This window comes from Hoeflea sp. CAU 1731 (assembly GCF_039888615.1).
GTDB lineage: Bacteria > Pseudomonadota > Alphaproteobacteria > Rhizobiales > Rhizobiaceae > Flavimaribacter.
Genome location: NZ_JBDQQS010000002.1, coordinates 114424 through 170342 on the forward strand (window position 1 = coordinate 114424; position 55919 = coordinate 170342).

Annotated in this window: 55 protein-coding genes and 2 pseudogenes (2 of these 57 only partly in view); 35 read left to right on the forward strand and 22 right to left on the reverse strand. The window is 58.9% G+C overall.

Annotated elements, in window-relative coordinates; translation table 11 throughout:
• On the reverse strand, positions 1–332 hold the start of the coding sequence (locus AAFN47_RS04640) for an N-acetylglutaminylglutamine amidotransferase (protein WP_499808049.1). The gene continues 1444 nt to the left of window position 1, outside the view; only the first 332 of its 1776 coding nucleotides appear in the window; the start codon lies at positions 330–332; its stop codon lies off the left edge, out of view.
• Positions 333–419: 87 nt separating this feature from the next.
• Between AAFN47_RS04640 and AAFN47_RS04645 the strand changes: the two genes are divergently transcribed.
• Entirely contained in the window at positions 420–950 is a 531-nt protein-coding gene (locus tag AAFN47_RS04645; protein ID WP_499808050.1) for a MarR family winged helix-turn-helix transcriptional regulator, read from the forward strand.
• A 35-nt stretch (positions 951–985) separates the two neighbouring features.
• Here AAFN47_RS04645 and AAFN47_RS04650 read toward each other — a convergent pair whose 3' ends face one another.
• The gene (locus AAFN47_RS04650; RefSeq protein ID WP_499808051.1) at positions 986–2233 is read right to left on the reverse strand and encodes a Zn-dependent hydrolase; all 1248 of its coding nucleotides are present in this window, start codon (positions 2231–2233) and stop codon (positions 986–988) included.
• 144 nt (positions 2234–2377) lie between these two features.
• Here AAFN47_RS04650 and AAFN47_RS04655 point away from each other — a divergent pair, with 144 nt between their 5' ends.
• The 6 genes from AAFN47_RS04655 (at position 2378) to AAFN47_RS04680 (ending at position 9961) form a co-directional block, all read left to right on the forward strand.
• Positions 2378–3937, forward strand: coding sequence for an ABC transporter substrate-binding protein (locus AAFN47_RS04655; protein WP_499808052.1), 1560 nt, complete (start codon positions 2378–2380; stop codon positions 3935–3937).
• 97 nt (positions 3938–4034) lie between these two features.
• On the forward strand, positions 4035–4979 hold the full coding sequence (locus tag AAFN47_RS04660) for an ABC transporter permease (protein WP_499808053.1): 945 nt from the start codon (positions 4035–4037) through the stop codon (positions 4977–4979).
• Positions 4979–6919 carry a dipeptide/oligopeptide/nickel ABC transporter permease/ATP-binding protein gene (locus AAFN47_RS04665; RefSeq protein ID WP_499808054.1) on the forward strand — a complete coding sequence of 647 codons (1941 nt, stop codon included), beginning with the start codon at positions 4979–4981 and terminating at the stop codon, positions 6917–6919. The genes AAFN47_RS04660 and AAFN47_RS04665 overlap by 1 nt, the downstream gene beginning before the upstream one ends.
• Positions 6916–7905 carry an ABC transporter ATP-binding protein gene (locus tag AAFN47_RS04670; protein ID WP_499808055.1) on the forward strand — a complete coding sequence of 330 codons (990 nt, stop codon included), beginning with the start codon at positions 6916–6918 and terminating at the stop codon, positions 7903–7905. Before AAFN47_RS04665 ends, AAFN47_RS04670 begins: the two co-directional genes overlap by 4 nt.
• Positions 7898–8680 carry a FadR/GntR family transcriptional regulator gene (locus AAFN47_RS04675; protein WP_499808056.1) on the forward strand — a complete coding sequence of 261 codons (783 nt, stop codon included), beginning with the start codon at positions 7898–7900 and terminating at the stop codon, positions 8678–8680. Before AAFN47_RS04670 ends, AAFN47_RS04675 begins: the two co-directional genes overlap by 8 nt.
• Before the next feature lie 111 nt (positions 8681–8791).
• Positions 8792–9961: an osmoprotectant NAGGN system M42 family peptidase gene (locus tag AAFN47_RS04680; RefSeq protein ID WP_499808057.1), complete on the forward strand. Its 1170-nt coding sequence runs from the start codon at positions 8792–8794 to the stop codon at positions 9959–9961.
• A 2-nt stretch (positions 9962–9963) separates the two neighbouring features.
• Here the strand turns inward: AAFN47_RS04680 and AAFN47_RS04685 are convergent, their stop codons facing one another.
• Positions 9964–11403 carry an MmgE/PrpD family protein gene (locus AAFN47_RS04685; protein WP_499808058.1) on the reverse strand — a complete coding sequence of 480 codons (1440 nt, stop codon included), beginning with the start codon at positions 11401–11403 and terminating at the stop codon, positions 9964–9966.
• Positions 11404–11517: 114 nt separating this feature from the next.
• On the opposite strand from AAFN47_RS04685, the gene AAFN47_RS04690 reads away from it, so the two are divergent.
• Genes AAFN47_RS04690 through AAFN47_RS04720 form a run of 7 tightly spaced genes read left to right on the forward strand, consistent with a single transcriptional unit; the run spans position 11518 to position 19551 of the window.
• Positions 11518–12201: a GntR family transcriptional regulator gene (locus tag AAFN47_RS04690; protein WP_499808059.1), complete on the forward strand. Its 684-nt coding sequence runs from the start codon at positions 11518–11520 to the stop codon at positions 12199–12201.
• Between the two features lie 36 nt (positions 12202–12237).
• Positions 12238–13815, forward strand: coding sequence for an ABC transporter substrate-binding protein (locus tag AAFN47_RS04695; protein WP_499808060.1), 1578 nt, complete (start codon positions 12238–12240; stop codon positions 13813–13815).
• A 26-nt stretch (positions 13816–13841) separates the two neighbouring features.
• Positions 13842–15614, forward strand: a complete 1773-nt coding sequence (locus tag AAFN47_RS04700; protein ID WP_499808061.1) for a CocE/NonD family hydrolase — start codon at positions 13842–13844, stop codon at positions 15612–15614.
• A complete protein-coding gene (locus tag AAFN47_RS04705; protein WP_499808062.1) occupies positions 15611–16588 on the forward strand; it encodes an ABC transporter permease in 978 nt (325 codons plus the stop codon). Before AAFN47_RS04700 ends, AAFN47_RS04705 begins: the two co-directional genes overlap by 4 nt.
• A gap of 47 nt (positions 16589–16635) precedes the next feature.
• A complete protein-coding gene (locus tag AAFN47_RS04710; RefSeq protein ID WP_499808368.1) occupies positions 16636–17526 on the forward strand; it encodes an ABC transporter permease in 891 nt (296 codons plus the stop codon).
• Positions 17523–18509 carry an ABC transporter ATP-binding protein gene (locus tag AAFN47_RS04715; protein WP_499808063.1) on the forward strand — a complete coding sequence of 329 codons (987 nt, stop codon included), beginning with the start codon at positions 17523–17525 and terminating at the stop codon, positions 18507–18509. The genes AAFN47_RS04710 and AAFN47_RS04715 overlap by 4 nt, the downstream gene beginning before the upstream one ends.
• A gap of 1 nt (position 18510) precedes the next feature.
• Entirely contained in the window at positions 18511–19551 is a 1041-nt protein-coding gene (locus tag AAFN47_RS04720; RefSeq protein ID WP_499808064.1) for an ABC transporter ATP-binding protein, read from the forward strand.
• A gap of 68 nt (positions 19552–19619) precedes the next feature.
• Here the strand turns inward: AAFN47_RS04720 and AAFN47_RS04725 are convergent, their stop codons facing one another.
• Entirely contained in the window at positions 19620–19754 is a 135-nt protein-coding gene (locus AAFN47_RS04725; RefSeq protein ID WP_499808065.1) for a hypothetical protein, read from the reverse strand.
• Between the two features lie 140 nt (positions 19755–19894).
• Between AAFN47_RS04725 and AAFN47_RS04730 the strand changes: the two genes are divergently transcribed.
• On the forward strand, positions 19895–20068 hold the full coding sequence (locus AAFN47_RS04730) for a DUF1328 domain-containing protein (protein WP_499808066.1): 174 nt from the start codon (positions 19895–19897) through the stop codon (positions 20066–20068).
• A 68-nt stretch (positions 20069–20136) separates the two neighbouring features.
• Positions 20137–20628, forward strand: coding sequence for a DUF992 domain-containing protein (locus AAFN47_RS04735; protein WP_499808067.1), 492 nt, complete (start codon positions 20137–20139; stop codon positions 20626–20628).
• Positions 20629–20789: 161 nt separating this feature from the next.
• On the opposite strand, the pseudogene uvrB reads toward AAFN47_RS04735, so the two are convergent.
• The 3 genes and pseudogenes from uvrB to AAFN47_RS04750 all read right to left on the reverse strand — a co-directional run.
• Positions 20790–23247: pseudogene (gene uvrB / locus AAFN47_RS04740) on the reverse strand (excinuclease ABC subunit UvrB); the annotation flags it as partial.
• Between the two features lie 101 nt (positions 23248–23348).
• Complete coding sequence (locus AAFN47_RS04745; protein ID WP_499808068.1) at positions 23349–23747, reverse strand: acyl-CoA thioesterase; 399 nt, start codon at positions 23745–23747, stop codon at positions 23349–23351.
• Between the two features lie 96 nt (positions 23748–23843).
• Entirely contained in the window at positions 23844–24164 is a 321-nt protein-coding gene (locus AAFN47_RS04750) for a hypothetical protein (protein ID WP_499808069.1), read from the reverse strand.
• Positions 24165–24385: 221 nt separating this feature from the next.
• On the opposite strand from AAFN47_RS04750, the gene AAFN47_RS04755 reads away from it, so the two are divergent.
• The 9 genes and pseudogenes from AAFN47_RS04755 (at position 24386) to AAFN47_RS04795 (ending at position 32621) form a co-directional block, all read left to right on the forward strand.
• Complete coding sequence (locus AAFN47_RS04755; RefSeq protein ID WP_499808070.1) at positions 24386–24763, forward strand: YciI family protein; 378 nt, start codon at positions 24386–24388, stop codon at positions 24761–24763.
• The gene (locus tag AAFN47_RS04760) at positions 24756–26042 is read left to right on the forward strand and encodes an RNA polymerase sigma factor (RefSeq protein WP_499808071.1); all 1287 of its coding nucleotides are present in this window, start codon (positions 24756–24758) and stop codon (positions 26040–26042) included. The genes AAFN47_RS04755 and AAFN47_RS04760 overlap by 8 nt, the downstream gene beginning before the upstream one ends.
• 55 nt (positions 26043–26097) lie before the next feature.
• Positions 26098–26481, forward strand: a complete 384-nt coding sequence (locus AAFN47_RS04765) for a VOC family protein (RefSeq protein ID WP_499808072.1) — start codon at positions 26098–26100, stop codon at positions 26479–26481.
• A gap of 56 nt (positions 26482–26537) precedes the next feature.
• Positions 26538–26867 (forward strand): TfoX/Sxy family protein, encoded by a 330-nt coding sequence (locus AAFN47_RS04770; protein ID WP_499808073.1) that lies wholly within the window; start codon positions 26538–26540, stop codon positions 26865–26867.
• 10 nt (positions 26868–26877) lie between these two features.
• Positions 26878–27558, forward strand: a complete 681-nt coding sequence (locus AAFN47_RS04775; RefSeq protein WP_499808074.1) for a DUF2461 domain-containing protein — start codon at positions 26878–26880, stop codon at positions 27556–27558.
• 23 nt (positions 27559–27581) lie between these two features.
• Entirely contained in the window at positions 27582–28355 is a 774-nt protein-coding gene (locus AAFN47_RS04780) for an extensin-like domain-containing protein (protein WP_499808075.1), read from the forward strand.
• A gap of 182 nt (positions 28356–28537) precedes the next feature.
• Positions 28538–30379, forward strand: a complete 1842-nt coding sequence (locus tag AAFN47_RS04785; RefSeq protein ID WP_499808076.1) for an ABC transporter ATP-binding protein — start codon at positions 28538–28540, stop codon at positions 30377–30379.
• A gap of 179 nt (positions 30380–30558) precedes the next feature.
• Positions 30559–31071: pseudogene (locus AAFN47_RS04790) on the forward strand (TrmH family RNA methyltransferase); the annotation flags it as partial.
• Between the two features lie 161 nt (positions 31072–31232).
• Positions 31233–32621 (forward strand): MFS transporter, encoded by a 1389-nt coding sequence (locus AAFN47_RS04795; protein ID WP_499808077.1) that lies wholly within the window; start codon positions 31233–31235, stop codon positions 32619–32621.
• Positions 32622–32642: 21 nt separating this feature from the next.
• Here the strand turns inward: AAFN47_RS04795 and cobT are convergent, their stop codons facing one another.
• A complete protein-coding gene (cobT, locus tag AAFN47_RS04800; RefSeq protein WP_499808078.1) occupies positions 32643–33659 on the reverse strand; it encodes a nicotinate-nucleotide--dimethylbenzimidazole phosphoribosyltransferase in 1017 nt (338 codons plus the stop codon).
• Positions 33660–33796: 137 nt separating this feature from the next.
• Here cobT and AAFN47_RS04805 point away from each other — a divergent pair, with 137 nt between their 5' ends.
• The 3 genes from AAFN47_RS04805 to AAFN47_RS04815 are packed head-to-tail and all read left to right on the forward strand — an operon-like array spanning position 33797 to position 35553.
• Positions 33797–34573 (forward strand): adenosylcobinamide-GDP ribazoletransferase, encoded by a 777-nt coding sequence (locus AAFN47_RS04805; RefSeq protein ID WP_499808369.1) that lies wholly within the window; start codon positions 33797–33799, stop codon positions 34571–34573.
• 51 nt (positions 34574–34624) lie between these two features.
• Complete coding sequence (locus AAFN47_RS04810; protein ID WP_499808370.1) at positions 34625–34852, forward strand: DUF1289 domain-containing protein; 228 nt, start codon at positions 34625–34627, stop codon at positions 34850–34852.
• On the forward strand, positions 34849–35553 hold the full coding sequence (locus AAFN47_RS04815) for a retropepsin-like aspartic protease family protein (RefSeq protein ID WP_499808079.1): 705 nt from the start codon (positions 34849–34851) through the stop codon (positions 35551–35553). The genes AAFN47_RS04810 and AAFN47_RS04815 overlap by 4 nt, the downstream gene beginning before the upstream one ends.
• Before the next feature lie 9 nt (positions 35554–35562).
• Here the strand turns inward: AAFN47_RS04815 and AAFN47_RS04820 are convergent, their stop codons facing one another.
• Positions 35563–36387 carry a sulfite exporter TauE/SafE family protein gene (locus tag AAFN47_RS04820; protein WP_499808080.1) on the reverse strand — a complete coding sequence of 275 codons (825 nt, stop codon included), beginning with the start codon at positions 36385–36387 and terminating at the stop codon, positions 35563–35565.
• A 69-nt stretch (positions 36388–36456) separates the two neighbouring features.
• Entirely contained in the window at positions 36457–37989 is a 1533-nt protein-coding gene (locus AAFN47_RS04825) for a sensor histidine kinase (RefSeq protein WP_499808081.1), read from the reverse strand.
• A 128-nt stretch (positions 37990–38117) separates the two neighbouring features.
• Between AAFN47_RS04825 and AAFN47_RS04830 the strand changes: the two genes are divergently transcribed.
• From AAFN47_RS04830 to AAFN47_RS04840, 3 genes are all read left to right on the forward strand, one after another.
• Positions 38118–38729, forward strand: a complete 612-nt coding sequence (locus tag AAFN47_RS04830) for a glutathione S-transferase family protein (RefSeq protein ID WP_499808082.1) — start codon at positions 38118–38120, stop codon at positions 38727–38729.
• Between the two features lie 6 nt (positions 38730–38735).
• On the forward strand, positions 38736–39374 hold the full coding sequence (locus tag AAFN47_RS04835) for a uracil-DNA glycosylase family protein (protein WP_499808083.1): 639 nt from the start codon (positions 38736–38738) through the stop codon (positions 39372–39374).
• Between the two features lie 127 nt (positions 39375–39501).
• The gene (locus AAFN47_RS04840) at positions 39502–39987 is read left to right on the forward strand and encodes an Lrp/AsnC family transcriptional regulator (RefSeq protein ID WP_499808084.1); all 486 of its coding nucleotides are present in this window, start codon (positions 39502–39504) and stop codon (positions 39985–39987) included.
• 5 nt (positions 39988–39992) lie between these two features.
• Here AAFN47_RS04840 and AAFN47_RS04845 read toward each other — a convergent pair whose 3' ends face one another.
• Positions 39993–40700: a DNA alkylation repair protein gene (locus tag AAFN47_RS04845; protein WP_499808085.1), complete on the reverse strand. Its 708-nt coding sequence runs from the start codon at positions 40698–40700 to the stop codon at positions 39993–39995.
• Positions 40701–40721: 21 nt separating this feature from the next.
• Positions 40722–41591 (reverse strand): NAD(P)-dependent oxidoreductase, encoded by an 870-nt coding sequence (locus AAFN47_RS04850; RefSeq protein WP_499808086.1) that lies wholly within the window; start codon positions 41589–41591, stop codon positions 40722–40724.
• Positions 41592–41647: 56 nt separating this feature from the next.
• On the opposite strand from AAFN47_RS04850, the gene AAFN47_RS04855 reads away from it, so the two are divergent.
• The gene (locus AAFN47_RS04855) at positions 41648–44113 is read left to right on the forward strand and encodes a penicillin acylase family protein (RefSeq protein WP_499808087.1); all 2466 of its coding nucleotides are present in this window, start codon (positions 41648–41650) and stop codon (positions 44111–44113) included.
• Between the two features lie 6 nt (positions 44114–44119).
• On the opposite strand, the gene AAFN47_RS04860 is transcribed toward AAFN47_RS04855, so the two are convergent.
• From AAFN47_RS04860 to moaA, 7 genes are read right to left on the reverse strand one after another with little or no spacing between them, the layout of a single operon-like run.
• The gene (locus AAFN47_RS04860; protein WP_499808088.1) at positions 44120–45385 is read right to left on the reverse strand and encodes a molybdopterin molybdotransferase MoeA; all 1266 of its coding nucleotides are present in this window, start codon (positions 45383–45385) and stop codon (positions 44120–44122) included.
• Complete coding sequence (mobB, locus tag AAFN47_RS04865) at positions 45382–45891, reverse strand: molybdopterin-guanine dinucleotide biosynthesis protein B (protein ID WP_499808089.1); 510 nt, start codon at positions 45889–45891, stop codon at positions 45382–45384. Before mobB ends, AAFN47_RS04860 begins: the two co-directional genes overlap by 4 nt.
• Complete coding sequence (mobA, locus tag AAFN47_RS04870) at positions 45888–46550, reverse strand: molybdenum cofactor guanylyltransferase MobA (protein WP_499808090.1); 663 nt, start codon at positions 46548–46550, stop codon at positions 45888–45890. Before mobA ends, mobB begins: the two co-directional genes overlap by 4 nt.
• Positions 46547–47437: a formate dehydrogenase accessory sulfurtransferase FdhD gene (locus AAFN47_RS04875; protein WP_499808091.1), complete on the reverse strand. Its 891-nt coding sequence runs from the start codon at positions 47435–47437 to the stop codon at positions 46547–46549. The genes mobA and AAFN47_RS04875 overlap by 4 nt, the downstream gene beginning before the upstream one ends.
• Before the next feature lie 8 nt (positions 47438–47445).
• Positions 47446–48660 (reverse strand): multidrug effflux MFS transporter, encoded by a 1215-nt coding sequence (locus AAFN47_RS04880; RefSeq protein ID WP_499808092.1) that lies wholly within the window; start codon positions 48658–48660, stop codon positions 47446–47448.
• Entirely contained in the window at positions 48657–49550 is an 894-nt protein-coding gene (locus AAFN47_RS04885) for a DMT family transporter (RefSeq protein WP_499808093.1), read from the reverse strand. Before AAFN47_RS04885 ends, AAFN47_RS04880 begins: the two co-directional genes overlap by 4 nt.
• 58 nt (positions 49551–49608) lie before the next feature.
• Positions 49609–50598, reverse strand: coding sequence for a GTP 3',8-cyclase MoaA (moaA, locus tag AAFN47_RS04890; protein ID WP_499808094.1), 990 nt, complete (start codon positions 50596–50598; stop codon positions 49609–49611).
• A 229-nt stretch (positions 50599–50827) separates the two neighbouring features.
• On the opposite strand from moaA, the gene AAFN47_RS04895 reads away from it, so the two are divergent.
• A complete protein-coding gene (locus AAFN47_RS04895; protein WP_499808095.1) occupies positions 50828–51196 on the forward strand; it encodes a gamma-butyrobetaine hydroxylase family protein in 369 nt (122 codons plus the stop codon).
• Positions 51197–51202: 6 nt separating this feature from the next.
• On the opposite strand, the gene AAFN47_RS04900 is transcribed toward AAFN47_RS04895, so the two are convergent.
• Positions 51203–51661 carry a MarR family winged helix-turn-helix transcriptional regulator gene (locus AAFN47_RS04900; protein ID WP_499808096.1) on the reverse strand — a complete coding sequence of 153 codons (459 nt, stop codon included), beginning with the start codon at positions 51659–51661 and terminating at the stop codon, positions 51203–51205.
• 47 nt (positions 51662–51708) lie between these two features.
• Here AAFN47_RS04900 and AAFN47_RS04905 point away from each other — a divergent pair, with 47 nt between their 5' ends.
• Both AAFN47_RS04905 and AAFN47_RS04910 read left to right on the forward strand, forming a co-directional pair.
• Positions 51709–52626: an alpha/beta fold hydrolase gene (locus AAFN47_RS04905; protein WP_499808097.1), complete on the forward strand. Its 918-nt coding sequence runs from the start codon at positions 51709–51711 to the stop codon at positions 52624–52626.
• 77 nt (positions 52627–52703) lie between these two features.
• The gene (locus AAFN47_RS04910; protein ID WP_499808098.1) at positions 52704–53315 is read left to right on the forward strand and encodes a pyridoxamine 5'-phosphate oxidase family protein; all 612 of its coding nucleotides are present in this window, start codon (positions 52704–52706) and stop codon (positions 53313–53315) included.
• Between the two features lie 6 nt (positions 53316–53321).
• Here AAFN47_RS04910 and AAFN47_RS04915 read toward each other — a convergent pair whose 3' ends face one another.
• Positions 53322–54383 carry a DUF2332 domain-containing protein gene (locus AAFN47_RS04915; RefSeq protein ID WP_499808099.1) on the reverse strand — a complete coding sequence of 354 codons (1062 nt, stop codon included), beginning with the start codon at positions 54381–54383 and terminating at the stop codon, positions 53322–53324.
• A protein-coding gene (locus tag AAFN47_RS04920) for a fumarate hydratase (protein ID WP_499808100.1) crosses the window boundary here: on the reverse strand, positions 54380–55919 show its 3' portion. 80 nt of this gene lie beyond the right edge of the window; only the last 1540 of its 1620 coding nucleotides appear in the window; its start codon lies off the right edge, out of view; it ends in the stop codon at positions 54380–54382. The genes AAFN47_RS04915 and AAFN47_RS04920 overlap by 4 nt, the downstream gene beginning before the upstream one ends.

Consider the following 55919-nt stretch of genomic DNA (forward strand, 5'->3'; position numbering starts at 1 on the left):
CATTCGGCCCATGCCTTGAGGATAACTTCCGTATCTCCGGTGGAAGCGAATCTGTGCCCCCTGCTTTCCAGTTCGGCCTTCAGCTCCGGATAGTTGTAGATGCAGCCATTAAAGGCGATTGCGTAGCCGAGATGGGTGTCGACGAAGGGCTGGGCCGCGGCTTCCGACAGGTCGATGATCTTGAGGCGTCTATGGCCGAATCCGACGCGGCCGCGCACCATGACGCCGGCGCCGTCCGGTCCGCGCGGAGCCATGGCGTTGGCCATGTTTTCAATGCGCGACGCGGACGCCATTTGTCCGTCGAAGGTGATTTCGCCACAAATTCCACACATATGGTTCTGTTGTCCTTTGGTTTCTTTTCGTTTGACGGCAAATGATTATAACACTAATGGTTTTTGTTCAACCAATAGGTCATGAGAATGTCGGCCGATGAACTGAAATCGCTGCAGAAGGCCTTGCGCCGGATCATCCGGGCGCAGGATGTCCACTCTCGCCGAATTGATCGAACGGTTGGTCTGACCCTGCCGCAGCTCGTTGTCCTGCAATGCGTTCGTGATCTCGGGGAGGTGACGAGCCGGGCGATCTCCAAAGAGGCCAGTCTCAGTCCGCCGACAGTGGTCGGCATACTCGACAAGCTCGAACTCAAGGGGATGATCGAACGATACAGGTCCGAGAGCGACCGACGCATCGTCCACACGATCCTCACCGAGCGGGGCAGGTTGGCCCTCGATGATGCGCCGTCTCCGATTGGGGTTTCCTTCGATCATGCTTTCCTGACAATTCCGGCGGGACGCAGAAGCGAAATCGTGAAGAGTTTCGAAACCGTGGCCGAGCTTTGTGAAACAAGTGTGGCCGACATGCAGGATCAAACCAATCTTCAGCAAGATGGCGGCGACATTGCCAGAGTCGCAATTCAGCCAGTGAACCGGCTGAGATCCGACAGGCATTGATAACGCGGATCTCCGATAAAGGTTCCGCGAATTCGTTATAGCTCTGCGCGAGAAAGGCGAATGAGCGAGGCAAGCAGCAGATTTGCCCCTTTATAAATCGCGCTCCAATCGGTCCATTCTTCTGGCGCATGGCTGACGCCATCTCTGCTCGGCACGAATATAAGGGCGGCCGGGCACAGCGCCTGCATGGTCTGGGCATCGTGGCCGGCGCCGGACGGCATAACGAGAGAGGGGTAGCCGAGACGGTCTGATTCTTCACGCAGAAGCAAAACCAGTGATGCGTCGAGTTCGACGGGAGCAAGCCGGCTCCGTTCATCGATGGTTGCGGTCAGGCCGTGTCTCGAGGAAATGGCGCCAATCTGATCGCGCACCGCCTCGACCACGCGCTGCAGCACGGCGGCGTCGCTATCTCGAATGACGATCGAAAAATCTGCAAGACCGGGTATGGTGTGCGGAAAATTCGGCTCGATTTCTACTTTGCCGATCGTCAGGCGGGTCTGTTCATCACCATGCTGTTCGATGATCGAGGGCAGGGCTCCTCCCAGTTCCGCCAGGCCGGCAAAGGCGTCCGCGCGCAAATCCATCGGCGTCGTACCGGAGTGGTTGGCGCGTCCTTCCAGTCGAACGCCCAGATTGACGACGCCGGAAACGGAGTCCGCTACGCCGATGGCGATGTTTTGGCTTTCGAGGACCGGGCCCTGTTCAACATGCAGTTCCAGAAACGCTTTTATGGTTCCGGGCGCGCGCGCGCAGCGCAAGGCGCTATAGGCGTCGAGGTCCTGTTGCGCCATGGCGTCGACCAGCGACAAACCAACGGCGTCGACCGCCTGATCGATCCAGTGTCTTTGTATTTGCCCGGAGATCGCCTGCGACCCGAGCATGCCGCCGAAGCGGCCTTCTTCCTCCGCAGTCGCCACCACTTCGATGGCGATGTCCGGCGCATATCCCGCATCCTTCATGGCGAGAACGCATTCGAGCGCCGCGCAAACGCCGAGCGTCCCATCGAAGGCGCCGCCCTCCGGCACTGTGTCGAGGTGCGACCCCGCCATGATGCAGGGACCTTCCGCCGGGCCGAAGCGTCCGAAGACGTTTGCGACGCCGTCCTGTGACACAGACAGGCCCTCCGCGCGCAAGGTGTCGGCAAACCAGCGCCGGACGCGCATATCCGGATCGCTGTATCCGATCCGGTTGAACCCTCCGGTTTGCGGGTTCCCGCCGAAGCCATTTACCGCGTCAAGCAAGGATTTTAGGCGATTTGAGTTGATTGCCGGTTTTTTGGGCATATCCAATTGTGTTTTGTTTTCAGTCAGTTGTGAAGCATTTCTTCCCGATTTTTTGTTATACAAAATTTATCATGAAAAATCATTGCAAAATGCCAAAATTTTTATGTTTAATACCCACCATCGCAACAGAGGGAGAATGACCCGATGAAAAGGCTTCTGGCCGCCGCCGTCGCGGCGCTAAGTTTGATGCTCTCACAAGCCGCCTTCTCGCAGACCCCGCCGAACGTTCTTGTCGTCGGGCAGATCGCGGAACCGAAATCCATGGATCCGGCGACGGTGACGGCCGTCAACGATTTCCGGATTTTGATGAATGTGTATGACGGTCTCGTCCGTTACAAGGACGGGACGCTGGAGGTGGAGCCGTCGCTTGCGGAAAGCTGGACAATCTCCGACGATGGAACTGTATATACGTTCAAGCTTCGCGAAGGCGTCAAATTTCACGATGGAACCGATTTCAACGCCGAAGCGGTCAAATTCAACTTCGACCGGATTCTGGACGAGAACCACCCGTTCCACGACACCGGGCCGTTTCCGCTCTCTTTCTACTTCTCTTCGGTAGAGGAAGTGAACGTCGTTGATCCTCTTGCAATCGAGTTCAAACTGAACGCTCCCTATGCGCCGTTTCTGTCGAACCTCGCCTACACGCCGGGTCTGATGGTCTCTCCAGCGGCGGTGGAGGCGCAAGGCAAGGACTTCGGCCGCAACCCGTCAGGCACAGGCGCGTTCAAATTTGCTGAATGGGAGGCGAACTCCAAGGTCGTCGTCGTGCGCAACGAAGACTACTGGGACGGCGCCCCGCCACTGGAGGCTGTGATCTATCGGCCGATCACGGACGCCAATACGCGTATAGCCGAGATGCTCTCGGGCGGCCTCGACATCATGGTGGAGGTTCCTCCGGACAGCCTTGCCCAGTTTCGCGACAATGACAGTTACAAGGTCGTCGAACAGGCCGGTCCGCATCTCTGGTTCCTCATTCTGAACCTCAAGGAAGGTCCCTTTGCCGACAAGAAGGTGCGTCAGGCCGCCAACTACGCCATCAACAAGAAGGCGCTCGTCGAAAACATCCTGCAGGGCACGGCGCAGGTCGCAGCCGGGCCGACGCCTCCGGCTTTCGCATGGGCCTACAATGACGCTCTGGAGCCGTATCCTTATGATCCGGAAAAGGCCAGAGCACTGCTTGCAGAGGCGGGTTACGATGGCGCCGAAATCACCTTCTATGTGACCGACGGCGGCTCGGGAATGCTTGATCCGGTGTCCATGGGCACCGCCATCCAGGCCGATCTGGAAGCCGTCGGCATGAAGGTCAACGTCGAAACCTACGAGTGGAACACCTTTCTCGGCAAGGTCAATCCCGGACTTGAAGGCAAGGCTGACATGGCGGAAATGGCGTGGATGACCAATGATCCGGATACGCTGCCGTTTCTTGCCTTGCGCAGCGAAGCCTGGCCGGACAAGGGCGGCTTCAATTCGGGCTACTATTCCAATCCGAAAGTCGATGAACTCCTGAACAACGCCCGCAAGTCGACCGATCAGACGGAGCGCGCGAAACTCTACCAGGAAATGCAGGCCATTGTTCAGGAAGACGCGCCCTGGGTGTTCGTCGCCAACTGGAAACAGAATGCGGTGACGAAATCAAGCGTCGAGGACTTCAAGCTGCAGCCATCCTTCTTCCTGATGTTGCAGAAAGTCTCCAAGCCGCAATAGGCTGTGACTTCGCATCCGCTCCGGCGCCGTCGCGCCGGGGCCGGTTGAAAGAAACCCGTGGCGGCCGCCAGCCGGCCGTCATCAGGAAAGAGAATTCATGGTCTCATACATCGCCAAGCGACTGCTGGCTGCGATTCCCGTGCTTCTCGGACTGACGGTCATCGTCTTCTTCATCATGGCGATGATTCCGGGCGATCCGGCGACCGCCATTCTCGGCACCTATGCGACTCCGGAAAATGTGGAGAAGCTCAACCGCGACCTTGGCCTCGACAAGCCGCTTGTCCAGCAATACTTCATTTGGCTCGGCAATCTTGTCCAAGGCGATTTCGGTCGCTCCTTCGCCCTCAATCGTCCTGTGCTCGACGAGGTCCTGGAACGCTTCTCCGCGACATTGATCCTCGCCGGAACGGCGCTGGTTCTGTGTTCCGTTCTGGGGCTTCTGGCTGGCGTCATATCGGCGGTGCGGCAGTTCGGCTGGACGGACAGGATCGTGACGCTTGTCGTGCTTGTCGGCATCTCGACGCCCAGTTTCTTTCTCGGTTTGCTGCTTATCCTGGTCTTCGCCGTCAAGCTGCAGTGGCTGCCGGCGAGCGGCATGTGGGCGATCTACGGCGGCGGCGACTTGCCGGATCTGCTGCGCCATCTGATCCTGCCGGCCTCTACGCTTGCGGTCGTCGCTACGGGCGTGATCGCACGGCTTACGCGCACCGCCATGCTGGAAGTGCTCCGGCAGGATTTCATACGCACCGCCCGCGCCAAGGGGCTTCCCGAGCGCAAGGTTATCATGAAGCACGCCTTCAAGGCCGCGCTCGTCTCCGTCATTCCGGTTATCGGCATCCAGGCCGGCTTCGTGCTGGGCGGCGCTGTTTACATCGAAACCGTGTTCCAGTGGCCGGGAATTGGCTCGATGCTGGTCAAGGCGATCTCCACACGCGATCTGCTGCTGGTGCAGGGAGGCGTTCTTGTGGTCGCGGCCGCCTATGTTCTGTTCAATCTTGCAGCCGACGTCGTTCAGACGATGATCGATCCGAGGTTGCGCTGATGGCTGAAACCGCTGCTGTTTCACCCGCCTTGAAGCGCTCTGTGAGCAACCGGCAGAGCAATTTTCGCCTGCTGATGAACAACCGGCTCGCCGCCGGCGGACTCGTGATTCTGGCAGTCGTCGTGCTGATTGCGTTGGCAGCGCCGATCCTGCCGCTTGTCGATCCCGACGTCACTGATCCGGCAAACCGTCTGTTGCCAGCGTTTTCAGAGGGGCATCTGCTTGGAACCGATGAACTCGGACGCGATCTTCTGTCTCGGCTGATCTGGGGCACGCGGGTGTCGCTGGCTGTCGGCCTGTCGGCAACCGTTATCGCCGCGTTCTTTGGTTCGCTCGTCGGTCTCGTCGCAGGCTATGCCGGCGGCCGCACCGACGCCATTTTGATGCGCGGCGTCGATATGGTCATGGCATTTCCGTACATCCTGCTGGCTTTGGCGATTGTCGCTGTTTTGGGGCCGGGTCTTCTGAACGCGCTCTACGCCATTGCCGTGGTCAACATTCCGTTCTTCGCGCGCAATATCCGCGGCATGGCGCTCGGTCTGTCGCGTCGCGAGTTCGTCGACGCCGCGCGCCTTTCCGGCATGTCGCATATGCGCATCCTGTTCGGCGAAGTGCTTCCGAACGTTCTGCCTGTCATCATCATAACCATGTCGACGACGATCGGCTGGATGATCCTTGAAACGGCGGGCCTCTCTTTCCTCGGGCTCGGGGCGCAACCGCCGCAGGCCGATCTCGGCTCGATGCTCGGGCAGGGGCGCAAGGTGCTGTTCACCAACCCGCATGTCTCGATCATTCCCGGTATGATGATTTTCGTGCTTGTCATGAGCATCAATCTTCTGGGCGACGGCGTGCGCGACGTCCTCGACCCGCGTCTGAAATCGGGATCGCTGACACGTCCTGTCGCCAGGACTGCGGTCAAACGCGCTGTCATGCCCGGTGATCTGGCGCCGCACGGCGATGCAATTCTGGATGTCCGGGACTTGAAAACAGAGTTCCGTATCGGCGGCGAGGTATACAAGGCCGTGGGCGGCGTCGATCTGAGTGTCGGCAAGGGCGAATGTCTGGGAGTGGTCGGCGAATCGGGTTCGGGAAAGTCGGTTTCGGCCATGTCGATCATGGGACTGGCGCCCACTCCGCCCGGCCGGATTGTCGGTGGGGTGGCGTTGCTCAACGGTGAAGATCTCTTTGCGGCCTCGGACGAACGAATCCGCATGTTGCGCGGGCTATCCGTTTCACATGTATTCCAGGATCCGCTCTCGACATTGCATCCGCTTTTCACGGTGGGCAATCAGCTCGTCGAAGCGATACAGGCGCATAGCCGAATGACCGGCTCGCAGGCGCGCAAGAAGGCGGAAGCCCTGTTGCGTATGGTGCGTATTCCCAACCCGGCGGAAAGGCTGAAAGCCTACCCTCATGAACTGTCGGGCGGCATGCGCCAGCGGGTCTGCATCGCCATGGCGCTCGCCAACGATGCGGACGTCATTATCGCGGACGAACCGACGACGGCGCTTGATGTCACAGTCCAGGCCCAAATCCTGTCTCTGCTCGACCGACTGCGGAAGGACAACGACACCGGGATATTGTTCATCACACATGATTTCGGCGTGGTCTCGGCGATTTGCGACCGGGTCGCCGTCATGTATGCGGGCAAGGTGGTCGAAACCGGCGCGACGGAGGAGATCCTGAATCAACCTGCGCACCCCTATACGGCGAAGCTGATTGAGTGCGTGCCTGTGCTCGGCGAACCCGAGCGGCGCCTCGGAGCGATTTCCGGTCGCCCTCCGGTCGTCAACAGGTTGCCGGATGGCTGCGCCTTTGCGCCGCGCTGTCACAAGGCCACTGATGATTGCCGCAAAACGGAGATCGCAATGACGGACCTGTCCGACGGGCGCGCCGTGCGATGCATTCATCCACTTTCGGCAAGGGAGGCTGCGGCGTGAGCGAAGCGCTTCTGAAGATCGAGGCGGCCGAACGGATATTCGGCGGCGGACGAACCCTGTTCGGCAATCCGCTGCCGGCCGTGCATGCCCTCAGAGGCGTGAGCATCGAGGTGCAGAGAGGCGAAACGCTGGGTATTGTCGGGGAATCCGGTTGCGGCAAGTCCACGCTCGCCCGCATGCTGGTGGGACTTGATCAGCCGACTGGCGGCGCGATGACTTATGACGGGCACGATATCTCCGCCATGGCGCGCGCGGATGGAAGACAATTGGCGCGCAAGATCCAGTATGTTTTTCAGGATCCGCTTGCCTCGCTCAATCCGCGCAAGACGATTCGCGCCATTCTGGAAGCGCCTCTCGTCCACCTGCTCGGCATGGACAAGCCCGCGCGCCAGGCGCGGCTGGAAGAGCTCATGCAGGCGGTCAATCTTGCTCCGGAATTTCTGGAGCGCTACCCGCACGAGTTTTCAGGCGGTCAGGCGCAGCGCATCGGCATTGCGCGAGCGCTCGCGGCCGACCCGGAATTGATTGTGCTCGACGAGCCGGTTTCCGCGCTGGACGTTTCCGTGCAGGCGCAGGTTCTCAATATTCTTGATGACCTCAAACAACGCTTCAACCTGACCTACCTGTTCATCAGCCATGATCTGTCGGTGGTGGAGAGCGTCAGCGACCGTGTGGCGGTTCTCTATTTCGGCAAGCTCGCCGAAGTCGGGCCGGCCCGCTCGGTGTTTTCGGCGGCGCGTCACCCCTACACGCACCTTCTGCTGGAATCAGCGCCGGCTCCGGGTCGTAAACCCACCGCAGTCGAGGACGCCGAAACCGAGTTGCCCGATCCGTATAATCCGCCGCCCGGTTGCGCCTTTCACGCGCGATGTCCCCGAAGAAGCAATCTTTGTCTTCAGAGCGATCCACCGCTGGAGCCCTCGCCAGTTGATAGCAGGCATTTTGCCGCCTGCCATCATCCGCACGGGCGATATGCTGATGGCTGAACTCAAGGACGCCGTCGTATCAAGAACCGGGGGCGACCCGGTTGTCCGAAAGCGAAAGCGGCCGGATCTCGTGGCCGATATGATCCGCGAGAGAATCATTGGCGCCCATATGCGTCCCGGCGACCGGATACCAGCGGATTGGCTCATGCCGCAAACACTCGGCGTCTCGCGTGGAACAGTTCGCGAAGCGCTCAAGGTGCTCGAGTATCAGGGCTTGATCACCAGCAAGACCGGTCCAGGCGGCGGCGTCTTCATATGCGAGGTTCGCCCGGTCGACGCGATCCAGATGCTGGACAATCTGTTTTTGTTCAAGGCGCCCACGATTGCGGACATCTACTCCATTCGCAAGAAACTTGAACCGGAACTGGCTGCGTCGGTGGCAGGCAATCTTTCGGAGCAAGCAATGGCGGCGCTTCAAAACACCATTCGCCTTTACGAGAAAGAGCCTATAACGGCGGAAGAGGAATACAACCAGCGCCTCGCCGAACTGGATTTTCATGCCGAACTCGCAAGCCATTGCGACAACACGCTGCTCGGTTTCATGTGCCGTTTCCTGGTGAGCCTTCTGAGGGACATGACGGTGTGCCGCGAGATCTACCGGGAACCCAATTCGGAACTTCGCGAGACCGGTCTGCATTATCAAATCAGGCTTTTGCGGGCCATCAATGCGGGATATGCCGACAAGGCGCGCGAGATCATGTATGTCCATATGGTGGAAGCCGAGAAATACATGCTCGAAATGGCCGCCATCCGGGCGCCCGGAGAAGACGACTGAGTCTTCCGGGGCGGCCGGGGCTGACAGTCTCCGAGCAATTTGCAAGAATGGCGCTCCACGCTATCCCGGATTTCACAACACGAATTCGCAAAGAAACATTACGGAGGAGAAATGCCACGCCTGAATATCGACAGTGAGTATCTGGCGGACATGTTGGATAAGCTTCTGCATATTCCAAGCCCCACCGGATACACGGACAACATCGTCCGGTTCGTCTCGAAGCAGCTGATCGAACTCGGGCTTCAGGTGGAGTTGACGCGCAGAGGCGCGATCAAGGCTGTTCGTCGAGGCAATCGGCCGGAAGGCGCCCGCGCGATCGTATCCCATCTCGACACACTCGGCGCCCAGGTCAAGTTTCTCAAGAGCAACGGCCGGGTTTCGCTGGTGCCGATCGGGCACTGGTCGTCGCGCTTCGCCGAAGGCGCGCGCGCGACCGTGTTCAGTTCCAAGGGCGGCTATCGCGGCACGATCCTGCCCATCAAGGCGTCGGGACACACATTCAACGAAGAAATCGACACGCTGCCGGTGGCGTGGGAGAACGTCGAGATGCGCATCGACGCCTTGTCTCGCAACGAGGAGCATCTGGATCGCCTCGGCGTAGAGGTCGGAGACATTGTAGCGATCGATCCGCAGCCGGAATTTCTCGACAATGGCTACATCGTTTCACGACACCTCGACAACAAAGCCGGCGTGGCGGTCATGCTTGCGTCTCTCAAGGCCATGCAGGACCGGAACCTCAAAACGCCCGTCGACATACACTTCCTGTTTTCCATCGCAGAGGAGGTCGGTGTCGGCGCAGCCTCTATCGTGTCGCCCAACGTCGCTTCGATGATCGCCATCGACAACGGCACGACCGCGCCTGGCCAGAACTCCGACGAATTCGGCGTCACGATCGCCATGGCGGATCAGACCGGACCGTTCGACTACCACTTGACCAAGAAGATGGCCGATCTCTGTCAGAAGAATGATATTCGTTATCAGAAGGATATATTCAAATATTACCGATCTGATTCAGCCAGCGCCATCGAGGCGGGAGCGGACGTGCGCACCTCGCTCATAACATTCGGCATCGATGCCTCGCATGGTTACGAGCGCATCCATCTGCATGCGTTGAGATCGCTCGCCGAACTGGTGACGGCCTACGTGTCGAGCCCGGTCCAAATCAAGCGGGACTTCGAAGAGCACGGAGAACTCGACGGATTTACCCGTCAGTCAACTGGGGAAGCAGAACAGGAACTGTCCATCGACGTCGAGGAAGAGGAACTCGGCGCCCAGACCTGACGTCAGACGACCGCCGGGATTTCCGTGAGCGTTTCAGCGAGCCGGCGAGGACCGTCCGGCTGGCCGATGGCGCGCACAGAAGCAATCAACCGGTCCTGGGTCTCGACATCGAGAGCTGCGCAACACGCGCGAAATTTTTCTTCGAGATCGGCGTCGCTCATTGGGAGTAGCGGTCCGCCGCGATAGCGCGTGTCGGCCTCGGCTTCAAGGCGTCCACCGTCCTTCAGATGGAACACGACCCGCGAACGGATCAGATCAAAGCCCTTGGCGTTGATTTGCGGATCGACCGCAGTCGATATCCGCTTTTGCATATCCTGGAAAGCTGGCGCGCAGACGACATCGTCTTCGAATTCCGGGAGGCCGGCGCTTCGGTGCAGAACCAGCATTGAAATCAACGCAGCCATCGAAAATTTCGCCTGGAGGCCGTTTTTGGCGACGGCGTAGCGGATCGGATTCAGGATGTTGTCGCCGGCGAAGAATTCGATCCTGTCGACGTTTTCGGGCGCGACGCCATTGTCAATGACAAGCTTGCGAACCATGTCCATGGCCTGGTGGGTGAGGATCCCGCTGGGGTAGGGCTTGATGCTGACGCCGGGATCGAGGATCGACCAGGTCCGTCCCATCCCCTGATCCAGCTTTTCAAGCGAGAAGCCGTTGGCGAGCACAGCTGCGAAACCCCATTTGCCGTCCAGAGCGTCAGGATCGGCGGTGAAACCGCGCTTCGCCATCAATGCGGCCACGACTCCGTTTTCCGATGCGCGTCCGACATGCCATGGTTTGGCCATCGTGCCGAAGCTGCATCTCACACCCGCGGCCATGCTTGCGGCAAGGCCAAGCGCGTGCCGCATCTCCGTTTCGTTAAGTTCCAGAAGCCAGGCGGCCGCTGTCGCCGCGCCGAAGGTCGCCACGGTGCCTGAGGAATGATGTCCGCGCAGATAATGCTCGGGTTTCAGCCATTCCGAGACTTTGCAGGAAACCTCGAAACCAATGTTGAAGGCCGCGAGAAACCGATCGCCGTCCACATGCCCCAACATCTGCGAAACGGAAAGTGCTGAGGAGAGGGGCGCGGTCGTCGGGTGCGTCAGCAATCCGTAAACATGGTTTGGGTCATGGCTTACCTGAGTGTCGTCAAAATCGTGCGCATGGGCGGATATGCCGAAAGCGCGCGCCGCAACCTGAGCAGGGATCTTTCTCTGTCCGGCTCCCAGCAGAAAGGCGTCTTCGCGCCCGCCGTCGGAAGCAGCCATCGAGACAACGATGCGGGTGGCTTCGTCACTTAATCCCGCAACGTAAAGGCCGACCGTGTCGAGCATGCACCTTTTCGCAATTTCGAGAGCTTCAGTCGGAACATCGGCGAATCCGGTGGAGAGCGAAAAGTTAACAGCCTGTTGCGTGACATTGGTGTCAAATGACTGAAAATCCTGTTTTTTCTCGATTGTCACTACCTCGTTTCCTCTCGATTGCGCACAGGTGTCTGTGTCTTCAAATATTAAATTGTTGACAATCTTGGATCATTATTTGACGATATGCAAGACGAATACGAGGAATTCTGACTGATGTCCGACATCGATCTCCTGGCCCTTCGACAAAGCAGCACGCTTTCGGAACTGGTCGCAGACAAGATGGAAAAGCTGATCCTGAGCGGCGAACTTGCGGCTGGGGAGCGGATCAATGAAGCCGTTCTCGCCAAGGAACTTGGCGTGAGTCGCGGTCCCGTGCGGGAAGCCTCGATGTTATTGACCAGCAGGGGGCTGGTGGAGTTCATCGCCTTTCGGGGCGCTTTCGTGCGCAAGATCAGCCGCGCGGAATTGCTGGAGATCTACGACCTGCGCGCAGTGTTGACCGGTCAGGCCTGCTATCTGGCGGCGCTCAAGGCCGGGGGCGACGCGGGGCCGCTAAATGATCTCCACGAACGCATGGAAAAGGCGGCCGACAGCAACAAGGCGGACAAGTACTACACGCTCAATCTGAAGTTCCACGAGTGCCTAGTCGATATGGCCGGCAGTTCGCGGCTCAGGACGATGATCGATTCACTCGTCAACGAGATGCATCTCTACCGGCAGGTCTCTTTGCGGAGCCATCCGGATATGGCGCAGTCAAACCGGGAGCACCGGGCGATCCTGGACGCGATCATTGAGGGAGACGCGGAAAAGGCCCGCGAACTTGGCGAGGCGCATGTGCGCGCCGGTAAGAAAAGGTTCGAGGCGGCAGGCGCGGAAACGCTTGTCGAGGACGAATAGCATTCACTTGATTTGATATTGAAAGGGAGGAACATCATGAAAATGAAGTCAATCGTGGCGGCCGCAGGTCTGGCCGTCATCACCGCCAGTCTGTTGCCGGCGGTTTCGGTCGCCGAAGACGTGGTCATTGGGGTGCGCACGGAAGCGGCTTCGGTAGATCCGCACTTTTCCTATGTGGCGACCAGCAAGGCAGCGGTCACGAATATCTTTGACACGCTTATCATGCGCGACAAGGATCTGCAGCTGACGCCGGCGCTCGCGAGATCCTGGGAGCATATCGGCGATGGCGTCTGGGAGTTGAAGCTCCGCGAAGGCGTGACGTGGCACGACGGCGAGCCGTTCACCTCCGAGGACGTGCTGTTTACTTTCGAGCGAGCTCCAAACGTTCCAAACAGCCCTGCGCCTTTTGGCCAGTTTCTTTCTCAGATTTCGGAGGCCAAGGCGGTCGACGACCACACGATTCACATCACGACGCGTAACCCTTCGCCACAGATTCTCTTTGATCTCGCCGAAGTGCCAATCATCTCGAAACACGCCGGCGAGGGGGCAACAACGGCGGACTACAATGACGGCAAGGCGACCATAGGCACGGGGCCGTTCAAGTTCGTGTCCTGGCAGCCGGGCGGAACGCTCCAGCTGGTCCGAAATGATGAATATTGGGCGGGGCCGTCTGAATTCGAAAACATCGAAATCGTCGCCATGCCTAACGACGCCAGCCGCGTCGCGGCGCTTCTGTCGGGCGATGTCGATCTGATCGATTCAGTTCCGCCCGAGAGCTACGAGACGCTGGAAAAAGACGACGGTCTGGAGATCTGGAAGACGCCGGACGTCTACACCGCCTATCTGCACATGGACACCGATCGCGAAGTCTCGCCATTTATCACGGCCAAGGACGGCTCGGAAATAAAAAACCCGTTGCTTGATCCGAAGGTTCGCGAAGCGCTTTCGCTTGCAATAAATCGCCAGGCGATCATCGATCGTCTGATGAACGGTCTGGCGCAGCCGGCGGGCCAGCTGGCGGGGCCGACCATGACCGGTTTCAATCCGGATATCGAACCGGGCGCCTACGATCCGGAAAAGGCCAAGGCCTTGTTGAAGGATGCCGGTTATGAAGACGGCTTCAAGATTACCCTTCACGGGCCGAATAACCGCTATGTCGCCGACGCCCAGATCGTTCAGGCCTTGGCGCAGATGTTCGAACGCATTGGCGTCGCCACCGAAGTCGAGACGATGCCGGCCAACGTCTTCTTCCCGCGTGGCAGCAACCGTGAGTTTTCGATTTTCTTCCTCGCATGGGGGTCGGCTCAGGGCACTGCCTGGCATGGTCTGCGCGGCGTTCTGATGACCTACGACAAGGAGAAGGGATATGGCCCGTCCAATCGCGGTCGCTATTCCAATCCGGAAGTCGACAGATTGACGATCGAATCCATGTCGACCTTCGACGTCGATGAGGCTGCTCGCCTCTCGGCGGAGGCGGCCGGGGTGGCTTTCCGTGATTTCGCGATCATCCCGATGCACTACCAGATGAATGTCTGGGCGTCGAAGGATGGCTTCGAGTACGAGCCGCGGCAGGACCAGATGACGCTGGCCTATGGACTTTCCAGGCAGCGATGACCGTTCACGGCGGAACGATAGAAGAAATGAAAGACGCAGCTCCGTGCTGCGTCTTTTCCACGCCGATGCGTGACGGGACGTTGTTGATCGCGGATGTCTACGGACCGACGAACGAACGCCGACCCGTCGTGCTCGAACGTACGCCCTATGGCCGGCGTCGAACCGACCAGTCAGAGCGATACGCCGGGATGGAAAAATCGCTGTCGAGGGATCGGATCGCGGAACGTTTCGTAGAGGCGGGTTTCATTTATGCGGTTCAAGACTGCCGTGGTTGCGGCGATTCCGAGGGGCGTTTCTCAAAATATCTGCAGGAGCCAAATGACGGAGCGGACACGATTGGCTGGTTGCGGCGTCAGGCCTGGTGCGACGGGTTCGTGGCGATGACCGGTTTCTCCTATGGCGCTGCATGCCAAATGTCGCTGGTGGGTTACGAGGACGAGGAGCCGGACGCGATAGTACCCGATTGCGGCGGATTTTCCGACGCCTATCAAAGCGGCATCCGGCAAGGCGGCGCACTCGCGATGAAACAGGCGACGTGGGCGCATGCGCAGGCGATCCGCGACATGGTCGCATCGGGCGATATCATAACCGCCGATACGCTGCGCGCGCAGGATCTTGAACAATGGCTTCTGGACAGTCCCTGGATTGCAGGCCATTCACCTCTGGAAAGCGCGGTTGAGCATCGCGACAATCTCGCCGCGTTCTGGCAGGCAGGCGAAGATTCTGATTTCTGGCGCGCGCCCGGTTTGTCGACCGACAAGACGAAGCTGGCGCAGAGCCGCACGCCGTCTTTCTTTGTAACAAGCTGGTTCGACACGTCTTCAGTTTCGGTGATCGAGAATTTCCAGGCGATGCCGGCTGCGCCGAAACGTCTCGTAATCGGGCCGTGGGATCATGGCGTCAGATTCACGAGTGTTGGCGGTGGCGTAGATTTCGGTCGACGATCCATTCCGGAAGAAGGTCTGGGCGGCTCTTTGCTCGATCTGCGTCTTGAATGGTTGCAGGCAGTGTGCGACGGGCGGGCGCTGCCGATGGGCGTCACCTATTTCGAGATGGGCGACGGCGACTTCGAAGCGAACGGTTTGATAGAGCATGGTGGGCGGTGGCGCGAGGCTGCGTCATGGCCTCCGGACGATTGTCGCGCAGTAACGCTGCAGCTTTCGGAAGGGCGCTTGCATGCCGACCGGGTAACCGCCGAACCGGCGCGATGGATCAGCAATCCCGACAGACCCGTTCCGACGCTTGGCGGCGCCATAAATTCGGGCGAGCCTGTCATGTCGGGGGGCATGTGGGACCAGAACGCTGTCTTTCCCATCGTTGATGACGCAGAAACAAACCGCTGTCAGCGAGACGACGTTCTGATTTTCATGAGCGCGCCTCTCGAGGAGGATGTGGCCATCGCGGGCGCGCCAATCGTTGATGTGCAGATTTCTGCGGATTGTCCGGATGTGGACGTCACCATGAAACTGATCGACTGCTATCCGAACGGTCCTTCGCTGAACCTCTCCGACGGCATTTTGCGTCTTCGTTATCGGGATGGTTTTGATGCGGCGGTCATGATGACACCCGGTCAGGTCGTATCCGCGCGCGTCATCGGCACGCCCTGCGCCAACCTTTTCAGAAGGGGGCACCGCATCCGCGTCGATATCGCAGCAAGCAACTTCCCCAATTTCGACATCAATCCGCAGACGGGCGGGCCTCAGGGCATTCCACAGCAGCGCCGGATTGCTGAAATAAAGCTCCATTCGACGGCCGATCAGCCGTCCTTGCTGACGCTTCCGGTGAGGTCCGTTCAATGATCGCCTTCATCATACAGCGTGTTTTCCAGGGCGCCGCGGTGGTGCTCGCAATGTCGCTCATCGTGTTCGTGGGCGTTTACGCCATCGGCGATCCGGTCGAGATCCTTATCAATCCGGACGCCGACCAGCAGACCAGAGAGGCGGTCAGGCAGTCTCTCGGCCTCGATAAGCCGTTGTGGATGCAGTATCTGTTTTTCGTCAAATCTGCGCTGCACGGGGATCTTGGAACATCCTTCGTCTTCAACATTCCGGCAATTCAGCTCATTCTCCAGCGTCTGCCGGCGACGCTCGAACTGGCTCTGACGGCGACGGCTCTCGCCATCCTGCTCGGTATCCCGCTTGGCCTCGTCAGCGGTTTGAACGACAAGCGCTGGTATTCTCGCATGATCATGGCGGGATCGATCCTGGGATTCTCGCTTCCGACCTTCTGGGTCGGCCTGATCCTGATCCTCGTTTTCGGCGTGTGGCTTGGCTGGCTTCCTGTGTATGGACGCGGCGACACGGTCCGGTTTCTTGGCGTGGAGTGGAGCATCTTCACGCTCGACGGTCTCAGGCACATCATCTTGCCGGCGTTCAATCTTGCACTGTTCAAGATTGCGCTCTTTATCCGATTGACCCGCGCCGGCGTCATGGAAGTGGTCAATCAGGACTACATCCGCTTCGCAAACGCCATGGGGATCAAGAAGGCGCGGTTGCTCTGGCGGCATATTCTCAAGAACATCATGATCCCCATCGTTACGGTAATCGGCATCGAATTCGGATCGGTGGTCGCCTTCGCCGTCGTCACGGAATCGATCTTCAACTGGCCTGGCATGGGCAAGCTGATCATCGAATCCATCAACCATCTCGATCGTCCGGTTATCGTCGCCTACCTGATGGTCATCGTCGTGATGTTCGTCATCATTAACCTGCTCGTTGACCTGCTTTATGCGGGTCTCGATCCGCGGGTCAGGCTGGGGAGCAGCAATCGATGAGCGACCTTGGTCTGAATTCCGGCGCATCTCCAAAATTCACCGGCCCCATGCGGGTGCTCGGTGACAGGTCAGAGAGGCTGCGCAATTTCCTGCTGGAATACGCGCACAGTCCCATCGCGGTCGCCGGCGGCGGCATACTCGTCCTGCTTCTCCTGATTGCGATATTCGCGCCATGGATTGCGCCGCAAAACCCTTATGATCTGGCAAGTCTTTCAATTCTGGATTCGCGCCTGCCGCCCGGTTCCGAAAGCTATAACGGCTACACCCATTGGCTGGGCACTGACGGTGTTGGACGCGATCTGCTGAGCGCCATCATGTACGGATTGAGGATTTCGCTGAGCGTCGGCGTGCTGAGTTCGCTGTTTGCGCTGATGATCGGAATGTTTGTCGGTCTTTTCGCGGCATACACCGGCGGCAGGACCGAGAACATCATCATGCGCATTGTCGATCTTCAGATGAGCTTTCCGGCCATCCTGATCGCGCTAATCCTGCTTGCAATTCTGGGGAGGGGCGCTGAAAAGACGATGATTGCGCTTATCGCCGTGCAATGGGCCTACTATGCGCGCACCGTGCGGGCGTCGGCTCTGGTGGAGCGCGAGCGCGAATATATCGAGGCCGCGCGCGGCCAGCGCCTCGGTCATTTCCGGATCGTGTCGCGCCACTTGCTTCCAAACTGCTTCGCGCCGCTGCTCGTGGTGCTGACGGTTCAGGTGGCCCATGCGATCACATTGGAGGCGACGCTGAGTTTTCTGGGCATCGGCTTGCCTGAAACGCAGCCGTCGCTCGGACTGTTGATCGCCAATGGCTACCAGTATCTGCTTAGCGGGTCCTACTGGATTTCGATCTTTCCGGGCGTCGCGCTGTTGATCACGATTCTGTCGATCAATCTGGTCGGCGACAGACTGCGAGAGCTTCTCAATCCGGGGATGAGACGATGAACGCGATGCCGCCTCCACAGCCGGTTCTGGAAGTCGAGCGGCTGAGCACGGTTTTTGACCTGCGCGCCGGTATGGTCCGATCCGTCAATGATGTCAGCTTTATCCTGAAACGTGGGGAGATACTCGGCATTGTCGGCGAATCCGGCTCCGGAAAATCAGTTACGGGACTGTCCGTTCTGGGGCTGATCGAGCCGCCGGGGCGAATCGCCGCCGGGTCCATCCGCCTTGAAGGTCGCGAACTGACGACATTGGCAGACGCTGAAAAGCGCAAGCTGCGCGGTAACGCGATTTCGATGATCTTTCAGGATCCGATGACGACGCTCAATCCGGTGCTGTCGATCGGCCGACAATTTTTCGAGGTGATCAACGCCCATCGCAAGGTTTCCTACACGGCGGCGCTGGACGAGGCCGAGGCGGCGCTTGTCCAGGTCGGCATTCCGGCCGCTCGCGAGCGGCTTTCGAGTTACCCGCATGAACTCTCCGGCGGCATGCGCCAGCGGGTCTGCATCGCCATGTCGCTCATCAACAAGCCGGCTGTGGTCATTGCGGATGAGCCGACGACCGCGCTCGATGTGACCATCCAGGCGCAGATCCTCTACATGATGCAAAACCTCGTTCGCGATAGCGATGTCTCGCTGATCTGGGTCACCCATGATCTGAGCGTCGTCGCGGGATTGTGCGACCGGGTCGCCGTCATGTACGCCGGCCGCATCGTGGAAACCGGACCGGTGGAGGATGTGCTTGGCAATCCGCGCCATCCCTATACGAGGGGACTCCTGGACAGCATCCCGGGCGATGCAGAGCCTGGCCACCGCCTGCGCCAGGTGCCGGGGACCCAGCCGTCTCCACTCGATCTGCCACAGGGTTGCTCGTTCCGGCCGCGTTGCAGCGGGGCGCGAGAGGAATGCAAGAGCGAGTTGACCTCTGATCAGGTCGGTCCCGAGCATTTCGTTCGGTGTCTCTTCAAACTGGGTGGAGACTGAGATGCTCGGCGAGATTGACAGGACAGCAGACAACAAAGCGGTTCAGGCCGCCGCGCCCCATGTCGAGATATACAATGCCTCGAGAAGCTTCGTACAGAAGATGAGTCCGGTCGAGGCGCTGCTATCGCGCGCCGGAATGAACTATTCCGACCGTGTAGTACAGGCGGTGTCGGACGTGTCTCTCGAAATTCCCAGGGGTACGGCGCTGGGTCTCGTCGGGGAGAGCGGTTGCGGAAAGTCAACGCTCGGACGAATGGCGGCTGGATTGCTCTCCGCCACACATGGCGAGGTCATTGTCGACGGCGTACGTATGGACGCTGGTCATGCCCGTATGTCGGCCAGAGACATGCTGCGGGTGCAGATGGTTTTCCAGAACCCGATGGCTTCGCTCAATCCCCGGCAGAAAGTCGTCGATATCGTTACCGAAGCTGCGGTGTATCATGGTCTGATACGCAGACGGGACAGGCAGGAATTCGCCGCGGAATTGCTGCGGGAAGTGGGGCTGCCTCCTGATGTGCTGAACCGCCTGCCGCATCAATTTTCCGGCGGACAGCGGCAGCGAATCGGGATTGCGCGCGCCTTGTCCGTGTCGCCTGAATTTCTGATTTGCGACGAACCCGTCGCCGCGCTGGACGTGCTGATCCAGGCCCAGATCATCAACCTGCTGCTGGAACTGAAAGAGCGACGTAAATTGACGTTGCTCTTCATCAGTCATGATCTCGGCGTCGTACGCCACATCTGCGACGAAGTCGTTGTGATGTATCTCGGCCGTATTGTGGAGCGTGCTTCGACAGCCGACCTTTTTGCACGGCCAGCCCATCCCTATACGCAAGCCCTGTTTCAGGAGATCCCGCGCATCGGTTCCGGACGCCGGTCGTACGAGCCGATCAGCGGCGAAATACCGTCGCCGTTGTCGCCGCCGACCGGATGCCACTTTCATCCGAGATGTCCATGCGTGATCGAGAAATGTTCGTTGGAAACGCCACCGCTTATTCCGGTCGGAGACGCACGCTTGGCGCGTTGCTGGTTGCCGTCGGTCTGACAAGAGGGACCACTTCCCGGTTGTCATTAATATTTTCACGAATGATCCGGGTGGACCTATGACCGATATTACTGGGTCGCGTTGTCAATTGCTTCGCCCAGCTCTTCCGCCGGTCCGTCCTGCCTCCAGTCGATCTGCGTTCCTGCAACGAAGGCTATGATAAATGCTGCCGCTACGACGATACCCAACGTTGCCTGTTTCATGATCCGTCCTTTTCCAAATTCGATCGCTTGCAAACGCGCCGATCGCTGATCTGTTCGCCACCATGTCCATTCGAACTGTGGGAACTACCCGCGCGCAGCGTGCGTTTACATGCTGATCAATTGAATGGGAGAATCACACCATGCTTGGTTGGGCAATCACGTTTCTTGTTGTCGCGCTCATCGCTGGCTTGCTTGGTTTCGGCGGCGTTGCCGCAATCTCGGCCAATGTGGCGCAGGTGCTGTTCGTCGTGTTCCTGGTGCTTTTCGCCATCGCTTTGTTGGCGAACGCCTTGAGGGGCCGGCCGCCTCACTGACGACGCGTGGCCTTGGCGAAGGCCCGTCAGGCTGATGCGCCCGACGGGTTCAAGGAAGAGGAAAATCCATGATTATGTCTTCAAAATACCTGTCCTGTGCGACAGGTCTTGCTCTATTGGCGGCGCTGACGGCGACAGCAGCCCACGGCCAGGATAATTCTGCAAACAGACAGGTCGGATCCCTGACCTGCAGCTATGATGGCAGCCGTGAAGGGCCGGATGAGGATTGGTTGCCGGTCATCTGCGACTACAGACCTGAATCCGGTCCGATCACTCACTATGAGGGATTTGTTTCAAGTCAGGCTGGCCGAGCCGTGACGGACCTGCAGAATGCCCTGCTTTGGACCGTGTTCGCCGGCGACCGCGAAGTCGATGTTGGTGACCTTTCCGGGCGATATACCGGCGTCATCGATAGCGAGGCGCTGGGAGAAAACGATGTTCCTGTCAGCCTGACCGGCGGCAACGAGATTGAATTGAAACCGATGTCAGAAGACGCCCATGAAGGCTCGGGCCCCGCTATCCTCGAGTTGGAAATCCATCTCAAGGCCGTGAAAGCCTGATAGACTTCACCGTTTCTTGGGACGTTTCCCCGATCCGACCGGTCGGGCCATATCCGTTCCGGGACCCATATCGTCGAGCGACGGTTTCTTGAAATACCCACCGCCTCTTTCCGATGCGGGCAGGGGGCCGCGCTTCTTTCTCGCACGAGGGCTGGCTTGCATTTCGCTTTCCAACCGGGCGAGGGGATCGTCCATGACCGCGAGTTCGGTTTCGCGCAAGCGCTTGATTTCGTCGCGAAGCCGCGCGGCTTCCTCAAAGTCCAGATCGGCTGCAGCGTCCCGCATCTTCTTTTCCAGCGCTTCGAGATGGGCTTTGAGATTGTTGCCGACCATTGCGCCGGCTTCGCTGACGTGGCCGATATTGGCGGTCACGTGATCCTTTTCATAGACGCTGTCGAGAATGTCGGAAATCCGCGCCTTGACGCTTTCCGGCGTGATGCCGTGCTCCTCGTTCCAGGCTTGCTGTTTTTCGCGACGGCGATCCGTTTCCCCGATCGCACGCTCCATCGACCCCGTGATCGTGTCGGCGTACAGGATGACCTTGCCGTCGACATTTCGCGCCGCGCGGCCGATCGTTTGCACCAGCGATGTCTCCGAACGCAGGAATCCTTCCTTGTCTGCGTCGAGGATCGCGACCAGACCGCATTCGGGAATGTCCAGTCCCTCACGCAGCAGGTTGATGCCGACCAGCACATCGAAGCTGCCGAGCCTCAGGCCCCGAATGATCTCGATGCGTTCGAGGGTGTCGATGTCGGAATGCATGTAGCGGATCCGCACGCCCTGTTCATGCAGATATTCAGTCAGGTCCTCGGCCATTCGCTTCGTCAGCACGGTGACGAGAGTGCGATAGCCTTTCTTCGTCTGCTGATTGATTTCGTCCAGCACGTCATCGACCTGGTTCTTCGCAGGCCGCACCTCGACCATGGGGTCGATCAGGCCGGTCGGCCGGATAATCTGTTCGGCGAAGACACCGCCGGATTGTTCCATCTCCCAGTTGCCTGGCGTCGCCGAGACCGAAATCGTCTGCGGACGCATGGCGTCCCATTCCTCGAAGCGAAGCGGTCGATTATCCATGCAGGACGGCAGGCGGAATCCGTATTCGGCAAGCGTCGCCTTGCGCCGGAAGTCGCCGCGATACATGCCGCCAATCTGCGGTACGGTGACGTGGCTTTCATCGATGAAGATCAGCGCATTGTCCGGAATGTATTCGAATAGCGTCGGCGGCGGTTCGCCCGGCTTTCTGCCAGTCAGATAGCGCGAATAGTTCTCGATGCTCTGGCAGGATCCCGTCGCTTCCAGCATTTCCAGATCGAACCGCGTACGCTGTTCCAGTCTCTGGGCTTCGAGAAGCCGTCCCGCCGATTCCAGTTCCGCGAGGCGACCGGTCAGTTCCTGCTTGATGGATTTTATCGCCTGGTTCAGCGTTGGTCGCGGCGTTACGTAGTGTGAGTTGGCATAGATTTTCACCGATTTCAGTTCGTCGGTCTTGTGGCCGGTCAGCGGGTCGAATTCCGTGATCGTATCGATTTCGTCGCCGAACAGCGAAATGCGCCAGGCGCGATCTTCGAGGTGGGCCGGGAAAATTTCGATCGTGTCGCCCCGGACCCGGAAGGAGCCGCGCACGAAATTCACGTCAGAGCGCTTGTACTGCTGGGCGACGAGGTCGGCCAGCAACTGGCGCTGGTTGATCCGGTCGCCGATCTGCATCTGGAACGTCATCGCCGTATAGGTTTCGACCGAACCGATGCCGTATATGCAGGAAACAGAGGCGACGATGATGGCGTCGTCGCGCTCCATCAGTGAGCGGGTCGCCGAGTGCCGCATCCGGTCGATCTGTTCGTTGATCGACGATTCCTTTTCGATATATGTGTCGGAGCGAGGCACATAGGCCTCGGGCTGATAGTAGTCGTAATAGGAAACGAAATATTCGACGGCGTTGTCGGGAAAGAAATTCTTGAACTCTCCGTAGAGCTGGGCCGCAAGGGTCTTGTTGGGCGCGAGAATCAGCGCCGGCCGCTGCGTTTCCTCGATCACCTTGGCCATGGTGAAGGTCTTGCCCGATCCGGTCACGCCGAGCAGGACTTGCGTCCGGTCGTCTTCCCTGAGCCCTGACACCAGATCAGCGATCGCCGTCGGCTGGTCGCCGCTCGGCTTGAATTCGGTCTCCATGCGAATAGCGATGCCGCCTTCGGATTTCTCCGGGCGTTCCGGCCGATGAGGAACCCAGGCCTTGCCGTCCTTGAACAGTGGATTGCCGGATTCGATGAGTTTGGACAGTGCTTCGACTGTGGCGGTAACGCCGGTTCCGCCGCCGCTGCCCTTCAGGTCCAGCTTCTGGGCGTCTTCAAGACTCATATCCATGCCGGCCACGGGGTTGAGGCCGGCGGCCGCTCGCGTCTTTGGATCGTGACTGCCGCCAATAGACGTGCCGCGCGCGGTTCTGCCGGCGGCGACATTCTTGCTGGACTGCTTCCTGCCGCCGGATTTCTCCTTGCGGGATTTCTCGGTGATTTCCTTCGCCCAGTCGCCGACAGAGCCGCCGAGGGGCGTTCCCTCAAGCGGCTGTTGCGGCGCTTCTTCGAAGCCGTCGGTTTTCTGTTTGGAGGATCTGCTGGCCATGGTTCGAATATGGCGTCGTCGCCGTCAAATGGAAAGGGCAACGAAGAACTCGAGCCGCCGAATTTGTCGCCTCCTGACACAAGGCTGTCAGGAGGCGCCGACTACGCGCTAAGAATATCCACCGGGCGGGGCTTGCCGCTGTCGTCCAGCGCCACCATGACGAACCTTCCAGCGATGACGCGTTCGCGATGCGGTTTCAGGTAGCGTTGGGCCCAGGCTTCGACGTGCAGCGTCATCGATGTCCGCCCTACTTTTTCGATTTCTATATAGACACAAAGGGTGTCGCCCACGTGCATCGGCTTCTCGAAGATCATTTCGTTGACGGCCGCGGTGACGACGCGTCCGCCGGCAAGTTCCGCCGCCCGGATGCCGCAGGCAAGGTCCATCTGCGCCATCACCCAGCCGCCGAAAATGTCGCCCGCCGCATTGGCGTCGCCCGGCATGGCGAGCGTTCGAAGGGTAAGTTCACCGTTGGGAACGGCGTTTGCGTCCGAGTTCATTGCCGACTCCGTCTTGCTGGTCACGCAGAGGCATTACCTGCAAATCAGACACGGATGCAAGGATTGCATGGGCATGTGCAGTGCGATCACCGCAAATCAGAATCTCCGAAAGGGTCCGTCATCCCAGTAGTCGATGTCTTCGCAGTGGCGGACCGGACATTTGGCCCGATCAGCGGTCGGAACCCATCCGGGTTTCGCCCACTCGCCAGGCTCGCACCAGCCGCTATTGGCGACGTACCGATCGTAAAGGGTCATGCCCTGAACCCTCTTCGATGGATAGCGCAGAATGGCGGCGCCCTGCTGCTGGACAATCGTCTGCACGTCCCGGCATTGCATTGTGTTGACGTTGTAGCGGTTTATCGCCTGCGCTGGCAAAACCATTATCGTCAGGAGGCCAGCGAGTAGAATGGCTCGCATATCTTATCCTCGGTTGGGTTCTCGAATCTTGCAACAGAAACGCCGAAAAGCCCGGTATGGTTGCGTTTCGCGAACTGTTAGCCCAATTTCCATTTATACCCGTCGTTTGACGAAAATGGGATTGTTGGCTCCCCTGTTCCTGAAAATACGATCTTTGAGTGTAGGATCGGGCCATCTGGATGCGTCCTTGCCACGATCTTGAATTCACCGGGAGTATATCGATGCAATATGCCATTCTCATCTACGGTATCGAAGGCGTGTTTGATCGCCTGCCGGAAAACGAGCAGGAACGCGCCATGGAAAAGCACCGCGAACTACAACGCGAACTTGGCGAACAGGGGACGCTGGGCAGCGTCGCGCGGCTGATGGACACGACGACGGCGATGACGGTCCGACAGAAGGGAGACTCGGTTCTGGTGCTGGATGGGCCGTTCGCGGAAACGAAGGAACAATTGCTTGGCCTTTATATCGTCGAATGCAACTCCATGGACGAGGCGATAGAGAAGGTGAAAAAGCTGCCGCTGGAGATTTCCGCCTATGAAATCAGGCCGGTAGGCTGGGGAGGGGGAACATTGGCGCAGCCTGCCGCCGATGCCTGATGAGGCCCTTGTGACCTCGGCAGGCCTGGAAGCGATCCTGGCCAACGCCCGTCCGCGCGTCGTCGCGGCGCTCGTGCGGCATTTCAACAGCGTCGATCTGGCCGAAGACGCCTTTCAGGATGCGTGCGAAAAGGCCATCAGGACCTGGACTGATGATGGCGTGGCGCGCGATCCGACAGCGTGGCTGATCGTCGTGGCCCGACGAAGCGCCATCGACGGCATTCGCAAGAGCCGCCGCCGGGCCGGGTTGCTGGAGACCGTCGCGTCTGTCGAAGAGCCGCCGAACCCGGAAGATGAGCTTTTGCTCCAACTCGATCAGGACGAATTGCGCGACGATGTGCTGAGGCTGATGTTCATGTGTTGTCAGCCGGATCTTCCGCTGCACGATCAGCTTGCGCTTGCGCTAAAAGTGATCGCCGGATTTCCGGTCGACAAGATTGCGCGCGCGTTCGTTGTCCAGCCGAAGACGATGGAGCAGCGCATTACACGAGCGAAGAAGAAAGCAGCGTTGGTGGCGACACGGCTGGAAACGCCGACGCTGCAAGAGCGAGCGAGGCGGCTCAACGCGGTCAGCCTGATGATCTATCTGCTTTTCAACGAAGGATATACGGCGAGCGGCGGCGACATTCATATTCGCGAGGAGTTGTGCGAGGAAGCGATCCGGCTTGCGCGTCTTCTGTTGATGCTGTTTCCGGCGCAGACCGAGGTCATGGGGCTGCTGGCGCTCTGCCTGTTGCAGCATTCGCGTCGACGCGCCCGCATCGGCGAAGACGGAAAACTGATTGCGCTTGAGGATCAGGATCGCGGCAAGTGGGAGCCGTCGGCGATTTCCGAGGGTCGCGCCTTGCTTGAAAAAGCTTTGCGACACGGTCGCCCCGGCGCCTATCAGGTTCAGGCGGCGATCGCCGCCGTTCACTGCGCCGCGCCTGCCTCGGCCGAAACGGATTGGCGTGAGATAGAACAGCTCTACGCCGCCCTGGAACAGTTGCAGCCGTCGCCGGTCGTTTCGCTCAACCGCGCAGTAGCCATGTCCAAAGCGTTGTCGCCGGAAGCGGCGCTGCGACATCTCGAGCCGGTCGCGGACAGTCTGTCGAACTACATCTACTACCACACGACGCTGGCGTCGCTGTTCGTCGAGACCGAACAATTCGGCGCCGCCCTGGCCGCCTATAAACGGGCTTTGCAACTCGGACCCACCGGGCAGCAGGCAGAGCACATTCGCGATCGGATCCGGTCTTGCGAAGAAAACAAAATAAAAAATGCGCCAAATGTCGGATAGTCTGATCGTCGCGCGTCCTTCTTGTGATTGCTAACCCGAAATCAAGGAGGATGAAATGAGCAATCCAATGCAGACCCACGGCGCGGCAAGCTGGATACAGCATTCCGGAAGCGACCCCGCAGCCGCCCGAAAATTCTACGAGACTGTCCTCGGCTGGAGTGTTGCGGACATGCCGATGCAGAACGGCGCGGCCTATCCAGGCATCATGGTTGGGGAGGCGCCGATTGGCGGCTTCATGCCACAGCCTGCCGAAAACGGGGAGTGGACAATCTATATCACCGTCGACGACGTCGACGCACGGTATCAGTCGGCCCTGGACAAGGGGGCAGACGGCGTCGAAGCGCCGACGGACTATCCCGGCGTCGGCAGAATGGCCAAGATCAGAGATCCTTTCGGGGCTTCTATCGCCATGATTACCTATGAAAGCATGCAAGGCTGACGATAGCCGGTCCGGTTCCACCGGGCCGGCCGTTTGCAAATGGAGAGACAAAGGCAATGGCTCACGATCCCCATCTCGCCGAACTCCTGCGTGAGGCCCTGTCCGCGCGGCAAGGAATTTCGGAAAGGAAAATGTTCGGCGGCGTATGCTTTCTTTTAAACGGCAACATGTTCGCCGGCGTCGCCAACCATGACAGCTTCATGTTTCGCGTTGGAAAGGAACTTGAAGAGGATGCCTTGGCGCGCCCCGGCGCTAGGCCGATGGACTTCACCGGACGAAAAATGGGAGGGTTGATCTGGGTTGATGCGGACGCTGCGATAGACGCAGGTCTGGAACAGTGGATTGATTTCACAGCCCGTTTTGTGGGCTCGTTGCCGCCGAAATAGGAGTTCGTCCATGTTTGAGGGATTTTCCAGAAAAACGGTCACGTTTTTGTCCGATCTCGACAAGAACAACAACAAGGAATGGTTCGAAGCGCATCGACAGGACTACGAGACTTTGATTGTCGAACCAGCGCTCAATCTCATTGAAACCATGGCGCCTGTCGCCGAACGGTTGACGCCGCAGCACAAGGCGACGCCCAAGATCAATCAGTCGCTGCGGCGCATCCATCGCGACACCCGGTTCTCGAAGGATAAGACGCCATATAATCCGAGAATTCACATGGTGTTCTGGACCGGCGATCATCCGAACAGGTCGGCGGGCATCCATCTGGTGCTCGCCCATGATCATTTTGGATATGGGTCTGGACATTGGTCTTTTGATGCAAAAGGCCTGGAGAATTATCGACGCTCGGTTCTTGAAGCGGCCGCTCGGGCGGAGCTGATTTCTGCGCTTGAAAGCGCCTCCGGAATCGGCTGTCTTCTAGGCGAAGAGGAACTGAAACGCCTCCCCAAGGGTTATGATGCAGGCGGTCTTGCGGCACAATTGCTTCGACGGAAGGGACTTGTGGCGAGAACTGGCGAAAACATCGGTTTCGATGAACGCATATTCGGACCGAAGGCAGTGGATTTCGTGACAGAAATCCTCGAAGCTCTAGCGCCGCTTGACGCCTGGATAGACCGTCATGTGACCTGATTCTATGACGGAGAATATTTTTTATGGGGATGTTCCGGCTTCATGGACTTGCGTTCATCCTGGCGCCGTTTCTGATCGCGGCGTCTGCGCTGCCCGACAACGCGCCGATACCGACGGCTCGTCCCCAAAGTGAGACTGCCGAAGATAGTTCTCCGGAACAAGGCAACGAAGTTCGGATACCTCTGCCGACGCCGCGCCCGGAAGCGGCCGAAGACAAATCGAAGCCGGACGAGCCCGCTCCGCTGACGGCTGAAGAGGTGAGTTGCCTTGCCGATCTCGTCGAACTGGAGGTGGAGTTCAAGTTCGTTGATCCGATCCGTGGCGAGGGGCAATGCGGCGTTGCTTATCCGATCAAGGTCAATAGTTTGTCGTCCGGTGTTGCTCTTGATCCGCCGGGCGTCATGACCTGCGCCACAGCTCTCTCCCTCGAAAACTGGACCAGAGTAATCGTGGCGCCTGCGGTTGACGCCATTTTCCACGATGATCTTACGGCTATCGGCAACTACTCCACCTATGTCTGCCGCACCCGGAACTCCCAATCGGGCGCCAAGATTTCCCAGCACGCAAAGGGCAACGCGATCGATATCGGTCGGTTCGTTCTTGAAGGCGGCCGGGTGATCGAGGTGCGTTCACCGCCGCTTACGGAGTTCCTCGAAAAGGGATTTCTCTACGCGATCCGCGAGGATGCGTGCGATCATTTCACGACGGTGCTCGGACCCGGTTCGGATGTATTCCACGCCGACCATTTCCATCTGGACATGATCCAGCGACGCAGCGGGTATCGCTACTGCAAATAATGGCGGTTACAGGGACCATCCGCAGGTTCGCCGCCTTGCCGTGTCTTGGCGATATTGGTGTTGTGAAAATCTTCTGTTAACACGTAAGAGTTGGCTAGGCTTTCGATAGACGTTCGCCAACGGCGGTCGCGTTCTTTTTGGGTGATCCGCCAGGTTTCACGGGAACAGAAGGATATCCGGCATTGAATTCTCCCGTAGCGCAGATCAGGAACCTCAGGGTGGAATTTCAGACGAAGGACGGACCTGTCCTGGGCGTCGAGGACGTTTCCTTTGAAGTGCAGCCCGGCGAAACCCTCTGCATCGTTGGTGAATCCGGATCCGGCAAATCCGTATCGTCCCTTTCGCTGATGCGACTGGTGGAATTCGGCGGTGGTGAAATTACCAATGGAATACTGCTGTTCGAGCGGCGTGACGGAAACGAAACGGATCTCGCCGCCGCCAGCCAGAGCCTCATGCGGGATATCCGCGGTAATGAGATCGGGATGATCTTCCAGGAGCCGATGACCGCGCTCAATCCGGTGTTCACGGTGGGCTGGCAGCTGACGGAAGGCCTGCGCGTCCACAGAAACCTGAGCAGGTCCGAAGCCACGAAACGCGCGCTCGAACTGATGCGCCAGGTGCGCATTCCGGAGCCTGAACGCAGGTTGAAGCAATATCCCCACGAACTTTCGGGCGGTATGCGCCAGAGGGTTGTCATCGCGATGGCCATGGCGTGCGAGCCGCGTCTGCTCATCGCCGACGAACCGACCACTGCGCTCGACGTGACCATTCAGGCGCAAATTCTTGCGTTGATGGACAGGCTCAAGCGTGAGACCGGGTCGGCGGTCATCTTCATCACCCACGATATGGCGGTCGTCGCGCAGATGGCGGACCGTGTCGTGGTGATGTATCGCGGCCGGAAAGTCGAGGAAGGTCCGGTCGAGCAGATTTTCGACAATCCGCAGCACGACTACACAAAGGCGCTTCTGGCGGCGGTGCCCAAGCTCGGCGAGATGCGCGGAAAGGCCAATCCCGAGCCCATGAAACTGATGGGCGCGAAGGACCGCGCCACCGGACCGATCGTCGGCTCAGAAGACGTTTTGTTGCAGGTCAAGGGGCTGACCACCCGCTTCGGGATCAAGGGCGGCGTGATGCGCCGAACGATGTCCCAGGTGCATGCGGTTGAAGATGTTTCTTTCACGATCCATCGCGGACAGACCCTGAGCCTCGTGGGAGAGTCGGGGTGCGGCAAGTCGACCTGCGGACGATCGATCCTGCGGTTGGTCGAACCGGTTGCAGGCGAAGTGTGGCTTGAAAACACCAATGTGATGCAGCTCTCTTCCTCAGGACTGCGCAAGGCGCGCATGAACATGCAGATGGTGTTCCAGGACCCGTTCGCCTCGCTTAATCCGCGCATGAAACTGGCCGATCAGGTGGCCGAGCCCTTGTGGAATTTCAGCGCGTTGCGCGGATCAGACCTGACCAAGCGCGTGGCCGAATTGTTCGAGCGGGTTAGACTGCCGAGAAACTACCTCAATCGCTATCCGCATGAATTGTCCGGCGGTCAGCGCCAGCGCATCGCAATAGCGCGCGCGCTGGCGTTGAACCCGAAACTCATAGTTGCCGACGAAGCCGTTTCGGCACTGGATGTTTCCGTTCAGGCCGAGGTTCTCAATCTGATGATGGAGCTCCAGGCCGAGTTGGGGCTTTCATATCTGTTCATTTCCCATGACATGGCGGTGGTGGAGCGCGTCAGTCACCATGTAGGCGTTATGTATCTTGGCCGAATCGTCGAAATCGGTTCGCGCAGCGCGGTTTTCGAGAATCCGCAACATCCCTACACCCGGTCGCTCCTGTCCGCCGTGCCTGTCGCCGATCCAAAGAAACGCAAGAAGGAAACGGAGCTGAACTTCAAGCCCATTCCATCTCCGGTTTTCCCGGTGGGCTATGAGGCCGAGCCAAGCAAATATTCCGAGGTAACCCCTGGCCACCTAATTCTACAGGGCGATTGGGGCGGTTTTGAAAGCATGGCCGGCGCCGCCTGAAGACGCACATCGGCCGGAGGCGGGCTGGCGCTAATCTTGGTCTTTAGTCAATTCCTTCAAGCTTGCGATTCAACGATCGCGGCTGGCTAACAAAAATGAACTTCATCTTCCGGGAAGGCAAGTAACCGACATGGATGTAGTGGAACCCAAAAAAGGCGAGATCGTCGGTTCGCAACGTAAATGCGTTGGGGGTTGAGAAGGTCTATGTCATCGATCCCCGCAATGACCTGCCTGCTGAATGGCAAGAAATGCGCGAGCGAAAATCACTGTCGAAGACGTCTGCATCGGCGGTCAAGTGGACGTTCGTGCGGCGGTTCGATAGCACGGAAGCCTGTCTTGCCCATCTTGAGAAGAAGGGCTTCGTCTCCGTGGTGACGTCGCCCCATGTGAAGGGCAAGACCAACGTTTACCTGCATGAGGGCGATTACACACAGCATACAAAGCTGGCGGTGTGGTTTGGCAACGAAAAGCGTGGCATCAGCCAACTGGCTGTCGAGCGTTGCGAGATATGCGTCGCAATCCCGATGTTCGGAATGATCGAGAGCCTGAACCTTGGAACGAGTTCCGGCATCGTGCTCTACGAAGTGACGAAGCAACGGCGAGAGTACCAGAGCAAATATCGCCGTCGGAAGAAAAGAGGAGAGAGGGCAAACCCGCTGCCGACGGTGATCGACCGGGATCAATCAGCCTGATCGCCGTCGACGGGATTCATGAGCTTGGCGTCTTGTCGAGTATTTCGCGCAGTCGTGGAAATGGCCTTTCGACCCGACAGCCCCGATTGGTGTCTAAATCGGGCCAGATTCTGTATTCACCGCGGTGAAGACAGATCTGCGCGCAAGATTGAAAGGATGCTATGAACCGGGTGACCCCGTTGATCCTCGCCGTTGCTCTTTTTATGGAGCAAATGGATTCGACAGTTATTGCGACCTCGCTTCCGGCGATTGCCGCAGATCTCGACACCAGCCCTATCGCGCTGAAACTGGCGCTCACGACGTACCTGGTCGCGCTTGCAATTTTCATTCCTGCCAGCGGATGGATCGCCGACCGGTTTGGCGCCAAACGCGTTTTCATCATCGCCATTTTCGTCTTCATGGCGGGATCGCTGATATGCGCGGTGGCCGGTTCGCTCGGTGAGTTTGTCGGCGCGCGCTTTCTTCAGGGCATGGGCGGATCGATGATGACGCCTGTCGCCAGGCTGGTGCTGGTTCGGGCTACCGAACGCAGCAGGTTGGTGGAGGCGTTGGCCTGGCTGACGATTCCGGCGCTTGTCGGTCCGATGGTCGGACCTCCGATCGGCGGATTTCTGACGACCTATGTCAGTTGGCACTGGATTTTCCTCATCAATATTCCGATCGGGTTGATCGGCGTCGCCTTCTCGCTGGCCTATCTGCCCGTGATACCGGGGCAGGAGAACGGGCGTTTTGATGCGACAGGGTTCATCCTGTCGGGTCTTGCGGCTTCCGGCGTCGTCTTCGGGTTATCCGTCGTCAGTCTGCCGGCTCTGCCGGTGCGCTATGGCGTCATCTCGGTCGCCGCCGGTATCGGCTGTATTGTGCTCTACTGGCTTCATACGAAGCGCGTAACCCAGCCGCTGCTTGACCCGAAACTTTTCAGGATCACGACATTTCGAGCCAGCATCGTCTCTGCGACTATCGCGCGTCTCGGCATCGGCGCGACGCCGTTCCTGTTGCCGCTGATGTTGCAGATCGGCTTCGGGCTGACCGCATTCGAATCCGGCATGGTCACCTTTGTCGGCGCCATTGGCGCGCTCGTCGTGAAATTCGCGACCATGCGCATCTATGCGCGTTTCGGCTTCAAGAGGGTCCTTGTCGCGATGATTGGCATGTCCGCGCTCCTTCTTATGGCCATGACACTGTTTTCGCCGGCGCTGCCGTTTGCTGTGATCTATTCGATCCTGCTGCTCAACGGGTTTGTTCGCTCGCTCATGTTTACAGGGTTCAACGCCCTGGTCTTTGCAGATGTCGAACAGTCGGAAGCTGGACCGGCGACGGCGATTGCAGCGGTTTTCCAGCAGATATCGATGGCGCTTGGCGTTGCGGTCGCGGGTGTGCTGGTGGAAGCGAGCCTGTGGTGGCGGGGCGGGGCTCTTGGGCTCGCTGATTTTCAGTTCGCGTTTTTCTGCGTTGGCGTGATCACCGCGCTCGGCATTCTGCCGATTCTGCGTCTGCACACATTCGCCGGCGCCGAGGTGTCTGGTCACGGGAAAGGCCCCGATGGCTAGGTGATATCGTGATAACCCTTGTTATTTCCTATCGCTGACGCCAGCCTGTTCGAATGTCGCCATACCGCTGTGGCACAGGGCGGCCGACTTGACGACGCCGGCAGCGAGCGCGGCTCCGGTGCCTTCTCCAAGTCGCATTCCCATGGCGAGCAGAGGCGTTTTTTGCATGCGTTCGATCGCCTTGATGTGGCCGGGCTCAGCCGAAACATGGCCGACGATGCAATGGTCGAGCGCGGCCGGATTGGCGGCATGGAGGACGGCCGCCGCCGAAGTCGCGACAAAGCCGTCTATGATGACGGGGATACGTTCCATGCGCGCCGCCAGGATCGCGCCGGACATGGCGGCAATCTCCCGCCCGCCCAGTCTTCTCAATAGTTCCAGCGGATCTCCAAGATGCTGACGATGCAGATGGACGGCTTTCTCGACCGCGTCGATCTTGCGCTTCAAGCCTTCGCCTTGCGCTCCCGTGCCGGGGCCTACCCAGTCCTCGGCCTTGCCGCCATACAGTCCGTAGTACATCGCCGCCGCGATTGTCGTATTGCCGATCCCCATCTCTCCGATGCAGAGGAGATCGGTTCCGCCTGCTATCGCTTCCATGCCGAAGGCCATGGTCGCCGCGCAACTGCGCTCGTCAAGGGCTGCTTCTTCCGTAATGTCGCCGGTCGGAAATTCGAGGGCGAGATCGAAAACCTTGAGACCCAGATCGTTGGCGATGCAGATCTGGTTGATGGCCGCGCCGCCTGCGGCGAAATTCTCGACCATCTGTGCGGTGACCTCAGCCGGAAACGGGGAGACGCCGTGTTTCGTTACTCCGTGATTGCCGGCGAAAACGGCAACGAGCGGTCGAGTGACCGCCGGAGGGCGTCCGGTCCAGGCCGCCAGCCATTCGGCGATTTCTTCAAGGCGTCCAAGCGCGCCAGGGGGCTTGGTCAAAACGCTGTTGCGTTCCCTGACAGCCTGAACAGCCGCCATGTCCGGTCCCGGGAGATTGTCCAGAAGTTCGCGAATATCGTCAAACGGAAGTCCGGAAGTCGCCATTGCATGATTCCCTGTCTTTGAATATCCGTCAGGCAATAGGCAATTCAGGACCGGATGCAAAGGCCTGCGACTGTCATTTCGATGCTCGCAACCAGTTGCCGCAGGGGCAGGGTAATCGCCAGGGAAGGGGCCACGCCATGAACGAACTTGTTCCGGACACAGCGCGTGCGGTCGGGTTTCTAAGCCGGCTGCCGGTTCCTGCACGGTATTTCGAGGGCGCTGACGGCCGCATGGACCGGACGTCTCGCGCATTTGCGCTCGCCGGCGTCATCATAGCCTTTCCCGCCGCTTTGCTTGCGAGCCTGCTCCTGGCGCTCGGCGTCGACCCTCTGCTGACGGCGGCTGCGGCCGTCACTGGCCTCGTGATCCTGACGGGCGCTCTCCACGAGGATGGTCTGGCCGATTGCGCGGACGGTCTTGGCGGCGGTCGCGACAAGCAGCAAGCCCTCGACATCATGAAGGACAGTCGGATCGGCGCCTACGGGACGATCGCGCTTGTACTTTCGTTGATACTGCGGGTCGCCGGCCTGGTGGCGATCGCCGGCTCGCTGTCGTCTACTGCGTTCGCCTGCGCTGTTCTTGCGACTGCAGCGATCAGCCGCGCGGCCATGGTTTGGCACTGGGGGGCGCTGTCGCCAGCGCGCTCGGACGGAGTAGCCTTCGGCGCCGGCAAACCGACGACCGCCTCTGTCCGCTTTGCCTTGGGCACGGGCGGCGTAATTGGCGTCGTGCTTGTCTGGCTCGTGGCAAGCGTCTTTGCGGTCGTTGTCGCCGGCATAGCAACCGCCGCCGTGGCGTGGGGTTTTACAGCGTTTGTTCGAAGCAGGATATCCGGTCACACCGGCGATACGATTGGCGCCACGCAACAACTGGCGGAGATCGCAGTCCTGTTCAGTCTTGCTCTTTGTCTTTAAAGACCCAATATGGCTCTTTGACGCGAACCGAATTTGCCTGGAAGCGCTTTGATTGAATCCCCCTGCATTCTTGTGTGCTCAATCGATGAGAAGACCGGCTATTGCTTCGGGTGCGGCCGCACGGCAGATGAAATCGCCGGCTGGCTGGCCTATTCGGCGCAAGAGCGTCGCGAGATCATGAATATCTTGCCGGACAGGTTGGAAACGGTTGAACACAAACCGCGCAGGGAGACCCGACGCGCCCGGATGGCGCGGGAGCGAGCCGGAGGAGGATCGTGAGCAAGATATTGTGGATTGTTCTCGGCGTTCTGGCCTTGGCCTTGATGCTGCTTGTCATCAATCACGATAGCGGTGAAACGCTTGGTCTGCCGAATGATCGTTTCGCGAATGTGATCTATTTCGGGATCTGGGCGGCTGTCGCTTCCGTCGCCATTCTCGGCTCAGGTCAGCGGCTTGGCGAACTGGCGCGCAACGCGCTGATCTGGCTCGTGGCTATTCTACTCCTGTCCGCCGGCTATATATACCGCCACGATCTGGAAGACACGGCGAAACGGCTCGCCGGCGGCTTCGTTCCGGGAATGGCGATCAGTCGTGTTTCATCCGACGGGTTCGCCGAAGTCGTGCTTACCAAGGGCATGGACGGGCATTTTCAAGCCGATGTGGAGGTCGATGGGCGGCGATTGGATATGTTGGTCGACACCGGCGCCAGCACCGTGGTTCTCACCTGGGAGGACGCGGGACGTGTAGGCCTCGACGTCGATGCGCTAAGGTTCGATTCGCCGGTCCAGACGGCCAACGGGCTCGCCATGGCCGCGACTGTCAAACTTGACGAGGTGTCGATCGGCTCGATCAAGCGGCGCAATGTGCGGGCGGGCGTGCTGCAGTCCGGAAAGTTGTCACGGAGCCTGCTCGGCATGAATTTCATCGAAACGCTGACGTCCTTTCAGATGAGCCGCGATCAACTCGTCCTGAAGGATTGAGTGATTTCGTCAGTCGGCAAACAGGCTCCACATGAACCGGGTTGCGACAACGATCATGAAGACGCCGAGCGCGAGCGACAGCTGTTTGCGGTCGAGACCATGCGCGAGCCGCGCGCCCTGGGGCGCAGCGAGCATCGTCATGGGGATCGTCAGCGCAACCGCCATCCAGTTCACATAACCTGTCGAAAACGCCGGAAGGCCGTCAGCGCTCCAGCCGGCCCAGATGAAGCCGATGACGCCCGGCAGGGATATCAGCACGCCGACGCCTGAGGACGTGGCGATGGCTTGATGGACCGGCCTGCCGAACATTGTCATGAAGGTGTTGTTGAGTATGCCGCCTCCGACGCCCATCAGGGCGGACAATAGTCCAATGACAAAACCGACCATGGCTTTGGCAGGGTTTCGGGGAAGCCTGTCGCCAACGGACGTCGCATTTTTGCTTAAAATGAGTTTCAATCCCATTGCCGCGGCAAGCACGGCGAATATCGATCGCAAGATTTCGCCGGAGGTTCCGGCGGCGATGACAGAGGCCGCGGCAACGCCGAGCGGCACGGGCAGCAACCAGCTCTTCAGGAGGTCCATGTCGGGCGCCTTGCGTCTATAGTGGGCGCGGAACGAACTGAGCGAGGTTGGGACGATGACGGCGAGGGATGTCCCGATCGCCAGATGGGTTTTCACTGAATCCGGCGTATCGAACCAGCGAAAGGCCTCGTAGAGAACAGGAACGAGGATTGCACCGCCGCCAATGCCGAACAGACCGGCGAGAAACCCCGCAATCGCGCCCGCGACGGCAAGAACAGCAATAAAGACAATAATTTCATTGATGGGCGGCAACGACCGGTCTCCGGACTTCAGGCGGATACAATGTAACGGTCGGCAGGTGGCTGAACGATGTGTCGTTCGTCAAGCGAATTTTCTGCGCCGGATCTTGTCCGCATCCGGCGTTTCGATGCTCGGCGTGTCCACCTGAACACGGTTGCGCGGCAATATCGCCGTCGCCTCGGTGCCGTGTCGAAGCTTCGATTTCAGCACGAATTGTCCGCCATGCTCTGCAAGGATCGCCTGAACGATCGGCAGACCCAGCCCGGTGCCCTGTTCGGCGCTTTTGATTGCAATCGATCCTTGACCGAAAGCCGACAGGACGATGGGAATCTCTTCCTCCGGTATTCCCGGCCCATTGTCGGTGACGGACACATATTGCCCGCCGCCCGCAGTCCAGCCGACCTTGAGCGTAATGGCGCCGCTATTCGGCGTGAACTTGACGGCGTTGGACAGCAGGTTGATCACGACCTGCCGCATTGATTTTTCGTCGACCCAGACCTTGGGCAACACGCGCTCGAACTGACGTGTGATCGTGATGTCCTTGTTGCGCGCCTTGATGTCCACCATGTGAAGGCATTCGGACGCCAGTTCCACCAGATTGATCAGGTCCTCCTGGAGGTGATAGCGGCCGGCTTCGATGCGGGACAGGTCAAGGATTTCGTTGATCAGATGCAGAAGGTGGTCACCCGACCGGAAAATGTCGGAGGCGTACTCCTTGTAGGTTTCGTTCTCCATGGGACCGAGAACCTCGTTTCGCATGACCTCGGAAAACCCCAGAATGGCATTGAGCGGCGTGCGCAATTCATGGCTCATCGAAGCCAGAAAGCGGGATTTCGCCAGGTTCGCTTCTTCGGCGCGTCGCCGCGCCTCGTCCGACATCGATTTCGCGGTCTCAAGTTCGGCGATTAGCCAGTCCTTTTCCGACTGGATGGACAGAAGCTCCAGCTGCAGTCCGAACAGTCGAGTGGAGACGAACAGGAAAAGGCCAAAAGCCGAGATGAGCAGGGCAAGGATCGACATCTCGATCGTGTTCGTGAGGCTCGAACCTGCGAGATACTGGACGCAAAGCGGGACAGCGAAAAACAGGAGAGGCAAACGCCGCAATGCGAAACTCGACATCGCGGTCGCGGCAATGGCGATCAGCAGCACAACGCCTTTGTAGAATACGTAGGAATTCATCGTGCATTGCAGGCAGTCAGTGTAAGCGAAGGCGCCCCAGCAAATGCCGGTTACGGCGTGAACGGCGATCAAATAGCGTTCGCGAGAAGCGATTTCCCGCTGGGTCGGTTGTCCCGAAGACGCGCGCTTTACAAGGATCGCCTGAACCGCATAGGCGGCAAGCGTAATCGCGGCCCAGCCGATCAGACGCTGTTCGTCGAAGAGGATAACCCCGAAAGCAGTCGACAGCACGACCAGCAAAGGCATGACCAGGGTACTGATGGACGCCGTTCTCAGATAGGACGAAAGCAACTCGGCGCTGAATTTCGGGTTCTGCAGCTTGGACGATTGCAGCCGGTCTCGCGTTTCGCGGATGGCGCGAGCCGTTCTCGGGTTGCGATAGTTTCGCGACCGTTCGAGGACATTCTTGTCCGCTGTAATGCTCGGTTGGTTCATAGTATACCGGAATCAATAACTTCGTCCAAAATAGGGTCCAATCATTAAAAGACCCTTCATTGGCGGTTGCAGTTTGATCGCCATCGTTTCATCTTCTTGAAAAGACGCTGAGGATGATTGGAGGAAGCATGCTGTTATATGATGGGGGCCGGGCGCCCAATCCGCGGCGGGTAAGGATTTTTCTCGCCGAAAAGGGTGTCGACGTGCCGCGCAAGGCGATCGATATGGGCGCCCTCGGACATCGTTCGGAGGAAATCACGGCTTTGAACCCGCTGCAACGTCTGCCAGTGCTCGAACTGGATGACGGCGCAGTGTTGACGGAGTCTGTCGCGATCTGCCGTTATTTCGAGGAACTGCATCCGGAGCCGCCTCTGATGGGCGTTGATGCGAAGGACAGGGCGCTTGTCGAGATGTGGAATCGCCGGGCTGAATTCCATTTTCTGCTTCCAGTCGCCAACGCTTTTCGCCACACGCATCAGGCCATGGAAGGTTGGGAAGTTCCGCAGGTCCCGGAGTACGGGGAAGCGTCGCGGCAGAAGGCCCGGGAGTTCATGGAATTTCTGGATCAGGAATTGGCTAATCGTCGCTGCATCGCAGGCGAGCGTTTCACCATTGCGGACATCACAGCAATGATGGCTATGGACATGCTGAAACCCGCGCGCATTGATCGGCCGTTGGATCTGAAAAATCTCATGCGTTGGTGCGAGAGCGTCTCCGCCAGGCCAAGCGCGTCCGCCTGATCTTAGATGACTGGCCGAAACAGTCTTCTGCAGCCCTTGCTGAAGGATATCAGCGCATGTCGGATTTGCCGCGATCGTCCGAAATACGGGCCGCCGCTGCCGCATGAGCCGCGCCCGGTCTGCGTCGCTGAATCTGGAGCCCGAATTCTTGTCGCTGGTCAGGCCCCGGGAACCCGTGTGCATGAAACCGGCGTTCCATTCAACGACGCTTCGGGAAACCGGTTGCGCGAATGGATGGGCGTCGATCGCGAGACGTTCTATGATCGACGGCGGATCGCGATCGTTCCCATGGGCTTCTGTTTTCCCGGACAGGATAAAAGAGGCGCCGATCTTCCGCCGCGCCGCGAGTGCCGGGAACAGTGGCATGATCAGGTATTCGCAGAGTTGAAGGATCTGCAGCTGTTGCTGGTCATCGGTCTCTACGCGCAGGATTACTATCTGGGCGGCAAGGCGTCGCGCTCGCTCACCGAAACGGTGGAGAGATGGCGCGAATTCCGGCATGCCGACAGCCGGCATATCGTTTATCCGTTGCCGCACCCTTCGTGGCGGAACAATGGCTGGATCAAAAAACATAGGTGGTTCGAGGCAGAGATTCTGCCGCAGCTTCGGGCTGATATCAAAAGCGCTTTGACGGGCATAAATTGAGGTTTTGGTATTTTATTTTATTGATTTAGAATTTCCGGTAGAATTTTCCAATTGAATATCACATATGAAGTGAAATTGGAATGTTTGCCCCGCAAGGCAGACTTCGCATCAAACGGGAAAATACGTCATGGACAGACTGGACAGGAAGATATTGCGGCTATTGCAGGCCGATTCCACTTTGGCGGTCGCCGATATCGCCAAGAAGGTAGGATTGTCCACCACGCCGTGCTGGCGCCGCATTCAGAAGATGGAAGAGGACGGCGTCATCCAGAAAAGGGTTGCGCTGCTCGACCAGAAGAAGGTCAATGCGAAAGTGACCGTTTTCGTCGCCATCCGCACGAATTCCCATTCGAATGAGTGGCTGCTTCGGTTTTCCGAGGTCATTGCGCAGTTTCCGGAAGTGGTCGAGTTCTATCGCATGAGCGGCGATGTCGACTATCTGCTGCGCGTCGTGGTGCCGGATATCGCAGCCTATGATGCGTTCTACAAAAGACTCATCCAGAAAATCGAGATCCGGGACGTGTCCTCCTCGTTCGCGATGGAACAGATCAAGTTCACGACCGAACTTCCTCTGGACTACATGCAGCTTGAAGCCAGCCGCGGAGGCGACTGATCAGATCAGGCGCCTTTTTTCCGAAGACGTTCGAGCGTTTTGGGATCGGTCAGTTCTTTCAACGCGTTTCGGCCGACCCAGCGTTGCGCTCGGTTGTCGCTTGCCGCGAGATCTTCGGAAAGTGTGACAGCCGGGCCATGGAGAACGAATGAGCGTTTGCCGATCTGCCTCAGCGCCCAGTTGACGGCTTTCTTGACGAAATTGCGATCGTCCACAGCGCGTGTTTGAATGAGAGGCATCCATGCAAGGAAGGTCTTGTCCGGCTCGTTCTTGAGATGGACCGCCGCCCATGCCAACATCGCAAAACCGGCCCGGCGCACGAATTCCCGATCGTCTGCTGCGAACTCGTCGATCAGATCAAGCAGGCCGGCGTCGACAAACAGGTCAGCGGCGTGATCGACGATCTCCCACGAGTCGAAATCGGCCGCCCAGCGTCTTGCATCGTCGGCCGTCATCTTTTTCGGTTCGGCGGTGAAGCAGGCAAGCAGCCGTGCTTCTCGTACGCCGGTGTCCCACAGGGCAAGCGCGCGCTCGTGGTTGCGCTTTATCTTCCGGGAGAACGGACGCAATTCCGCATTGGAAACGCCTACTGCCCTGGAGGTCTCGATGCCGTAGCGCGCCATGCCGGCGATATTGCGGTCTGATCCGCGGCTTTCCAACCAGTCGAGGATCTGATGTGTGGTCCAGTCCGGGGAGGGGTCGCCTTGCGTCATTGTCGGTTCGTCGGTTGTTCCTCAGTCCTCCAGTCTTGCCAGCAGCGAGGACGTATCCCAGCGATTCCCGCCCATCCTCTGGACGTCCTGATAGAACTGGTCGACCAGCGCGGTCACAGGCAGGCTGGATTTGTTGTTGCGGGCTTCTTCGAGAACGATCGACAGATCCTTGCGCATCCAGTCGACGGCGAAGCCGTGTTCGTATTCGCCGGCGATCATGGTCTTGTGACGGTTTTCCATCTGCCAGGATCCGGCTGCGCCCTTGGAGATCACCTCGATGACCTTCTCCACGTCGAGACCGGCGCGTTTGCCGAAGTGGATGCCTTCCGACAGACCCTGGACAAGTCCGGCGATGCAGATCTGGTTCACCATCTTGGTCAACTGACCGCTTCCCACCGGCCCCATCAGTCCGACCATGCGCGCATAGCAGTCGATAACCGGTTTCGCGCGGTCGAAGACATCCTGTTCACCGCCGGTCATGACGGTCAGCACGCCGTTTTCTGCGCCCGCCTGCCCTCCAGACACCGGGGCGTCGAGGAAATCGAAGCCTTTTTCTTCGGCGATCGCTGCAAGTTCACGCGCCACATTCGCCGAGGCAGTGGTGTTGTCGATGAAAATGGACCCCTTGCTGATTGTGTGAAATGCTCCGTCCTCGCCGGTGGTGACGCTTCTCAGGTCGTCGTCGTTGCCAACGCAAGTGAATACGAAGTCGCAGCCTTTCGCTGCATCCGCCGGCGTTCTGGCCATCCTGCCGCCGAATTCAGACACCCATTTCTCGGCCTTCGCGGCCGTCCGGTTATACACGCACACATCGTGTTCGCCGCGGATCTTGAGGTGTCCCGCCATAGGATATCCCATGACCCCGAGCCCGATAAATGCAACTGTTGCCATGTCATCTTCCCTTCTGCAAAGTGGGTGTAGCGGTATTCGGTTCGAGGGATAAATCAATGATGCGCGTACTGAAAGCTCTCATCCAATTTATTTTCTTTGCCGTTCCGCTTCTGTTGATCGCCGCTGGCGCCGGTTTTTTGTGGATGGCGCGTTCCCTTCCGCCGACCGACGGTAACATGACCGTCGCAGGTCTGTCCGGTTCGGTGACGATTTCGCGCGATGACCGCGGAGTGCCGCATATTGCCGGTTCCAGTTTTGATGATGTTCTCGCCGGGCTCGGATTTGCGCATGCCCAGGACCGCCTTTGGCAAATGGAGATTTTCCGCAGGGCCTCTCAAGGGCGCTTGTCCGAACTGTTCGGAGAGCCGACGATCGATGCGGATATGTGGCTGCGGAGCCTTGGGCTCGCCGATACAACTGCCGAAACCTATAAATTGCTGCCGGACTCCGGCAAGACGGCGCTCGACGCCTATGTGTCCGGGATCAACGCCTGGATTGAGCGTGAGGGCAGGGAGTTCGCTTCCAAATGGCCTCCGGAATTCGTCATCCTGCGTCATGAACCGGAACCCTGGAGGCCAATCGATGTGCTGATGACGTTCAAGCTGCTGTCGATCACCCTCGGAGAAAATGCGAGTTTCGAGATCATGCGCCTGGCGTTTTCGCGGCTCGGTATGAATTCCGCCGAGATCGAAGATCTTCTGCCGTCGTCGGAAGACGACAATCCGCCGGAATTACCGGATATGGCGGCCTTGCTCGGATTGGCGACCGGACCTCTCGCAGACGAGGAGCCAGCCGGCGACCACTCAATGCTGCGAACCCCGCCTGGCGTCCTCACCGAGCGCGCGTCAAACAACTGGGTCATTTCCGGTGAACGAACGACGACGGGCAAGCCGCTGCTCGCCAATGATCCCCATCTCGGGCTTTCAGCACCGTCGGTCTGGTATCTGGTTCACCTTCGCGTGGAAAACGGTGACGATGCCGATAATCTCGTTGGCGTCACGCAGCCAGGCATCCCGTCAGTTCTGATGGGAAGGAACAATCATGTCGCCTGGGGGCTGACCAACACTTATACGGACGTTCAGGACATCTTCATCGAGAAGATCAATCCCGACGATCCGGAGCAGTACATGACTCCGGACGGGTGGCGAGCGTTCGGGACGAAGGAAGAAACGATCCGCGTGAAGAACGCCGAGGACAAGACGTTCACGCGCCGCTGGACCAGACACGGACCGGTTCTTCCCGGCAAGTATCAAGACCTCGGAAAATATCTGCCGAAGAATACGGTCGCGGCCCTGCAATGGGTGGCGCTCGATCCGGATGACATGACGATCATGTCCGGACTTGGCGCGTTGACCGTTCGCACGGTGAGCGAATTCCAGGACGGATTGGAATTCTACGTCTCACCCATGCAGTCGATGGTGCTTGCGGACACGCAAGGCAATATCGGCTTCATTGCGCCCGGCCGGGTGCCGATACGAGATCCGCAGAACAAGGTGATGGGCAGGGCGCCGGTTCCCGGCTGGGACGCGACCTATGACTGGACCGGCGCCATTCCGTTCAACGGCTTGCCTCGTCAGATCAATCCCCGGGTGGGGGCGATCGCAACCGCCAACGCCAAGATGGTGGGTCCCTACTATCCCTATTTCCTGACCTTCGACTGGAGGGAAAACTGGCGACAGAAGCGTATCGACGCCCTGATTGTGGACAATGAAGCGCCGCAGACCTTCCAGATGTCGCGGAAGGCGCAAGCCGATGTTCATTCGCTGGGGTTCGCGACAATGGTTCCGCAAATGACAACGCTTGTCGACGGACGAGACGATGTCGATTCGGACGCCATAGCCAGGCTCAAGGCGTGGGATTTCGAAATGGTGAAAGACAGCGCCGAGCCGTTGATCTTCGTTGCGTGGTTCCGCCAGGCAATGATCGACATCTACGCGGACGATCTCGGACCTGTGTTCGCATCCTGGATCAGGCCGCGGGTCAACGCAGTCGAACGTCTCTTGTCAGGAAACACCGCGCGCGACTGGTGCGACAACCGGAATACACCGAACAAGGAAAGCTGTGCGGAGATCATGACGGCTTCGCTGAACACGGCGCTGAAAAATCTTGAGAAGGAATACGGCGCTGACCGGACTCAATGGAACTGGGGAAAGGCGCACCAGACGACCGGATCTCATACGCCGTTCTCAAATGTTCCGGTGCTGAAGGATCTGTTCGATGTCAAGGTCGCAAGCCCGGGCGGTCCCTATACGATAGACCGGGGCATGCCCGAGTTCGGTTCCGATAAACCGTACGAAAATGCGCTGGGAACAAGTATGCGCGCGGTCTACGATCTCGCAGATCTCGACCAGTCGACATTCATGACGTCAACCGGGCAATCCGGGAATCCCTTTTCGAAACACTACCGGGATTTTGCCGAACCGTGGTCGAACGCGCAGGCTTTCACCATATCCACTGACCCGGCGGCCTATGAAGCGAAGGTTGAGGGGCTATGGGAGCTTTCTCCGCCTGCAAACAATTGACCGGGATCAGACGCCGAATTCGTTGAACGGTATGTAGGAGATCATCTGCCCGGGTGCGACCGACCGGGTCTCTTCGTCCAGTTCGATCAGCCCGTCGGCGGCCCGCAATCCGGATATGAGGCCGGAACCGTCCCGCTCGAATTTCCGTGCAACCGGGCCGCTTTCGCAGTTTGTCAGCCATCCGCGAAGAAATTCGCGCCTGTCGGGTTTCTTGCGATCGATCGTAAATCCGGCGGCCACCCGAAATCGCGTCGGCTCGACATAGTCTCCCCCGCCGAGAATGGTCAGCGCGGGACGGCAGTAGAGAAGGAAGCAAACGAAGGCGGCGACCGGATTTCCGGGCAGTCCCATGAAAACGCAATCGCCGATCTGGCCGAATGTCATCGGCCTGCCGGGCTTGATCGCAATCTGCCATGCGTGGCGTTTGCCGAGCCGGTCGATGGTGGCGACAACGTGGTCTTCATCGCCGCGCGAGGCTCCTCCGGTCGTCAGGATAACATCATGGTCCGCCGCCGCGTGAGCGATCGTTTCTTCGACGTTGGAGGCGATGTCCGGCACGATGCCGAGACGGCTGACGGTCACGGGAAGCGAAGCACAGAGAGAGACCAACATCGCGCTGTTGGAATCGAAGACCTGGCCGGCTGTGATCGGCGTTGCTTGTCCGGTTTCCAGCAATTCATTTCCTGTGGAGATGATTGCGACCCTGATCGGCCGAAAAACAGGAACCTCTGACAACCCAAGCGACGCCAGGGACGCGATCTCCTGCGGACGCAGACGCTTGCCCGGCGCTATTACGACGTCTCCGGATTTTATATCTTCTCCGGCCTTGCGAAGATTGGCCCCGCTTTTCAGACCGAACGGCACAGTGATCTGATCGGCGGCGACGGTGCAATCCTCTTGCATCGCTACAGTGTCGGCGCCTTCGGGTATCGCTGCGCCGGTAAAGATCCGCGCTGCTTCACCTTTGTCCAGAGAGTAATCTGCCAAATCGCCGGCGGCGATCACGGGCCCGGTGCGCAACGTCCCCGATTCCCGATAGTCGGCGTGTGAAAATGCAAATCCGTCCACAGCGCTGTTGTCGTGCAGCGGCACGTCGCGGGGCGCAGCCACAGGCGTAGAGAGAAACCGGCCAAGCGCCTCTGATAACTTGCAATTTTCAGATTCAGCGACGGTCGTAACCCGCTCCTTCAGAAGGTCAAGCACTTCGCTGTGGCGCAGGCGGTCCTTGTCGTGCAGGAAACAGTCGTTCAGCAGAGACGCGGTTCGGGTCATCGTTGCAAACCTGTGTGCCGCTCTACAAAATCGGCAATGGCGACGGTGTCGTCGAGATCGAATACCGGAAGCGCGGCGTCGTCGACCGGGTGATCGGACGCGATCGCCACGAATGATGAATTGCCGTCGGAGATGGTCTTGCCTGGCGCCGAGTTCAGTCGCCGCGTCTCGATCTTCGGATGATCTTCCCGCTTGTAGCCTTCCACTATGACGATGTCGCACGGCGATAGTTGGTCGATCACGGACCCGAAGTCCGGCTCGTCCTCCTCCCGAAGTTCATGCATCAACGCCCAGCGGTTCTGCGAGACGATCATCACTTCGCCTGCTCCCGCGTCCCTGTGACGACGGCTGTCCGTGCCCTCCTGATCGACGTCGAAGGCGTGATGCGCGTGCTTGACGGTCGAGACCCGCCAACCGCGGCGGCTCAATTCCTCGACGAGGCGGACGGTGAGGCCGGTTTTGCCGGAATTCTTCCAGCCGGCGATGCCGAAAATGCGCGGCTTCACCCGTTATCTCCTGATCCGGATTTGATCGTTGCAAGCAGGGTTTCGGCTTCGGCAAGCTCCTGTGGCGTATTGGCGTTGAAGAATGGATCTATTCCATTCGGATGAGCCTCGATGTCATGGAATTCGACAATCCGCCACGGATGTCGTTCGACCCAGGCCATCACCTTGTAGCTATCAGTCGAGTCCATCCACCCGGCAAGATCCCTGTGAAGGCAGAGCGGCCAGAGGCCGAATACGGGGTGCCGGTGCGAGCGCGACGACGCCAGAACGATGCAACTCGCGTCACCGCCCGTCCGATGCGAAAGGCGCGCAACCAGGTCGGCCGGGAAGAATGGCGTGTCCGCCGCGGCGGTCGCCAGATGCGTTGCGTGGCTGCGCTGTTGCAGCGCCCAATCCATGCCGGCGGCGATACCGGCGAGGGGGCCTGCAAATCCGGCAATACTGTCCTTGACGATTGGCAGTGAGAAGTCGCGGTAAAGGTCAGGATCGCCATTCGTATTGATGACAAGGTCGCTGACCTGCGGTCTTAATCTCTGCGCTACGTGCGCGATCATTGGCAGTGGACCAAGCCTGATCAGGGCCTTGTCGTTGCCGCCCATGCGCCGAGACAGGCCGCCGGCGAGAATGCAGCCGACGATTGTTTCCCTCGCAAATGTCATGGGCCGTCCTCTGCAGCCTCAGAGCGTCGCTTTCCGCGACCCGCATCCTCATCGTCCACGGTCTGCGTGTCGATGTCGTAGACGATGCGCTGCCGCGCTGAGAGCGCCACGAAGCGTTTACCGCGGGCGCGGCCGATCAGCGTCAGGCCAACCTTGCGCGCCAGATCGACGCCCCAGGCCGTAAAGCCTGACCGCGAAACGAGGATCGGTATTCCCATCATCGCCGTCTTGATCACCATTTCGGACGTGAGCCGGCCGGTCGTGTAGAAGATCTTGTTGTCCGTCGAAACCCTGTTCATGAACATCCAGCCAGCGATCTTGTCGACGGCGTTGTGGCGCCCGACATCCTCCATATACACCAGCGGCCGGTCTTCCTCACACAGCACGCAACCATGTATGGCGCCCGCCGCAAGATACAGAGACGGTTCGGTGTTGATCGTTTTTGTCAACGCATGGAGCCACGAGGTCCGGATAGTCGCCGTTTCCGAAAGGCGGATGGAATCGAATCCCTCCATCACGTCGCCGAAGACGGTGCCCTGGGCGCAGCCGGAGGTCCGGACCTTCTTCTGCATCTTTCCTTCGTAATCGGTTTCGCGTTCCGTGCGGACGACGACGACGTCCAGTTCGTCGTCGTAATCAATGGCGGTAATCGCATCATCGGGCGACAGCATGTGCTGGTTGCGCAGATAGCCGACGGCCAGAAGGTCCGGATAATCGCCAATCGTCATCATCGTGACGATCTCCTGCCGGTTGAGGTAGAGCGTCAGTGGTTTCTCCGTCACCACCCTGGTGGTGACGGGATTGCCGTCCTGGTCGACGCCGTCCACTTCTCGTGAAAGCTTCGGATCGTGGGGATCGGGTCGGATCAAAAAACTCGTGTTTGCCATTTCACGCCTCAGGCGCCGGTGTTCTCTTTCGCAACCAGTCGGTCAACGTGAATAACGTAAAGCGTTGAAACCATGCCTGCAATCGAAGACAGCATGATCACGAAAAACAGCGGATAGGGGCCTGTCTCCGGTCCTAGAAGCGAACCGGCGACAACCGAAAGCACGGCGCCGCCGCCAACCATGATCGCGCCGCCCAGCCCGGAGGCCGATCCGGCCAGATGCGGACGGACACTGACAATGCCGGCGTTCGCGCTCGGCAGGGTGATGCCATTGCCGAGGCCGATGAAGGACATGCAGCCGAAGAACGAAATCGGGTGATGAAGCCCCAGTTTGAACACGACAATGGCGAGGAGCATGCCGCTTGCGGCGATCATGTTTCCGATCAGCATCATCCTGTTGATGCCGACCCGGCGCGCGAACATGCCTGAAAAGAAGTTGCCAACCATGTAGCCGATAGCCGTCAGGGCGAAATAGGCGCCAAGAGTGGCCGGGCTCATTTCGAGCATTTCCGTGGCGACATAGGGGCCGCCGCCCAGGAAGGCGAAGAAAGCGCCGACAGTGAAGGCCGCGCACAACGAGTAGCCCCAGAAGCGGCGGGATTTGAAGAGTTCCGGATAGGCGCCGATCTGCTGCCGGAAACTCGAACTCTTGTGCTGATTGGTTTCCCCGAGGTCGAAATACACGAGCCACAGGACGATCAGAGTGAAAACAAATCCCACCCAGAAGGTTGACTGCCAGCCATAGAGTTCACTGAGATAACCGCCAATGGCTGGCCCCAGCATCGGCATGACGGCCATGCCCATGGTGACGTAGCCGATCATGCTTGCTGCTTCATCCGGTTCGACGAGATCGCGGATCACAGCGCGCGACAGGGCTATGCCTGACACGACCGCCGTCTGGACCAATCGCGATATCAGCAAGACCTCGAAATTTGGGGCATAAATGCAGCCAAGGGTCGAGATGAGCGTGATTATAATGCTGACGAGCATAACCGGCCGCCGGCCGTAACGGTCGGAGAGGGGGCCGAGCGCAATCTGGACCAGCGCCGTCATCGCCAGATAAGCCGAAATCAGCAACTGGACCGCCACATAAGGGGTCTGAAAATGAATCTCAATCGCCGGCAGGGCTGGCAATATGATGTTCATGTTCAACGGGCCTAAGCCGGCCATGATAACCAGTGTGATGATGGTCGGCGGCGTTCGCCTGTTTAGAAATCCACTCACGAATCAACCTCCCCGGCGTTGCGTTTCAACACCACCTGTTCGCGGTAGAGCGTATAAAGACCTGAAGCAACAATGATCGCTCCCCCCAGAAGCGCCAAGGCGTCCGGAAAATCTCCGAAAATCAGCACGCCGAACAACACCGCCCAAAGAAGGCTCGTGTAACGGAATGGCGTGACGATTGGTATCTCGCCCTCCCGCATCGCCAGGACAATGAACTGATAGCCGACGAGCATGAAAATGGATGCGCCGACGAGCATCGCCAGTTGAGTCCAGTTGATCGGATCCCAGCGTCCTTCGAAGGCGCACATAACAAGCCCGGCGATGGCCACCGCTGGCGCCGCGATCAAGGACAGGTAAAGCGACGGTATATCGCGATCCATCGCGCGGGTGCACAAGTCGCGCATCGTCGCCGAGAAAACCGCGAACACGATGAGGATCGTCCAGGCTGAAAATCCGGCTAGACCCGGACGGATGATCAGCAAGACGCCAAAAAAGCCGGCGAGAATCGCCAAGAGGCGTCGCCAGCCGACCGGTTCTTTCAGGAACAGCGCGCCGCCGAGGGTAATCGCAAGAGGCAGCGCCTGCAGGATGGCCGAGGCATTGGCAAGTTCGATATGCGTCAGCGCGGTAAGGAAGAACACGGTTCCAAGCACTTCGCCGAGCGTGCGCAGCGCCGGCAGCCGTCCGAACGCCGTCTTCAAGGGTCGCAGCGCTCCGAACCGGCGCGCGATCAGGTAAATCCAGATCGTGCCGAAGAATCCTCGCAGCACGATCGCCTGATTCATGCTGATATCCTCGGCGACGCGTTTCAGAAGGGCGTCATTGGTTACGAAGCCAGCCATGGCCAGCGTCATGAACAGCGCCCCTTTCATATTGGATGAAAGCGGCATGGCTACTCAGCTTCTTGTCGGAAGCAAAAAAGGCCGGGGAACCCGGCCGGGAATGTCGTCATCCTCCGGTGACGCTCATATGTCTTGCGACTGCAGGCCGGTTGTTCCGGCGGTCTATAATAAAATCGTGTCCCTTGGGTTTGCGCGCGATGGCGGCGTCGATCGCATTGGAAAGGGATTCATTGCCTTCGGAGTTGCGCAATGGCGCGCGCAAATCAGCGGCGTCGTCTTGTCCGAGGCACATATACAGCGTTCCGGTGCATGTTATGCGCACGCGGTTGCAGCTTTCACAAAAATTGTGGGTCATCGGCGTGATGAAGCCGAGACGCCCGCCGGTTTCGGCGATTTCGACATAACGCGCCGGACCGCCGGTTTTGTAAGGAATATCGCGCATGTCGAAGGTGTCGGCGAGGTTTGCCCGCAGGACAGACAACGGCAGATAATGATCAGTGCGGTCTTCCTCGATTTCACCCATCGGCATGGTCTCGATCACGGTCATGTCCATGCCTTCGCCATGCGCCCAGCGAATCAGTTCGGGTATTTCCTGATCATTGAAATCCTTCAGGGCCACCGTGTTTATCTTGACCTTCAAGCCGGCCTTCCTGGCGCTTTCGAGACCGGCCATGACGCGGTCCAGATTGCCCCAGCGTGTAATCTGGCGAAACTTGTCGGGATCAAGCGTATCCAGCGACACATTGATTCGGCGCACGCCGAAGTCCGCCAGTTGATCCGCGAACCGGAAAAGTTGAGAGCCGTTGGACGTCAGGGTCAGTTCGTCGAGAGCACCGGAGCGCAAATGGCGCGAGAGGCCCTCGATGAGATGCATGACGTTTTTGCGGACCAGCGGCTCGCCGCCGGTCAGCCGCAAACGGCGGACGCCTTTTTCAATGAAGACAGTGCAGAGCCGGTCCAGTTCCTCCAGCGACAGCAGTTCTTTCTTTGGAAGAAAGGTCATGTGTTCCGCCATGCAATAGGTGCAGCGGAAATCGCAGCGATCGGTCACGGAAACGCGCAAATAGTCGATTGAACGGCCGAATGGATCGATCATCGAGGCGCTGTCCGCCCGATTATTAACTTGTTCCATAGTGTCCGTACTACGCTGCTGCATCATCAATGCTCCAGAACGGTCAGGATGAACTTTAAATATTCCCCCAAACCATCTATGTCGCGCCGGAGGATGTTTTCGTCAAGTCGGCGCTGGCAATTCATTCTGGCAACAGGTGTATGCCCGTCGCCTGACAGCATCAATTCAAAAGCCCTTTTGACAGGATCGAATCATGGCAAGACCAAGCGAGATCAGAGTTTCTAAAGACCGGCGGGTTTTGACGGTGAGTTTCGATAGTGGCGACGTCTATGCGCTGAGCGCCGAAATGCTACGGGTTCTGTCGCCATCGGCGGAAGTGCAGGGCCATTCACCCGATCAGCGCGTGACCGTTCCAGGCAAGATCAATGTCGAGATCGTTTCGGTTCAACCGGTTGGCAACTATGCCGTCAGGATCGGCTTCGACGACATGCACGACACCGGCATATACACCTGGACCTACCTGCAAAAGCTGGGCAATGATCATGATCGCCTGTGGCAGGTCTATCTCGACGAACTCAGCGAAAAGGGGATGACCCGCGAAAGTGCCGACAGGTCACGATAAGGATTCTCAGTCGCCCGGCTCTTCCATATTCGCGATCATGCGCTTCATGACATCGCCGACGAGGTCGCATTCTTCCGGCGTGCTGGTCGACATCGACATCTCGATGAGGCCAACTTCGATATCCAGTCCCTTGCGGGCGATTTCACGCCCCTTGTCGGTGAGATAGAGCCGGAGGACGCGCTTGTCGTCACTGTCCGGGCGGCGCTCGATCAGTCCTCGTTTCTCGATCTGCGGCAGCAGCATGCTGATATTGGAGCGTCCGACCAGCAGTTTGTGCGCAAGATCCTGCTGGGAGATCCCCTCGCTTCGATAGATATTAGCCAGAATGTCGAAATGCGGAAGCTTGATGTCCAGCGGCGCCAGTTCCTTCGCAAGGCGTTGTTTCACGACATGACAGGCGCGGGCGACGGCGATCCAGTTCCAGAATCTCTTATTGTCCCAGGGGAGCGGTTGATTATTGTTCATAGTTGTACTATAATGTTCATGCTTGAACTGTTTTAGAGATTCCGAATATGACATCTTTCAGCCAAAAGGTCACCCGGCTTGTCTTTGATATTGCTGGACGAATTTCTCCTGATACGGCGGGCGCCCTGGCGTTTCGCCTGTTCAGCCGCACGCCGTCGAAAAAGCCCTCCACCGTCAAGGCCCGCCGGGCGCTTGACGACGCCCGCAGCCGCATGGTTTCGGCGAGCCGAACACAGCTTGTGATTTCGACCGGCTGTGTCAACGCGCATCATTTCCGTGGAAGCAACCGTATTCACAGCGCCGAAACTGTGCTGGTGGTCCACGGTTGGGGATCGCGATCGGAATACATGATCACCTTGATAGAGCGAATCAGGGACAGCGGCCGAAATGTCGTTGCAATCGACCTTCCCGGTCACGGACAATCGTCGGGGCGCAGCCTGACGATGGCGAACGCGGTGGAAGCCATCGACGCGGCCTGGCGGGAATTTGGTCCGTTCTCGGCGGTTGTCGGACATTCCTTCGGCGGAGCCGTGGCGCTCAATTCTGCGCGGGGCACGGTTTGCGGCGTAACGGCGAGAACGCCCCGCAAGCTGGTCTTGATTTCGGCGCCAAACAACATTGCGGAAGTCTTTGTCCAGTTCGCCGAATGGATCGGCTTGCCGGAGGCGGCGCGCGGCGCCCTTTATGATCGTGTTCAAAAAGTCACCGGCAGGCCGTTGTCGTGCTTCGTCGGCACGCGGTTGCTTGCTGCAATGCCCATCCCCGCAATGGTTATCCATGCGCCCGACGACAAGGAGGTGTCCTGGACCGCGGCTGAGGAATTCGTCGCGGCAGGCAGCCATGTTCGCCTGGAACGGGCCGAGGGGCTGGGCCACCGCCGTATTCTCAACGCACCGGAGATTGGATCGTTGATCGCGGAATTCATCGACGCGCGTCCGGTTGACCCTCTGCGGGAAGCGGCTTGAGAGAACTCGTCTGTCGCAATACCGTGACGTTCATGTGACAATGCTCCGGGCATTTCCAAAATACGACCGGAGGCTGCATGTCGATTATCGAAACCGTCGAGCAACTGGAAGCAATTTACGGTCTTCCGCAAAAGACCTCTTTGGTAAAGGTCGCCAGCCGGATGACGCCGCAATACGCGCGAATCCTCGAAGCCTCGCCATTCTGCGCACTGGCGACTGTCGGGCCGGAAGGGCTCGATTGCTCTCCCCGAGGCGACTTGAAGGGTTTCGTGCGGATCGGCGACGAGAAGACGCTGCTCCTGCCCGATCGGCGCGGCAACAATCGTATCGATTCGCTGAGGAATATCGTGCGAGATCCGCGCGTGGCGCTGATGTTTCTGGTTCCGGGAAGCGGCAACGCGCTCAGGGTGAACGGCAGGGCCCAGATCAGCGTCGAACCGTCACTGCTCAACAGTTTTGCAGTGCAGGAAAAGGCGCCGCGCAGCGTGATTGTCATCACAATCGACGAAATCTACTTCCAGTGCGCGCGCGCTATCGTTCGCTCGAAACTCTGGGATCCCGCGCAAAAGGTCGATCCGAAGACGTTACCGACCGCCGGAGACATCGTCGACGCGATGACCTCGGGAGAGATCGACGGCAAGGCATATGACGAGGAATGGCCCGGCCGGGCAGCCACGACGATGTGGTGATCGCCATCAGGCGCGCCAGTCGACCCAGCGTCCATGGAAATCGGCGCGGCCGAGCCGCTTCGCTTGCGCGCCTGGCCATTCGATCATCTGAAGGAGAGCGCCTGGGCGCTCATTATCTGCCTCCATGGACACCCAGAACAGGGGAGTGTCCAGTCCCGCTTTTCGGCCGGCCTTTTCTATCAAGGCGCTGCCCTTCTTCCTGGCCTCTTCCGGCAAGTACTGCCAGGCGATGGTATTGAAGACCACGTCGGCGTGTCCGGCGGGGCGCGTGTCAAGACGCTCCTCAAGCCATTGGACGGCGTCGGCGCGATCCACCACAAAGGGGTGTTCGCGCGCCAATTCAATGGCTGCGTCAAGGCGATCGAGCCTGTCCTGCTGATCGGGCCAGGTATACGACCGCAACCGGATCCGGTCGTCTTCCGACGTCAGATCGAAGGGTCTCAGGTCGCAGCCGCGCCTGTCGGCGATCTCGAGATCGACCGTCGGCGCTTGACCGCCTTTCCATTCCGGTTCGAGGCGGACTGACGATCCCTTCTCTCCGTAGGCCTCGCCTGCGAATTTGTAATGAAAACGATCCATGAGCAGATTGAGGCCGGCGCTCGCGCCCACTTCCGACAGCCGCATTGGCAAACCCGTCTGCGCCGCGATTCTCAGCAGGGCAGGGTATATTGCGCTGGACCTGCGAATCTCGTTCGTCTGAGGCGGGCTGTCCAGGCAATGATCGACGAAGGTCTGATGTCGTACAATGGCTTGGCCGACAGTGTCAGCGACAACAGAGGAACCTGGCATCGTTCCGTGCGGCGGATAGATGGCCGCAAGGTCGGCGTCGAGGTTGCGAATCACCATCTGGTGAAGTGTTCCGGCCAGTCTCAACGGAATGGAATCGCCACTGCCGGAGATATCGCCTTCCCAGGTCGCCAGGCGCTGGCGCACAGGCGTATCAGGCAGGCCGTATTTGGCGATGCTTCCCAGCAATAGCGCCGTGAACGGCGAGCCCAGTTTCTCGCAGGACTCGGCCTGGGACAGGAAGACTGCGTTGACCCGCTCAGGCAGGCGAAGCGGCGTCATCCGAGATTGAGCGCCTGAAAGAAATCGTTGCCCTTGTCGTCGATGACGATGAAGGCCGGGAAATTTTCGACCTCGATCTTCCAGATCGCCTCCATCCCGAGTTCGGGATATTCGACGACGTCGACTCTCTTGATGCAGTCCTGGGCGAGCCGCGCGGCGGGGCCGCCGATCGATCCGAGGTAAAACCCGCCATGACGGCCACAGGCGTCGCGCACCGCCTTCGAGCGATTGCCCTTGGCGAGCATGATCATCGATCCACCGAAGGACTGGAACTGGTCGACATAGCTATCCATGCGACCGGCGGTGGTGGGGCCGAAGGATCCGGAAGCGTAGCCTGTCGGCGTCTTGGCCGGACCTGCGTAATAGACAGGATGGTCCTTGAAATAATCCGGCATCGCTTCGCCGTTTTCGAGACGCTCGCGGATTTTCGAGTGGGCGAGGTCACGCGCGACGATGATCGTGCCGTTCAGGGAAAGGCGAGTCTTTATAGGGTATTGCGAAAGGTCCTTCAGGATCTGATTCATGGGGCGGTTAAGGTCGATATGCACCACATTGTCCGTCAGGCTGTCTTCGTCAATCTCTGGCATGTACTTAGCCGGATTGGTCTCGAGCTCTTCGATAAATACGCCGTCTTTCGTAATTTTTCCCTTGGCTTGCCGGTCGGCGGAACACGATACGCCTAATCCGATCGGCAACGAGGCGCCGTGGCGGGGTAGGCGGATCACGCGCACGTCATGGCAGAAATATTTGCCGCCGAACTGTGCGCCGACGCCCATCTGTTGCGTCAGCTTGTGAACTTCGGCCTCCATCTCCAGATCGCGGAAAGCATGTCCGTCTTCGGAACCCCGGGTCGGCAATCCGTCGAGATATTTGGTCGAGGCAAGCTTGACGGTTTTCAAGTTCATTTCAGCGGACGTGCCGCCGATGACGATCGCCAGGTGATAAGGCGGGCAGGCCGCAGTCCCCAGCGTCAGGATCTTTTCCTTCAGAAATTCGATCAGGCGATCATGGGTCAGTAGCGAAGGCGTGCCCTGGTACAGGAAGGTCTTGTTGGCCGAGCCGCCGCCCTTGGCCACGAACAGAAACTTGTAGGCGTCTTCGCCCTCTTCGTAGATATCAATCTGCGCCGGCAGGTTGTTGCGCGTGTTCTTTTCCTCGAACATGGCGATCGGAGCAAGCTGGGAATAGCGCAGGTTTTTGTGTTCGTAGGCGTCGAGAACGCCTTTTGCGAGCGCTGCGTGGTCGCCGCCTTCGGTCCATACGCGGCGTCCCTTCTTCGCCATGATTATGGCTGTGCCAGTGTCCTGGCACATAGGCAAAACGCCACCGGCGGCGATATTCGCGTTTTTCAGCAGGTCGTAAGCCACGAACTTGTCGTTTTCCGTGGCTTCCGGGTCGTTGAGTATCGAGGCAAGCTGCTTGAGGTGCGCCGGGCGCAAAAGGTGATTGATGTCCGCGAAGGCAGCCTCGGTCAGCATGCGGATGCCTTCCTCGGCGACGGTAAGAATCTCCTGTCCCTTGAAACTGTCCACGGTC

What these genes read in the sequence shown, in the direction of transcription:
- AAFN47_RS04655 (WP_499808052.1), top strand. Translation starts at nt 2,378, where the DNA reads ATGAAAAGGCTTCTGGCCGCCGCCGTCGCGGCGCTAAGTTTGATGCTC.
- AAFN47_RS04715 (WP_499808063.1), top strand. Translation starts at nt 17,523, where the DNA reads ATGAACGCGATGCCGCCTCCACAGCCGGTTCTGGAAGTCGAGCGGCTG.
- AAFN47_RS04875 (WP_499808091.1), bottom strand. Translation starts at nt 47,437, where the DNA reads ATGGCAAACACGAGTTTTTTGATCCGACCCGATCCCCACGATCCGAAG.
- AAFN47_RS04710 (WP_499808368.1), top strand. Translation starts at nt 16,636, where the DNA reads ATGCGGGTGCTCGGTGACAGGTCAGAGAGGCTGCGCAATTTCCTGCTG.
- AAFN47_RS04805 (WP_499808369.1), top strand. Translation starts at nt 33,797, where the DNA reads ATGAACGAACTTGTTCCGGACACAGCGCGTGCGGTCGGGTTTCTAAGC.
- AAFN47_RS04840 (WP_499808084.1), top strand. Translation starts at nt 39,502, where the DNA reads ATGGACAGACTGGACAGGAAGATATTGCGGCTATTGCAGGCCGATTCC.
- AAFN47_RS04900 (WP_499808096.1), bottom strand. Translation starts at nt 51,661, where the DNA reads ATGAACAATAATCAACCGCTCCCCTGGGACAATAAGAGATTCTGGAAC.
- AAFN47_RS04830 (WP_499808082.1), top strand. Translation starts at nt 38,118, where the DNA reads ATGCTGTTATATGATGGGGGCCGGGCGCCCAATCCGCGGCGGGTAAGG.
- AAFN47_RS04735 (WP_499808067.1), top strand. Translation starts at nt 20,137, where the DNA reads ATGATTATGTCTTCAAAATACCTGTCCTGTGCGACAGGTCTTGCTCTA.
- AAFN47_RS04650 (WP_499808051.1), bottom strand. Translation starts at nt 2,233, where the DNA reads ATGCCCAAAAAACCGGCAATCAACTCAAATCGCCTAAAATCCTTGCTT.
- AAFN47_RS04860 (WP_499808088.1), bottom strand. Translation starts at nt 45,385, where the DNA reads ATGACCCGAACCGCGTCTCTGCTGAACGACTGTTTCCTGCACGACAAG.
- AAFN47_RS04850 (WP_499808086.1), bottom strand. Translation starts at nt 41,591, where the DNA reads ATGGCAACAGTTGCATTTATCGGGCTCGGGGTCATGGGATATCCTATG.
- AAFN47_RS04760 (WP_499808071.1), top strand. Translation starts at nt 24,756, where the DNA reads ATGCCTGATGAGGCCCTTGTGACCTCGGCAGGCCTGGAAGCGATCCTG.
- AAFN47_RS04745 (WP_499808068.1), bottom strand. Translation starts at nt 23,747, where the DNA reads ATGAACTCGGACGCAAACGCCGTTCCCAACGGTGAACTTACCCTTCGA.
- AAFN47_RS04660 (WP_499808053.1), top strand. Translation starts at nt 4,035, where the DNA reads ATGGTCTCATACATCGCCAAGCGACTGCTGGCTGCGATTCCCGTGCTT.
- AAFN47_RS04755 (WP_499808070.1), top strand. Translation starts at nt 24,386, where the DNA reads ATGCAATATGCCATTCTCATCTACGGTATCGAAGGCGTGTTTGATCGC.
- moaA (WP_499808094.1), bottom strand. Translation starts at nt 50,598, where the DNA reads ATGATCGATCCATTCGGCCGTTCAATCGACTATTTGCGCGTTTCCGTG.
- AAFN47_RS04700 (WP_499808061.1), top strand. Translation starts at nt 13,842, where the DNA reads ATGAAAGACGCAGCTCCGTGCTGCGTCTTTTCCACGCCGATGCGTGAC.
- AAFN47_RS04835 (WP_499808083.1), top strand. Translation starts at nt 38,736, where the DNA reads ATGACTGGCCGAAACAGTCTTCTGCAGCCCTTGCTGAAGGATATCAGC.
- AAFN47_RS04915 (WP_499808099.1), bottom strand. Translation starts at nt 54,383, where the DNA reads ATGACGCCGCTTCGCCTGCCTGAGCGGGTCAACGCAGTCTTCCTGTCC.
- AAFN47_RS04765 (WP_499808072.1), top strand. Translation starts at nt 26,098, where the DNA reads ATGAGCAATCCAATGCAGACCCACGGCGCGGCAAGCTGGATACAGCAT.
- AAFN47_RS04750 (WP_499808069.1), bottom strand. Translation starts at nt 24,164, where the DNA reads ATGCGAGCCATTCTACTCGCTGGCCTCCTGACGATAATGGTTTTGCCA.
- AAFN47_RS04705 (WP_499808062.1), top strand. Translation starts at nt 15,611, where the DNA reads ATGATCGCCTTCATCATACAGCGTGTTTTCCAGGGCGCCGCGGTGGTG.
- AAFN47_RS04825 (WP_499808081.1), bottom strand. Translation starts at nt 37,989, where the DNA reads ATGAACCAACCGAGCATTACAGCGGACAAGAATGTCCTCGAACGGTCG.
- AAFN47_RS04725 (WP_499808065.1), bottom strand. Translation starts at nt 19,754, where the DNA reads ATGAAACAGGCAACGTTGGGTATCGTCGTAGCGGCAGCATTTATCATA.
- AAFN47_RS04885 (WP_499808093.1), bottom strand. Translation starts at nt 49,550, where the DNA reads ATGCCGCTTTCATCCAATATGAAAGGGGCGCTGTTCATGACGCTGGCC.
- AAFN47_RS04775 (WP_499808074.1), top strand. Translation starts at nt 26,878, where the DNA reads ATGTTTGAGGGATTTTCCAGAAAAACGGTCACGTTTTTGTCCGATCTC.
- AAFN47_RS04720 (WP_499808064.1), top strand. Translation starts at nt 18,511, where the DNA reads ATGCTCGGCGAGATTGACAGGACAGCAGACAACAAAGCGGTTCAGGCC.
- AAFN47_RS04770 (WP_499808073.1), top strand. Translation starts at nt 26,538, where the DNA reads ATGGCTCACGATCCCCATCTCGCCGAACTCCTGCGTGAGGCCCTGTCC.
- AAFN47_RS04795 (WP_499808077.1), top strand. Translation starts at nt 31,233, where the DNA reads ATGAACCGGGTGACCCCGTTGATCCTCGCCGTTGCTCTTTTTATGGAG.
- AAFN47_RS04845 (WP_499808085.1), bottom strand. Translation starts at nt 40,700, where the DNA reads ATGACGCAAGGCGACCCCTCCCCGGACTGGACCACACATCAGATCCTC.
- AAFN47_RS04905 (WP_499808097.1), top strand. Translation starts at nt 51,709, where the DNA reads ATGACATCTTTCAGCCAAAAGGTCACCCGGCTTGTCTTTGATATTGCT.
- AAFN47_RS04780 (WP_499808075.1), top strand. Translation starts at nt 27,582, where the DNA reads ATGGGGATGTTCCGGCTTCATGGACTTGCGTTCATCCTGGCGCCGTTT.
- AAFN47_RS04665 (WP_499808054.1), top strand. Translation starts at nt 4,979, where the DNA reads ATGGCTGAAACCGCTGCTGTTTCACCCGCCTTGAAGCGCTCTGTGAGC.
- AAFN47_RS04690 (WP_499808059.1), top strand. Translation starts at nt 11,518, where the DNA reads ATGTCCGACATCGATCTCCTGGCCCTTCGACAAAGCAGCACGCTTTCG.
- AAFN47_RS04910 (WP_499808098.1), top strand. Translation starts at nt 52,704, where the DNA reads ATGTCGATTATCGAAACCGTCGAGCAACTGGAAGCAATTTACGGTCTT.
- AAFN47_RS04730 (WP_499808066.1), top strand. Translation starts at nt 19,895, where the DNA reads ATGCTTGGTTGGGCAATCACGTTTCTTGTTGTCGCGCTCATCGCTGGC.
- cobT (WP_499808078.1), bottom strand. Translation starts at nt 33,659, where the DNA reads ATGGCGACTTCCGGACTTCCGTTTGACGATATTCGCGAACTTCTGGAC.
- AAFN47_RS04855 (WP_499808087.1), top strand. Translation starts at nt 41,648, where the DNA reads ATGATGCGCGTACTGAAAGCTCTCATCCAATTTATTTTCTTTGCCGTT.
- AAFN47_RS04895 (WP_499808095.1), top strand. Translation starts at nt 50,828, where the DNA reads ATGGCAAGACCAAGCGAGATCAGAGTTTCTAAAGACCGGCGGGTTTTG.
- AAFN47_RS04675 (WP_499808056.1), top strand. Translation starts at nt 7,898, where the DNA reads ATGGCTGAACTCAAGGACGCCGTCGTATCAAGAACCGGGGGCGACCCG.
- AAFN47_RS04695 (WP_499808060.1), top strand. Translation starts at nt 12,238, where the DNA reads ATGAAAATGAAGTCAATCGTGGCGGCCGCAGGTCTGGCCGTCATCACC.
- mobA (WP_499808090.1), bottom strand. Translation starts at nt 46,550, where the DNA reads ATGACATTTGCGAGGGAAACAATCGTCGGCTGCATTCTCGCCGGCGGC.
- AAFN47_RS04680 (WP_499808057.1), top strand. Translation starts at nt 8,792, where the DNA reads ATGCCACGCCTGAATATCGACAGTGAGTATCTGGCGGACATGTTGGAT.
- AAFN47_RS04645 (WP_499808050.1), top strand. Translation starts at nt 420, where the DNA reads ATGTCGGCCGATGAACTGAAATCGCTGCAGAAGGCCTTGCGCCGGATC.